Source organism: Aminobacter sp. NyZ550, from assembly GCF_025628925.2.
In the GTDB taxonomy this organism is placed as follows: domain Bacteria; phylum Pseudomonadota; class Alphaproteobacteria; order Rhizobiales; family Rhizobiaceae; genus Aminobacter; species Aminobacter ciceronei.
Map to the genome: position 1 here is coordinate 445,667 of NZ_CP114190.1, position 56,401 is coordinate 502,067.

A 56,401-nucleotide genomic window follows, 5' to 3' on the forward strand; every position below is an offset into this window, starting at 1 on the left:
AGGTCTATGCCGACCGCGCCGAGAACTCCGAGATCTGGGATGTCGAAGGCCGCCGCTACATCGACTTCTCTTCCGGCATCGCCGTCGTCAACACCGGCCATCGCCACCCGCGCGTCATCGAGGCGGTCAAGGCACAGCTCGACCGCTTCACCCATACCTGCCATCAGGTCGTGCCCTATGAAAGCTATGTCAGGCTCGGCGAAAGGCTGAACGCGATCGCGCCGATGAAGGGCGACAAGCGCACGATCTTCGTCACGACAGGCGCCGAAGCCGTCGAGAACGCCGTCAAGATCGCCCGCAACGCCACCGGCCGCCAGGCCGTCATCGCCTTTGCCGGCGGCTTCCACGGCCGCACATTCATGGGCATGGCGCTGACCGGAAAGGTGCAGCCCTACAAGGCAGGCTTCGGCGCCATGCCGGCCGATGTGTTCCATGCGCCCTTCCCGGTGCCGCTGCATGGCGTCACCACGGCCGATGCGCTGGCGGCGCTCGACCGGCTGTTCAAGGCAGATGTCGACCCGGCGCGGGTGGCGGCCATCATCATCGAGCCGGTGCAGGGCGAAGGCGGCTTCTACGAGGTGCCGCGCGACTTCATGACGGCGCTGCGCAAGATCTGCGACCAGCACGGCATGCTCTTGATCGCCGACGAGGTTCAGACCGGCTTTGCGCGCACCGGCAAGATGTTCGCCATGGACCATCATGACGTCGCGCCCGACCTGATGACGATGGCGAAAAGCCTCGCCGGTGGCTTCCCGCTGGCCGCCGTCACCGGCCGCGCCGAACTGATGGACGCGCCCAATCCCGGCGGCCTCGGCGGCACCTATGGCGGCAGCCCGATCGGTGTCGCGGCAGCACACGCCGTGCTCGACGTCATCGAGGACGAAAAACTCTGCGACCGCGCCAATCAGCTCGGCGCGCGGCTCAAGCAGCGGCTGGAATCCTTGCGCGACGACGTGCCGGAGATATCAGACATCCGCGGTCTCGGCTTCATGAATGCTGTCGAGTTCAACGACGCAAAGACCAAGCTGCCCTCGGCCGACTTCGCCAACGCCGTCAGGCTCAAGGCGCTCGACAAGGGCCTGATCCTGCTCACCTGCGGCGTCCACGGCAACGTCATCCGTTTCCTCGCGCCAATCACCATCCAGGACGACGTCCTGACCGAGGCGCTCGATATTCTGGAGGCGTCGATCCGGGAAGTGCGGACATAAGCTGCTTGCCGATGCAAAAGGTCTCCTCCGGCATCACATGAATGGTGCCGGAGCCGCCGTTCAGTCCGCAACTGTGAGATAGGCCCGCACCAGCCGGATCAGCTCTTGTTTCAGCTCCTCGGAGCCGAGCAAGCCGCGACGGGCGGCGTTGTGAACCACGCCGTCCATCAGGTCGGAAAGGACCATGCCGGCAACCCGCTCATTCGCCCCCGATCGCGAGGTCCGATAAGCGGCGACAGCGGCGGTGTAGTGACCGAGATACTCGGCTTCGAAAGCACTGTTGGGATCCCTCATGCTCTCGGAGCTCTGAGCCTCGTCGAGAAGCTTGCGATGCAGCCCCGGATTGATGCTGTGCGCCGCGAACATGTCGCGCACGAGATCCTCGGCAAATTGCTCGACAGCCTTTCCCTCGCGCAGCGACCCGCGCATGACGGCAAGGCAATCGTCGAGATGGCGGCGCCGAATGGCCTCGACCAGCGACTGCTTGTCGGGAAAATACTGGTAGAGCGATCCGATGCTCACACCCGCCAGTTCGGCAACCTTGTTGGTGCTGAAGTCGTCCCAGCCCTTCTCGCCCAGAATGTGAGCCCCGGCCTCGATGATCGCCTCGACGGTCGCTTGCGAACGGCCCTGCCGCGGCAGCTTGCGCATCGGGGAGTTCGATTTCGCAATGCGAGTAGACACTTGGGCTGCTCCGGACGATCATCAGGACGTTACTCACATTTGCACACAGACAAAAGGAGCCTCGCGATGAGCGGTCTTCTGCACACCTTGTTCGGCTATCACACCTGGGCCAATGCAGATCTGTTCGGCAAGCTCGAAGAACTCGACCCGGAGCGGCAGGGGGCGGAGCTGGCCAGGGCGTTGCGGCTGATCAGCCATTACCATGTCGTCGCCCGGATTTTTGCCGCGCATCTGAGCGGCGAGACGCACCGTTACACCTCGGACAATGTCGCGCAAACACCGGCCCTTGCGGACTTGCGGTCGGCCGTCACTGACTCGGACCGGTGGTATCTCGACTATGTCGCGCATGTACCATCAGGCCGACTGACCGAGCGGTTGGCATTCATGTTCACCGACGGCGACAAGGGATACATGTCGCGGGAAGAAATGCTGGGCCATGTCATCCTGCACGGCGGCTATCACCGCGGCGAGGTCGGCCGCATCCTGTCGCAGCTGTCCATCATGCCGCCATGGGATACGCTCGCCGTCTATCTCCACCAGACGGAACCGGCGCGCCGCCTGCAAGGCAGCCAAGCACCGACATCCGCCACAACAGCAGCAGTCTCAGGCTAGCGCGGGTCCTCAAATCCACGGGTCGATTGGCTTGCCAGCGGGGTTCTCGAGCGATTACCCCGCCGGCAGCGCCGCCAGTGCAGCCTTGAGCGCCTCGGCCCCACCCGCCACCTGCTCCGTCGTCGGCGAGAAGCCGAGGCCGAGCATCTTGCGGCCGAGCATGTGGTCGGCGGGACGATTGACGGATTCGATGGCGACAAGGCGGTCGCCGATGAAATGGAACACCGAGAAGCGGTTCTCGGCCGGATCGCCCGACAGGATCTGGCGGTCGCTGCCGGCGGTCAGGCCAACCATCTGCAACTTCATGTCGCCAATGTCGGACCAGAACCACGGTACGGCGACGTAGTCACCGGGATGGCCAAGAACCGTGCGGGCGGCGAGCTTGGCCTGGTCAGTGGCGTTCTGCACCGATTCCAGGCGCACGTCGCTGCCGGTCTGCCAATGGCGGTAGCTGGCGTTGTCGCCGATGGCGAGAATGTTCTCGACCGAGCTGCGCATGGCCGTGTCGATGCGGATGCCGTTGGCGATCGCCAGCCCCGCCGTCTCGGCCAGTTCGACATTGGGCACGACGCCGATGCCTGTTATCACCATCTTCGCCGGCAGATGCTCGCCGGAAGAGGTCAGCACGCTCGCGACATGGCCGTCCTCACCTTCGATGCGCTCGATGGTGGTCTTGAGCAGGATGCGGACACCCGATGCCGTCAGGCGCTGGCGCACATGTTCGGCGATCAGGGGTGCCACGGCGCGGCCGAGCAGGCGGTCGAGCGCCTCGATCACCGTCACCTTGCGGCCGCCGGCGGCGAGCGTGGCGGCGATCTCCAGGCCGATGAAGCCTCCGCCGATGACGACGACTTCCTCGCAGGCAGCGCTCTGCTCGCGGATCAGCCGGGCATCGGCCACAGAGCGAAGCGACAGCACGCCTGCAAGATGGGCCCCCGGCAGCGGCAGCAAGCGCGGGCGCGAACCCGTGGCAAGGATCAGCTGGTCATAGGCAAGGTCACCGCCGCCGGCGAGTTCGAGCCGGCGCGCCGCGGCATCGATGCGTTCGACCAGGGTTCCGGGCCGGAAGTCGATGGTGTGGCCGGTGTAAAACACCTCGCCGCGCAAGGGCTGCGGTTGGGCGGCAGCATCCTTGATGAAGGTCTTGGACAGCGGCGGCTTGTGGTAGGGCAGCTCCTTCTCGTCGCCGAGCAGAATGACCGGCCCGTCGTAGCCCTCCTCGCGAAGGCTGGCTGCAGCCTGCACGCCGGCATGGCCGGCCCCGACAATCACCACACCGTTCTTCATGCTCGCCTCTGCAACACCGGAAACCTCTACCGAAATGACCGCTAGGGGCTCCCGCCGCAAGGGGTCATGACGTGATTTCATGGCCGACAGGCAGGATTTCATATCGTACAGGCGGGCCAGATAGTGCCAGGCGTGGCCCCCTGATCATCCCGCGTCGTGGCGCTACCTGATGTCGCAGCGGGTGCCGGGTGCTGCTCGGCAGGTCCCGCGCCATGTCTCGACAAATCAACAGCTTGGCCTCAAGAAGCTCTGCAAAAAACTGGACAGAAACAGTTTAGAATCATTCCAAACTATTGATACCGCTACGCTTTTAGCCGAAATTGCGTTGACTTTTGATGGCGCTCGGCTTTTATGAAGTCGTGCTTTACAGCGCCTGTCTTTGATGTCTGGGCCTTTAACCCTTTCGATTGGAGCTATCTGGGTGCCTGCCTTCGTCGAACCGCGCCATGGCGCGGCTGTTTGCAGCTTGGTCGCGCTGCGCCCTATCAGGGCCTCGAACCACGCGCATATCCGAGGCCGGATCGCCCCTGAGCTTTCTTTCGATGCCATGCCGCCGATCCAGCAAGAAATGCTGACGGCACACGATTTCCAGGCGCTTGCCGGCGCCAACTGGTTCACTGAGGAGAGACCATGCCTGCATCCATCTCGCGCAACCGTCACTACGGCAGGCTCGCCGCCATTGCCGCGACGACCGCGCTGACCGCCGCGATCTTCGTGCTGCCGGCCAAGGCCGCAACCGACGCCAAGGCCGTTCTCACCACCTATTCCGACATTGCGCTTGCCAAATACGAAGACTCGCTGACATCAGCCAAGGCACTCGACACAGCCATCGAAGCGCTGATCGCCAAGCCGTCGGACGAGACGCTGAAGGCAGCGCGCGAAGCCTGGAAGGCTGCCCGCATCCCCTACCAGCAGACGGAAGTCTACCGCTTCGGCAACGCGATCGTCGACGACTGGGAAGGCCGCGTCAACGCATGGCCGCTGGATGAAGGCCTGATCGACTATGTCGACAAGGGCTATGGCACCGAGTCCGACGAGAACTCGCTCTACACCGCCAACGTCATCGCCAACCCGTCGATCGAGATCAACGGCCAGAAGGTCGATGCCTCCAAGATCACGCCCGAGTTGCTGGCCGGCACGCTGCAGGAAGCCGGTGGCATCGAGGCCAACGTCGCCAGCGGCTATCATGCCATCGAGTTCCTGCTCTGGGGCCAGGATTTGAACGGCACCGGACCCGGCGCCGGCAACCGTCCCTACACCGACTATGACACCGCCAATTGCACCGGCGGTAACTGCGACCGCCGCGGCCAGTATCTGAACGCCGCTTCCGACCTGCTCGTCGCCGATCTCGAGGAGATGGTCGGCAACTGGAAGGCCGACGGCGCGGCCCGCAAGGCGCTTCTCGACGGCGACGCCAAGGCTGGCATTTCGACCATCCTGACCGGCATGGGCTCGTTGTCCTACGGCGAATTGGCCGGCGAACGCATGAAGCTCGGCCTTTTGCTCCACGATCCGGAAGAGGAGCATGACTGCTTCTCCGACAACACCCATATCTCGCATCTCTATGACGCCGTCGGCATCCGCAACGCCTATCACGGCAGCTACAAGCGCATCGACGGCTCGACCGTCGAGGGCCCGTCGGTCTCCGACATGGTCAAGGAAGCGGACGCAGGGCTCGACACCGAGCTCAGCGGCAAGCTCGACACCACGGTCGCCAAGATGGAAGCGATCCAGGCCCGCGCCGTCGGCGGCGAGGCCTATGACCAGCAGATCGGCGAAGGCAACACCGAAGGCAACGCCACGGTGCAGGCGGCCATCGACGCGCTGGTCGACCAGACCAAGTCGATCGAGCGCGCGGTTGCCGCGCTCAAGCTCGACGCCATCGCATTCGAAGGTTCGGACAGCCTGGATTCGCCTGACAAGGTCTTCCAGTGAGGGCTTGCCGCGCCTAAGTTTCTCTAGCCAAACGGCGCGCCAAAGGGAGCGCGCCGTCAGCCACGGTCGTTCGAAACCATGCTTATCTGCCATTGCAATCTGATTACCCAAAAGGAGATCGAAGACACAATCGTCGAGCTTTTGGATCGGGACCCGTGGACACTGATCGTGCCCGCGAAGGTCTATCATACGCTGCAGAAGCGCGGACGTTGTTGCGGCTGCTTCCCAAATGTGGTCGAAACGATAATTCGGATTACCGAAGCTTATCATGCTCGTTCGGAATCGGGCGAGGTGGATGTCGTTTCACACCTGGACCGCGTCAGAGAGTTGCGCGTTCAATTTGGGAGCAAGGCAAATGAAGGGCGAAAAACAGGTCATCGAGCGGCTTAACGAGGCGCTTTTCCTCGAGCTCGGCGCCGTCAACCAGTATTGGGTGCATTACCGCCTGCTTGAAGACTGGGGTTACGGCAAGCTCGCCAAGAAAGAGCGTGAGGAATCGATCGAGGAGATGCACCACGCCGACAAGCTGATCGCGCGCATCATCTTCCTCGAAGGTCATCCCAACCTGCAGTCCATCTCGCCGCTGCGTATCGGCCAGAACCTCAAGGAAGTGCTCGAGAGCGATCTCGCCGGAGAGTATGACGCCCGCACTTCCTACAAAAAATCCCGGGATATCTGCTCGCAGCATGGCGACTACGTATCGATGAAGCTCTTCGAGGAACTGCTCGCCGATGAGGAAGGTCACATCGACTTCCTCGAGACGCAGTTGCAGTTGCTCGCCGAGATCGGCGACGAGAAGTACGGCCAGCTCAACGCCGAACCAGCTGACAAGGCCGAATAGGACATGCCGGAATGCGGCGCACTTTTCTGACCACGCGCCGCGCACGTACCGGCAAGTTTCCCGACGACAAGATAAAACGACAGCGGAGCGCGACAGCGCTTCGCCTCCTGCTGTTGGCCGGCCTGATAGCGGCCCTGCCGGCAACGGTGGTGATTTCAGGCGAAGCGGTCCCCGCCGGCCTGGCCACCGAACGCACCGACCTCGATCCCAAGGACAAGGCGCGCGTCGACAACATCGTCCGGCCGACCACCGACTTCAGCAAACCCGAACAGTTCGAGCGCATGCAGGGCGGAGCCGGTACTTCGGAAAAGCGCGTCAACCAGGATGCGTTCTCGCAATCCTCGGCCAACATCACCTTCGAGGAAGAAGGCACCTTCAAGCTCGGCAACGGCATGTTCCGCAAGCTATGGGTGTCGTCGCCGTCGTCGACCCAGGCCTCCGACGGGCTGGGGCCGCTGTTCAACGCCCGCGCCTGCCAGAGCTGCCACCTCAAGGACGGCCGCGGCCATCCGCCGGAAGGCAATTCCGACGCCACCTCAATGTTCCTGAGGCTCGCCCGCACGGCAGAAACGGCAGAAGAAAATGCCGCGATCGTCGAGCGCAAGGTGCTGAACTTCCCCGATCCCACCTATGGCGGCCAGTTCCAGGATCTTGCCGTGCCCGGCCTCAAGAGCGAAGGCCGGATGGTGATTTCCTACCAGCAGTTTCCGGTCCAGCTTTCCGACACCATGACGACGCTGCGCTGGCCGATCTATTCGGTGACCGACCTCGGCTATGGTGCGATGGACCCGAAGACGACATTGTCGCCACGCATCACGCCGCCGATGATCGGCCTGGGCCTCGTCGAGCAGATCCATCCCGCCGACATCCTTGCCAATGCCGATCCCGACGACAAGGACGGCGACGGCATTTCGGGCAAGGCCTCCATCGTGCGCGACCACAAATCAGGCGAGCTGACGCTCGGCCGCTTCGGCTGGAAGGCGTCGGCGCCGTCGATCCGCCAGCAATCGGCCGATGCCTTTGCCGGCGACATCGGCATCTCGACGCCCGACGTGCCCAGGCACTGGGGCGACTGCACCGACGCCCAGACGGCGTGTCTCGAGAAGCCCAATGGCGTGCAGGAGCGGCTCGGCAGCAGCGAAGCCCCCGACCCGATCATGGATCTGGTCACCTTCTATTCGCAGAACCTGGCCGTCCCGGCTCGGCGCGACATCGACGACCGCCAAGTGCTGCGCGGCAAGCAGATGTTCTACGAGGCCGGCTGCGCGTCCTGCCACATGCCGAAATTCGTCACGCGCCGCGATGCGCCCAACAAGGCGCAGAAATTCCAGCTGATCTGGCCCTATTCCGACTTCCTGCTGCACGACATGGGCGACGAACTCGGCGACGGCCAGCAGGTCGGCGACGCCAGCGGCAACGAATGGCGCACGCCGCCGCTGTGGGGCATCGGCCTGACCAAGACGGTCAACGGCCATACCTTCTTCCTGCACGATGGTCGGGCCCGCAATCTGGCCGAGGCGATCCTTTGGCATGGTGGCGAAGGCCAGAAGTCACGAGACCACTTTGCCGCGCTGCCGCCGCAGGACCGCGATGCGTTGATCAAGTTCCTGGAGTCGCTGTGATGGCTGGACGTCCCCTGGCTGCTGTCCTCGCTTTTTGCCTGTTCGTGCCGTCGACCGCCGCTTACGCCAGCGAGGCGTCGGCCAAGGTGATCACTGACGCCATCGACGGTTTCATCCGCCCGGCCTATGGCCGGCTGGTCGGCACGACTGCCGATCTCAGTAAGTCTATGGTTACGCTTTGTGCAAAACCGTCTTCCGACACGCTTGCTGCAGCGCGCGCGGCATTCGCCAGAACCACGGCGACCTGGTCGGAGATCGAGATCATCCGCTTCGGACCAATCACCGAGCAGAACCGGCTGGAGCGCCTGCTGTTCTGGCCAGACCGCAAGGGAACCGGGCTGAAGCAGGTGCAGTCGGCCCTTGCCGACAAGGATGCCACCGCCACCGACGCAGCCACTCTCGGCCAGAAGAGCGTTGCCATGCAGGGGCTCGGCGCGTTGGAATTCGTGCTGTTCGGCACCGCCGCCGATGAGCTTTCCGGCACCTCGGCCGCCTATCGCTGCGCCTATGGCCAGGCGATATCAGGCAACATCGGGGCCATTGCCGCCGAGGTCGACGCCGCATGGCGCGACGACAAGGGTTTTGCCAGCCAGTGGAAGAACCCGGGTGCTGCCAATCCGCTCTACCGCGACGACACCGAAGCGCTGACCGAACTGCTCGAAGTCTATGTCAACGGGCTCGAGCTGGTGCGCGACGTGCGCCTCAATGGCTTTTTCGGCAAGAATGCCGCGTCCGACAAGCCGAAGCAGGCGCTTTATTGGCGCTCTCAAGGCACGGGCGCCTCGCTTGCCGGCAACATCGCGGGCATGGAAGCGCTTTTCGCCGCTTCGAAATTCGGCGAGCTGGTGCCGGCCGACGAGCGCTGGGTTGCCGAGTCGATCGGCTTCGAATTCGCCAATGCACAGGCAGCGGCGGCTGCGGTCACCGGCCCGATCGATGCGGCCCTTGCCGACCCCGCCAAACGCGAGAAGCTCGGCTATTTCGCGCTGGTGACGTCGAGCCTGTCGGAGCAGTTCGGCACCAGGCTTTCCGGGGCCCTCGGACTGACTGCCGGTTTCTCGTCGCTCGACGGCGACTGAAGAGCCAGGACAATGCGCACACCGCTGTTCGACCGTCGCGATTTCCTCAAGGCAGCTGGAGCAGGCTTCGTGCTTTCGCTCAGCCCCGCCAGGCGCGCACTGGCACTCGAAACCGACGCAATGTTCGCCACAGCTTACCAGTCCAGGACCGGCGAGTATGGCGTGGCGATCCTGTCGGAGGCCGGCAAGATCCTGCACAGCGTCACCCTGCCAGAGCGCGGACACGACGTGACATTCGATCCCGTCTCGCGCAAGTCGGTGGTGTTTGCGCGCCAGCCCGGCACCTTCATGCTGATGTTCGACCACACCGGCAAAGACACGCCGCTGACCATCCCGAGCATCGCCGGCCGCCACTATTACGGCCATGGCGTATTCTCGCCCGATGGCGCGCTGCTCTACGTCACCGAAAACGACTTCGACAACGCCGCCGGCATGGTCGGCGTCTATGACGCGCGCGACGGCTTCCGCCGCCTCAGCGAATTCCCGACCCATGGCGTCGGCCCGCATGAGCTGATCCTGCTTGGCGACGGGCGCACGCTCGCCATCTGCAATGGCGGCATCGAGACCCATCCGGATTTCGGCCGCGCCAAGCTCAACATTCCCACCATGAGGCCGTCCTTCGTGCTTGTCGACCGCGTCTCGGGCGATCTGATCGAGAAACACGAACTGCCGGAAAAGCTTCACCAACTGTCGATCCGGCATATGGACATCGACGCCCACGGCACCGTCTGGTTCGGCTGCCAGCACGAGGGGCCGGCAACGGAAAAGCCACTGTTGATCGGCCGAGCCGCGCGCGGCAAGGAGCTGGAAATGCTTGACATGCCCGAGGACATCCTCGGCGGTTTCCGCAACTATATCGGCTCGGTCGCGGCCAATCGCGACGCCGGGCTGATCGCCGTCTCTTCGCCGCAAGGCAACGCCTGGGCAATGATCGAGGCCAAGACGGGCAAGGTCGTGGCCAATGCCGATCTGGTCGAGGTTTGCGGGTTGGCGCCGGACCGCGATGGTTTCCTCGCCACCACGGGCGCCGGCCTTGTCGTCGATCCCGACGGCAAAAAGACCGACGATCCCGAGCATGTCTGGGACAACCACATGCTGCGGATCGATCCGCGAAATACGTAAGTCTTTACTTACCTATATCATGCCGGATACGTCGGAGAAGGCGACGGCCTTGCGCAACACGGCAAGGAAGCGTTCGCCGGCGATTTCAGCCGGGCCGCTGTTGTCGATCACCACATGGCCGGGACCACTGAGATCATGCGGAGCGGTACGCGCCAGTCTCGCCAGCACCTCGCCGCGCGATTCACGGCCGCGCGCGGCAAGCCGGGTGGCCAGGATTTCGGGTGCTGCGGTGATTTCGACGACGGCGACATTGGCGTAGCGCTGGCGTAGCGCCGGGATGACCCCGCGCGAGGTGTTGGCAACGACGACGTGGCCGACCGAAATGGCATCGTCGACGGAAGCTGGAATGCCGTAGCGCAAACCATGCGCCTCCCAGGAAAGCGCAAAGGCGCCCGATGCGTCAGCCTCGATGAAGGCGGCGTCGGCCAGCGTGTCGTGATCCTCGGTCGCGCCGTCGCTGTGGCGGGTGATGACGCGGCGGGCGAACTCGACATGGTCGTCGTCGGTCAGGCGCTCTCGGACATAGGCAATCAGCGTGTCCTTGCCGGCACCGCTGGGTCCGACGACGGCGACGAAGACGCCGTAGCGGACAGGAGAGCCAACGCGGGTCAGTTCACGCTCGATCAATGCTGAAACCATCATGCGACGTCATTTCCTCCATGTCCGCGCATCGGCCCGAAAATCGCTCTCGATTTTCGGAAAGCACGATGCGCCACTTTAAGCCTTGGAGCGTCCTTTGTGCGTCCACCCGGACGCACGGCGCTCTAGTGCCCCCGCCCTGGCGGCGCCGGCCCTTTTCAGCAAGCTCGGCGCATTGAACATCTCCAGTGCTGACCTGTCACGCCCCATGGCTTGGACCACGGGCAGGCGGCGGCACTGCGATGCCATTAGGCGATTTACATGACGGAATGACGAAACGAGATGCAGGGCGGCAAATCCGCCCCTGGCACCCTTGTTCAGGCGACCTTGTCGCGGACCTGATAGTCCTTGATCGCGGCGAAGCGGATCATCTTCCAGCGCTCGGCCTCGTAATTGAGCGAGAATTCGTGCTGAGCGAGGAACACCGGGTCGTTATCGAGATCGCGCGCGATGTCGCCGCGATGGCTTTCGATGAAGCGGTGCAGGTCGGCCTTGTCGTCGGCATCAATCCAGCGGCAGACAGAGAAGCGCGCCATCTCGAAATCGACGGGCAGGGTATATTCCACCGACAGGCGCTCCTTGAGCACGTCGATCTGCAGCGCACCGACGACGCCGACGATGGCAGGCGAGCCGTCCTCGGGCTGGAACAGCTGGACGACGCCTTCCTCGGCCATCTGGTGCAGCGCTTCCTTCAGCTTCTTGGCCTTCATCGCATCGCCGAGGCGGACGCGGCGCAGGATTTCGGGCGCAAAGTTGGGAACGCCGCGGAACAGGATGTCCTCGCCCTCGGTCAGCGTGTCGCCGATGCGCAACGTGCCGTGGTTTGGGATGCCGACGACGTCGCCGGCATAAGCCTCGTCGGCGGTGATGCGCGAACGGGCGAAGAAGAACTGCGGCGCTGACAGGCTCATCTGCTTGCCGGTGCGGACCAGCTTGGCCTTCATGCCGCGCTTGAGCTCGCCGGAGCAGACACGCACGAAGGCGATACGGTCGCGGTGGTTCGGGTCCATATTGGCCTGGATCTTGAAGACGAAGGACGTCATCTTCTCTTCCGTCGCCTCGACCTTGCGCGTGTCGGCCTCCTGAGCCCGAGGCGCGGGGCCGAAGTCGCCAAGCGCCTCAATCAGGTCGCGGACGCCGAAATTGCGCAGGGCCGAACCGAAATAGACCGGCGTCAGATGGCCTTCGCGGAACGCCTGCAGGTCGAACGGGCGGCAGGCCTCGCGGGCAAGCTCCAGTTCCTCGATAAACGCCGGGCGCTCATTGTCCGGCAACAGGCCGGCGGCGCGGTTGGAATCGGGACCATGCACCGGCGTGCGCTCGGCCTCGGCGTCGCCACGGCGCACCGCGTTCTGAGCGAGGTGATAGGTGCCGGAGAAGGTCTTGCCCTGACCGATCGGCCAGGTGATCGGGGCGGTGTCGAGCGCCAGCTTCTCTTCGATCTCGTCGAGAATCTCGAAGGTGTTGCGCGCCTCGCGGTCCATCTTGTTGACGAAGGTGATGATCGGAATGTCGCGCAGCCGGCAGACCTCGAACAGCTTCAGCGTCCGCGGCTCGATACCCTTAGCGGCGTCGATGACCATGACAGCACTGTCGACCGCAGACAACGTTCTATAGGTATCGTCGGCGAAGTCCTCGTGGCCGGGCGTGTCGAGCAGGTTGAAGACGTTGTCGCCATATTCGAAGGTCATCACCGAGGTGACGACCGAAATGCCGCGCTCGCGCTCGATCTTCATCCAGTCGGAGCGCGTCTGGATCTTGTCCTTCTTGGCCTTGACCTCGCCGGCGAGCTGGATCGCGCCGCCGAACAACAGCAGCTTTTCGGTCAGCGTCGTCTTGCCGGCGTCAGGGTGGGCGATGATCGCGAACGTACGGCGGCGCGCCACCGCCTTTTCGATGTCTTCAGCCATCGGGGATTCCTTGTGATGGCGGGCTTCTAACAGCCGAGGCCGTGCCTGTCGAGGAATTGGAGCAATGCAGGATGTTCAGGTCCTCCCTCCTCAAATGGGGGGGAGGTGCGACGTCAACGTCTGGCCTCTACCCCTTCAGCTCGAAGCCGCCCTCGGCCACCGTCTCGCCATTGACGATCAGCTCGATCAAGTGATGGCCGGGATAGTGCTTGCGTGTGGTGAAGTCGCGCACCGCCTGGCTGATCGAGAGTTCCTTCTGGCTGCCCGGCGCAAGGTTGATCTCCTTGAGCTTGAACACTTTCTTCGAGCTGCCGCCGCTTTTCTTGACGTAGTGCACGGCATAGTCGACCACCAGCTGCTGCGCCGTCTCGGCGGTCGAGGCGATGTTGGCCTTGAGCGTGATGCGACCGCCGAGCAGGATGGCTGCCGGCTGGACCGCGAAGGTGTCGACACGCACCATCGGCTTGCCCGTCGTGCCGATCGCGCCAAGCGCGCGCGGATCGCCCTTCTTGATCATCGTCCGCAGCGCGTGCTTGACGATCCAGGCAGTGTTCCTGTCGTCCATGTCCCATGCCGAGATGCGGTCGATCACCCGGTCGGGATGGTCCTTGGAAATGTCGTTGAGGTGGTTCGCCACCGACTTGCGCACATAGAGGCTGGGATCGCTGCGCAGCGCCTCGAGGATGGGCGCCGTCGGCGACGGGTCCTTGATCAGCTGCTTGAGCTGGAACGACCAGGGCAGCCGCGGGCGCGAGCCTTCGCTGGCCAGGCGGCGTACATGCTCGTTGTCGTCGAGTGCCCAGCGGCGCATCACCTTCAACGTGCCATCGAAATCCATGGCCAGGAAATGCCGGATGGCGAATTCGGCCGAACCAAAGCGGGTGAAATAGTGCAGTGCCTGCATCGACAGGTCGACATGGCCCTTGCCGTAAAGCGCGACATATTCCGACAGAACGATCGAGGCGAAGCTGTGCTGGATGCGCGGCGCCAGCTCGTAAAGCACATCGACGCCACGCTCGAAGCTGCCCGGCAGGGCGCCGTGCAGGCTGGTCGCCGTCTGTCGCAGCCGCTGCATGATGCCGAGATCGTCGAGATTGGCGGTCGCCAGCGCCATGAACTTTTCCGCATCGAAAGCAGCCGAGATGGACGCCGTCTCGGCTGCAATGTGGCGAAGGCGGTCGCGATCGAAGATTTCCTTGAGTGCCGGGGCGGCTAGCGTCTGGTCTTCCGTCATCTGTTTCCGTCCTGCATGGCGCCCCCGCGCCGGCCCTTGGGCGTCCATTCGGACGAAGGGCTCGTTGCGCAGATACGAATCGGACCTCGAAACTACAATCCCTCTCCTGCCAAGGCACTGTCAGGAGACAGTCGACGACGGCGCTTTCGTCGTCGCAAACCGCCGTTGACGTTACTGCCGGACGGGCGGAAAATATTCTCAACGCGCGTGACACATCGCGCCTTTCCAGGAGGTCGACATGACCATCCACCAGGAAGTGCATCTCAAGGGCTCACCCAGAAACATCTATGAACTGCTGCTCGATTCCGCCCGCTTTCAGGCCATGACGGGTGGCCGGGCGGCCCATATCTCGCCCCATGAGGGCGGCGAAGTCTCGATGTTCGGCGGCGATATCGAGGCGCGCAATGTCGAACTGGTGCCCAACCGCCGCATCGTCCAGGCTTGGCGCTCCCGCGTCTGGCCCGAAGGCACCTATTCGATCGTGCGCTTCGAACTGCAGGCCGACGGCACCGGCACGAGACTGACCTTCGACCAGGCCGGTTACCCACGCTCGGCGCATGCAGCGCTCGATGAAGGTTGGGCGAAGATGTACTGGGAGCCGATGAACCGCGCCCTGACGCATCATTGACGGCGGCGCGGCTAACGCCTTTCAGGCGTCTGCGGCCTGGCGCGCCAGCGCGACATAGTGAGTGACATGCCGGTCCTCGATGTCCGACACCGAGAAGAGCTTGATGTGGCGTCGCAGTTTGCCTTGCCCCAGAAGCACGCCGTGCGTGTCCGGCAAAGCCGCACCTTGGCTGAGTTCCAGCGTAACATGACCGGCATATGAGAAGACGCCGCAAAACGGCGTACGCGCCGAAAACAGGATGCCGCCGTATTTGACCTCCTCGGAGATGGACGGACCGGCCTGCAGCACGATCTCGCGCAGCCGCGACACAATAGCGAAGTGATCTGCCCGCTGATCCTGCAGCTCGTCCAGGAAGGCTAGAACGCGATCACAGGTCATGGTCAATCCGTGGCGCATAGAACTGCCTGAACTCGTGGGATGGTTCGCGGTTGGAGTAGATGCAGAGCGTGATGCCGTTGGGGTCCTGGATCGCAAAGCCGCGATCGCCCCAGGGATGGTCCTCGATCGGCATGACAGGCACCAGCCCCACGGCCGTCATTGCGCGATGCTCGCCATCGACGTCGTCGACGCAGAGATTGTAAGTCAGGCCCGCCGTGTCGCATGTGGGTTGTTCTCCCTGCGGCTCCATGAATTGCAGCGAAAGCCCTGTCTCAAATTCAAGGCTGACGAACCCGCCGCAATCGAACACCGCTCGCGCGCCAAAATGCCTGATGTAGAAGTCGCGTGTCTCGACGACGCGTTTGGTCGTGATGCAGGGAGATGCAGTTGTCGGGCGCATTGTGCAAGCTCGAGGTGAGTTGACTGGCGAGATCTGCTGTCTTCGAGGCTTCGCCAAACGCGGCGGTAACAAGCCAAGGCTGGCAGCAGAAATCCCTTCGGATGTCCCTGGAAAATACACTTCGGCCCGCTTCGATCTTGAACAAATCGGACAGCGGCCGGTCAAACTGACACTGGGGACAGCCGCGCAGACATTGGGCAAAGCGCAAGTGCCGACGCATTGGTCTGGACACGTCTGCGCGTAGGCGTCGATCGCGTTCAGCCTAAACGTCGCCTGCAGGCCGCCGGTTTCAGCCGGCCAGTGCCAGTTGCGCCAATGCCGGCTGGAACGGGCGGACGGTCATTTCATCAGGCGTCATGGCGACGAAACTCGACGGCGGCACCGCCTGCCAGCTCTGTCCTTCGCGGTCGAAGGGTTCGGAGACGATGCAGCGACCGGTTTCGCCGTCGCGGGTGTAGAGCGTCGGCGCATGTCCGTCGGTGGCAAAGCGCACGGCAAACAGGCTTGTGCCGTCACTGAAAGCGGCAGTCAGCTTCAGCTGCGGATCAATGCCGGCGCCATGTGCGGCAGCAACCACACGGCCGGTGGCACGGGTGACCGCGCCCTGCGGATCAGCGTCGAGCCCCTCTTCCAGCATCAGCATGAAAAACAGCTCGGAATCGGTCGTGCCCTGGCGCTGCTCGTAGAGATCGTCGTTGATGCTGGCCTCGAGCCGGCGCCGGATCTTCTCGAAGCCCGAGATCTGGCCGTTGTGCATGAAGCTCCAGCGTCCCGAAATGAAGGGGTGGCAGTTGGCGCGGCTGGTGGCGCCGCCGGTCGATGCCCTGACATGGGCGAGAAACAGACCCGACTTGATCTGCCGGCACAGGCTTTTCAGATTGGGGTCCGACCAGGCCGGCAGGATGTCGCGATAGAGGCCCGGCTCCGGCCGCTCGCCATACCAGGCAAGCCCGAAACCGTCGCCATTGGTCGGCGACTTGGCCTCCTGCGCGCAATGGCTCTGTGCGATCAGCGAATGGCACGGCGCCGTCACGATGTCTTCGAGGAAGACCTCTTCACCGATATAGGCGGCCCACCGGCACATGCGCTTCAGCGTCCCCGATTGTGTGTCCGCTCGTACAGTCGGCGGATGATCGTACTGGCAGTAGATTCGAACAGGAAGGGTAACAAAGCGTGAATGAGGGCAGCGCCCGCTGCCAGGAACAGCTGGCCGGCGAACCAGCCGGCGAAACGCATGTGCTCGAAATAGCTCTCGTCGACCGCCTCGGGGTGAGCCGTGAACAGCTTTGCGATACGTGCGGACATGGATACCTCCCTGGCTGACCTGAGTATCGTCGCACGGGAGAGAGGTTCATCGGTCCCAATCCATCCTTGCCATTAGACAAAATTTGGGACAATCATCCCAAGATGTCTGGAGAACTCGATACGATTGATCGAAGAATTCTCGCCGAACTGCAGCGCGACGGCACGCTTTCGGTCGACCACCTGTCCGAGCGCGTCGGCCTGTCGCGCAATGCCTGCTGGCGCCGGGTCAAAAGGCTCGACGATGAGCGCTTCATCACCGGCCGCGTCGCGCTCGTCGATGCCGACAAGCTCGGCCTTGGCCTGTCCGTGTTCATCCTGGTGCGGACGTCGAGCCACGACCCCCAATGGCTGGCCAAGTTCCGCGCCGGCGTGACATCGTTTCCCGAGATCACCGGCGTCTATCGCATGTCGGGTGACCTCGACTATGTCTTGCGTGCCCGCGTCGCCGATGTGAAAGCGTATGACCGTCTCTACCAGCGCCTCATCGCCAAGGTACCGCTGTCGGATGTGTCGGCCTCCTTCGTCATGGAGGAGATCCGCGAAACGACTGTCGTGCCGGTGGAAATTCGCTGAGTGCGACCTCTTGTGAATTGACCTCTTCTGGACGCTGTCCCATAGGATCGCCGCCATGACCGCCGCAACCTCTTCCGCCCCCGTCATCGGGATCGTCCGCTTGCCGCATTCGGGCGAGCTGCCCCTGCCGTCCTACGAAACGTCGGGTGCCGCCGGCATGGACCTGCGCGCCGCGGTGCCGGATGACCGGCCGCTTTTGATCCTGCCCGGCAAGCGCGCTTTGGTGCCGACCGGCCTGATCTTCGAAATACCGGAAGGTTTCGAAGGTCAAATTCGCCCGCGCTCCGGCCTTGCCTTCAAGCACGGCATCACCTGCCTCAACACGCCGGGTACCATCGACAGCGACTATCGCGGCGAGGTCAAGGTGCTGTTGATCAACCATGGCGACGAAGACTTCTATGTCGAGCGCGGCATGCGCATCGCCCAGATCGTCATCGCATCGGTGACCCGCGCCGGGGTCGAGGAGCGCACGCTTGCCGGCGACACGTCGCGCGGCGCCGGCGGCTTCGGCTCCACGGGCACCGCGTGAACAAGCCGAATCTCGTCATCTTCGACTGCGACGGCGTGCTGGTCGACACAGAGCCGCTGGCCAACCAGCGGCTCGCGGCCTGGCTGACCGAGGCGGGTTATCCCGTCAGCTACGCGGACTGCCGCCGCCAGTTCGTCGGCCGCAGCCTGGTGTCGGTGCAGAAGGAAGTCGAGGCGACGGGCATCAGCCTTGGCCCTGACTTCGTCGAGCGCTGGTACCGCGAACTGCCGGAACTGTTTGCGTCAGGCGTCCAGGCGATCCCACACATCGAAAGCTTCGTCAGCGCCGTGCAGGCCGCCGGTATCGCCTATTGCGTGGCGTCGTCGGCACGCGTCAACAAGATGCATATGACGCTCGGCCAGACCGGGCTGCTGCCCTATTTCCACGACGTTCTGTTCTCGGCCACCATGGTCGAGCGCGGCAAGCCGTTTCCAGACCTGTTCCTGCACGCCGCCGGCACGATGGGCTTTGCCCCAGCCGACTGCATCGTCATCGAGGACAGCGTCGCCGGCGCCCAGGCCGGGCGTGCCGCCGGCATGCGGGTGTTCGGCTATCACCGCGACCCGCACTCCGACTGCGATGGCCTCAAGGCTGCGGGCGCCGTGCTGTTCGACGACATGCGCAAACTGGCAGGACTGATCCCGATCGCCTGAAACAGGGTTTGAGCCCTCCGGCGCGCCGGTCTAATATTGCCCGTCGGTTCGTATCGAGGGCGATGACATGGACAAGGGCGCGGTCTTCCGGAAACTTCACGAGGCGCCGGGCGCCTTCATCATTCCCAATCCGTGGGACATCGGCACATCAAAGCTTTTGGCTTCCTTCGGTTTCGAAGCGCTGGCGACGACCAGCGCCGGCTATGCCTTCTCGCGCGGGCGGCCCGACGGCGATGTCGGCTTCGAGGAGATGATCCACCACTGCCGCGATCTGGCGCATGCCACCGGGCTGCCTGTTTCGGCCGACCTCGAGAAGGGCAAGGGCGACAGCCCCGAAAGCTCAGGTGAAACAGTCTTTGCCGCCGAGGCAGCAGGCCTTGCCGGCTGCTCGCTCGAGGACCACACCGGCGAGCCTGACCGGCCGATCTACGATTTTTCGCATGCCGTCGAGCGCGTCACCGCGGCAGCCGAGGCTGCGCGGGCACTGAAGGGTGACTTCGTCCTGACGGCGCGGTCGGAAAACTTCCTCTGGAACCGCCCCGATCTCGATGACACGATCAAGCGGCTGCAGGCCTTCGAGAAGGCCGGGGCCGACGTGCTTTATGCCCCCGGGATATCCGACATCGAAATGATCCGGACGCTGTGCAGCTCTGTCACGAAACCGGTCAACGTGCTGGCGGTGCCGGGCTTCTCGGTCGCGGTGCTGGCCGAGGCCGGCGCCAAGCGCATCTCGCTCGGCTCCAAGCTGACCGCCTACGCCTTCGGCATGATGGAGCGGGCGTCGCGCGAGATGCTGGGCCAGGGCACGTTCGAATTCGCCCGCGACGGCATCGCCTATGCCAAGCTGCAGGCGATGTTCGGCCGCGAGAGCTGAACGCCCCTCATCATCATCATCGTCACGCCCGCGCCATTTCAGGCCGGCGCTCGGCCGCCGACACGCTCTTGTGCAGATGCACCATCATCGCCGCGGCAAAGAGCGGGGTGAGCAGGTTAAGGATCGGCACGGCGAGGAAGGCCGCGATGACCAGACCTGCCATGAACACCGTGCCGGCGTTGCGGCGGCGCAAATCCTTGGCGTCCTGCTCGGAGCGGAAGCGCATGGCGGCGAACTCGAAGAACTCGCGGCCCAGCAGGTAGCCGTTGACCAGGAAGAAGGCGCCGATGTTGACGATGGGGATGAACATCAGAAGCAGCGCCAACAGATTGCCCAATATGACGATGCCGAAGAACTTGATCGCCAGCACCAGCGAACGCAAGGCCGGCACCGGCTGCCCTGGGCGCTCCGCGGGATAGTTGGTCTTCTCGACGACCTCGGCGACATCATCCAAAAACAGGCCGGCGACGATCGCCGTCACCGGCGCGATCAGCAGGGCGAGCCCCAGCGCCAGGCCTATGCCAGCAATGATCGCGGCGATCAGGCCGAGCCAGCCGGTCCACGAGGGCAGGCCCGGCAGCATGGCGTCGATCCATGGCCAGGCCAGCCAGTCGAACACCTCGCGGATGCCGAACCACAGCGCGACGAGCGCAAGCAGCGTCAGCCCCAGCGTCTTCAAAAACACCGTGCGGAACTCGGCCGAAAAGAGCTGGCCGGCAGCAGTGCGAGCGGCGTCGAGGATCATGTTGGGGTTACGTCTCCCTGTTTCCGCGCTGAGATAAGGTGCCGCAGGGCCGGCCTCAAGCGGCTGCTGCCAATTTGCCGGTAGGCAAACGGGCCGCGAGCCGCTAAACGCAATCCGTTTTGCCGACCCCTCGGCCCCTTATTACGGCCAAAGCGCCGCGGAGACCCTGATGAGCCAATATGACGTGCTGTGCATCGGCAACGCCATCGTCGACATCATCGCACAATGCGACGAGGCCTTTCTCACCGACAACGGCATCATCAAGGGGGCGATGAACCTGATCGACGCCGAGCGCGCCGAACTGCTCTATTCCCGCATGGGCCCGGCGATCGAGGCCTCGGGCGGCTCGGCCGGCAACACCGCTGCCGGCATCGCCAGCTTCGGCGGCCGCTCGGCCTATTTCGGCAAGGTTTCCCGCGACCATCTCGGCGAGGTCTTCACCCACGACATCCGCGCCCAGGGCGTCGCCTTCGACACGACACCGCTTGAAGGAGGGCCGCTCGACGGCACGCCGCCGACGGCGCGCTCGATGATCCTCGTCACCCCAGATGGCGAGCGTTCGATGAATACCCATCTCGGCGCCTGCGTCGAGCTCGGGCCAGACGACGTCGAGGCGGACAAGGCAAGCGGTGCCAAGGTCACCTATTTCGAGGGCTATCTGTGGGACCCGCCGCTGGCCAAGGAAGCGATCCGCATGACGGCAGCACATGCGCATGCCGCCGGCCGCGAAGTGTCGATGACGCTGTCGGATTCGTTCTGCGTCGACCGCTACCGCGCCGAGTTCCTGGACCTGATGCGCTCCGGCACCGTCGACATCGTTTTTGCCAACAGCCACGAGATCAAGTCGCTCTATGAGACGTCGTCCTTCGACGAGGCACTGTCGCTGATCCGCAAGGACTGCAAGATCGCCGCTGTCACCCGCTCGGAGAAGGGCTCGGTCATCGTGCGCGGCGACGAGACCGTGGTGATCCAGGCGACCGAGATCCGCGAGCTGGTCGACACCACTGGCGCCGGCGACCTCTATGCCGCCGGTTTCCTCTATGGCTACACGCAAGGCCGGTCGCTCAAGGATTGCGGCGACCTCGGCTCGCTCGCCGCCGGCCTCGTCATCCAGCAGATCGGGCCTCGGCCCAGGCAGAACTTGAAGCACGAGGCCGAGCAGGCGGGGTTGCTGTAGGCGCAGCCCTTTTCCTCCCCCCGTTTACGGGGAGAGGGTGGCCGAAGGGCGGATGAGGGGCCGCGCAGACGTTGCGTTCTTCTTTCCACCGTTTCCGCTGCCCCTGCTTCGCCCGACAAGCCGAGCTGCACTTCCTTTCCTTTGTATTTCTCGTTGTGAATGTTTTAGGCGCACTAGTATTTGGCTTTTTCCGTCTGATATCGGCGGCCATTGTTAAATGAAAAGACAGCCGCACCTTCTGCAGGCCACTTTACATATTAGCTTCGACGCTTGCTCTCCGCACATCGACAACGGATATTTGCGAGGTGATCCAGGAGCGATTCGGTGCCTAGCGTATTCTTTTCATATTCCCATGCCGACGAGACGTTGCGTGACGAGCTCGAGAAACAGCTATCCATGCTCAAGCGGCAGGGATTGATCCAGACTTGGCATGATCGGCGTATTGGCGCTGGGGAAGAAATCGACAAGTCGATCGATGAACGCATCAACAAAGACGACATCATCCTCCTGCTTGTCAGCCCAGACTTCCTAGCATCCAACTATTGCTACGACATAGAGATGAGCCGTGCCCTGGAGCGTCATGCCACAGGCGAGGCGATTGTCATCCCGGTCATTCTACGACCTTGTGATTGGCATCCCGCGCCCTTTGGTAAATTGAACGCCACGCCACCTGACGGAAAGCCGATTACGAAATGGGCAGACAGAGATGAAGCATTTCTAGAGGTCGCAAAGGCACTGCGTGCCGCCTTAACAAGGCGCGGTGCCACGACATCCACCCCCGGTACAGTTGCATCTGGTAGCGACGCACGAATTCTTCACGCGATAGCTACCCAACCGACGGGACCGCGTTCCAGCAACCTCAGGACTACAAAGGTGTTCACGGAGCGAGACCGAGATCGGTTCAAGCTAGAAACCTTCGAATACATGGCACGCTTCTTTGAGAACTCACTCGAAGAAATGGGCAAGCGCGACCCCGGCATCGAAGGCAGCTTCCGACGTGTTGACGCCAACCGCTTTTTTGCAGCCGTCTATCACAATGGAGAGGCAAAGGCGCGATGCACTGTCTTCATGGACGGCGGATTTGGGGATGGAATCTGCTATGTAAACGGCGAGTCGGCTAGCAGCAATTCCATGAATGAGTCACTTCGGGTCGAGGCAGATGAACACGCCTTGTTTCTGAAAAGCATGGGCATGGCCTCGCACTACCGCTACGGATCCGAGCAGAAACTGTCGCAGGATGGGGCTGCTGAACTGTATTGGGGCCTCCTGATCGAACCGCTTCAACGGAGGTGATGCCAAAAGATGCTGAGCGTAGGCGAATTTACCTCAGGAACGTTGAGTGACGCGCACTCGCTTGCCTTAGTGCTGCCGCGGAGAAAATATGAAGAGCCTTTTCTCATTGGTCGGTCTGGCGATAAACGCGTCGCTGTATTCATCGGCGAAAATCACGCGTTCCTCCACTTTACGTATGACACGTCGGATGATTGGTCAGGGCTCATCATCAATGGCGTCTCTATCGAGATGGATGAGACCAGCATCTTTGATCCCGATTTCGATACGCCGCCGCTAGGTTCGATTATTCGTCAAGAAACTCAACTCTGCATTTGCGCGGCCAGCGAACGTGGCTTTGGTCGTCTTCCGGTCGTATTAGTCGACCAGCTTGCGCCGACACGTGAACGGTCTCGAGTTGGCTTCTTGCGTTGGCAAATTGTCATAGGCCAAGATATGGGGCGGAGAGTGCTGAGGACGGTCGACGTTTCTCCAAAAGCGTCCGCCTGAGCGCCTCTCGGACTAGCCTCGCACTCCTTCCCACCCCCTCTGGCCTGCCGGGTATCTCCCCCACAAGGAGGGAGATCGGCAGCTGCGACGCTTCGCCCAACCGGCTAGCGTCGCAAGGAGGCGGCAGCGCTAGGCCCTTCGCTATGGCTCAGGGCCTAAAGGCGCTCGAAAAGCCCGTTTGGGGGCTTTTCGTTCGCTGCGCGAACCGCGCCTCAAGCTCCCGCGTTATATGCCGCGATTGCCGCCATGTTGACGATGTCTGAGTCCTTGGCATTCAGCGGGACGATCTGGACCGGCTTGTTGAGGCCGACGAGCAGCGGGCCGATGACGGTGGAGCCGCCGAGTTCCTGCAGCATCTTGGTCGAGATCGCCGCCGAGTGGAACGCCGGCATGACCAGCACGTTGGCGGCACCGGAGAGGCGGCAGAAGGGGTATTGCTGCTGCATCAGGCGGTGGTTGAGGGCGACGTCGGCGGCCATTTCGCCGTCATATTCGAAATCGACGCGGCGCTTGTCGAGGATCTTGACCGCTTCCTGGACACGCTCGGAACGCTCGCCGGCGGGGTGGCCGAAGGTCGAGTAGGCGAGCATCGCCACGCGCGGCTCATAGCCCATGCGGCGAGCGAAATGCGCGGCCTCCTCGGCGATGTCGGCGATCTGCTCGGCATTGGGCATGTCGTGGACGGCGGTGTCGGCAACGATGACGGTGCGGCCACGGGCGAGCACGATCGACACGCCGATGACGCGGTGGCCGGGCTTGGCGTCGATGACGCGGCGGACGTCTTCCAGCACCGTCGAGTAATTGCGGGTGACGCCCGTGACCACGCCGTCGGCGTCGCCAAGCGCCACCATGCAAGCGGCGAAATGGTTGCGGTCGTTGTTGATCAGGCGCTGGCAGTCGCGCAAAAGGTAGCCCTTGCGCTGCAACCGCTCGTAGAGAAAGTCGGCATAGATGGCGTTGCGGCGTGACAGCCGCGCATTGATGATCTCGAGGCCGGGCTTGTTGAGGTCGATGCCGGCCTGCCTGGCGTTTTCCTTGATGATGTCGTCGCGGCCGAGAAGGATGGCGGTGCCGAGCTTCTGGTTCACATAAGACACGGCGGCGCGCATGACCTGCTCTTCCTCGCCCTCGGCAAAGACGATGCGCTTGGGCTGGCGCCGCACGCGGTCGTAGATGCGCTGCAAGGTCGAGGCGATCGGGTCGCGGCGGGCGGAGAGCTCGTTGGCGTATTTGTCGAGATCGAGGATCGGCCGTCCGGCGACACCCGATTCCATGGCGGCCTTGGCGACAGCGATCGGGATCGCCGAGATCAGGCGCGGGTCGAACGGCACCGGGATGATGTAGTTGGGACCGAATTTCGGCCGGTTGCCCTGATAGGCGGCGGCGACGTCGTCGGGCACGTCCTGGCGGGCGAGCTCGGCCAGCGCGTTGGCGGCGGCGACCTTCATGGCGTCGTTGATGGTTGTCGCCCTGACATCGAGCGCGCCGCGGAAGATATATGGGAAGCCGAGCACGTTGTTGACCTGGTTCGGATAATCCGAACGGCCGGTCGCCATGATGGCGTCGGTGCGGATCTCGGCGACCTCTTCGGGCGTGATTTCCGGATCGGGATTGGCCATGGCGAAGATGATCGGGTTCTTGGCCATGGACTGGATCATGGCCGGTGTCAGCGCGCCCTTGGCCGAGAGGCCGAAGACGATGTCGGCGCCGTCCATGGCGTCGGCCAGCGAACGCGCCTCGGTCTTGACCGCATGCGCCGACTTCCACTGGTTCATGCCTTCGGTGCGACCCTGGTAGACCACGCCCTTGGTGTCGCACAAAATGACATTGTCAGGCGTGAAGCCCATCGACTTGATCAGCTCGATGCAGGCAATGCCGGCGGAACCGGCGCCATTGCAGACCAGCTTGGCCGACTTCATGTCGCGGCCGGTGATTTCGAGCGCGTTGATCAGGCCGGCGGCGGCGATGATGGCGGTGCCGTGCTGGTCGTCATGGAAGACGGGAATGTCCATCAGCTCGCGCAGGCGCTGCTCGATGATGAAGCATTCGGGCGCCTTGATGTCCTCGAGGTTGATGCCGCCGAAGGACGGCCCGAGGAAACGCACGCAGTTGATGAATTCGTCGGCGTCCTCGGTGTCGACCTCGAGGTCGATGGAATCGACGTCGGCGAAGCGCTTGAACAGCACCGACTTGCCTTCCATGACCGGCTTGGAGGCCAACGCGCCGAGATTGCCCAAGCCGAGGATGGCGGTGCCGTTGGAGATGACGGCGACCATATTGCCGCGCGTCGTGTAGTCGAAGGCGCGCGAGGGATCCTCGGCGATGGCCTTCACCGGCACGGCGACGCCGGGCGAATAGGCGAGGCTGAGGTCGCGCTGCGTCGCCATCGGCTTGGTCGGATTGATCTCGAGCTTGCCCGGGCGGCCCATGGCGTGGAAGTCGAGCGCTTCCTGAGCGGAGACGGAGGGACCGGAATTGTCGGGTTTCCTGGTAGTTGCCATGGTGAGAAGCGTTCCTGTCCCTTAAATTTCTTTTTGTGGAGCGTTTTGGATTAAGGCTACACATCGGCGCTGTAAACCGCCAAGCAGACGAGGGAATTTCCTTTTTTCGAAGGTTCAGGCGTGAACGATCGACCGATAATCGCTGCGGAAGCTGACTTTGCGGAAGCCGGAGGGGAAAGCCGGGCCGAAGCCCCGGTGCATGCCGCGCCGACGCCGATGATGGAACAGTATATGGAGATCAAGGCGGCGAACCCGGATTCGCTGCTGTTCTACCGCATGGGCGACTTCTACGAGCTGTTCTTCGACGACGCCGAGAAGGCCTCGCGCGCGCTCGGCATCGTGCTGACCAAGCGCGGCAAGCACCAGGGCCAGGACATCCCGATGTGCGGGGTGCCGATCCATGCCGCCGACGACTATCTGCAGAAGCTGATCGGGCAAGGCTACCGGGTCGCCGTGTGCGAGCAGGTGGAAGACCCGGCGGAAGCCAAGAAGCGCGGCTCGAAGTCAGTGGTCAAGCGCGACGTGGTGCGGCTGGTGACGCCTGGCACCATCACCGAAGACAAGCTTTTGGCGCCGCAGGAATCGAATTTCCTGATGGCGCTGGGGCGGGTCAAGGGCGCGGGCGAAGCCAGCCTGGCGATCGCCTGGATCGAGATCTCGACCGGCATCTTCCGCGTCGCCGAGACGACGCCAGAACGGCTTTCGGCCGACATCTTCCGCGTCGACCCGCGCGAGCTGATCGTCGCCGAACCTGCCTTCCATGACGAGGAGCTGCGCCCGAGCTTCGATCTGGTCGGCCGCATCGTCAACCCGCAGCCGCCGAGCCTGTTCGATTCGACCTCGGCGCCCAGCCGCATCGCCCGTTTCTACGACGTGGCGACGCCGGACAGTTTTGGTGCATTTTCGCGCGCCGAGCTGTCGGCCATCTCCGGCGTCATCGCCTATGTCGAAAAGACCCAAAAGGCCGAGCGGCCGCCTTTGTCGCGGCCCGAGCGCGAGCAGTCGGGCACCACGCTGTTCATCGACCCGGCGACACGCGCCAATCTCGAATTGTTGCGCACCCTGTCGGGCGGCCGCGACGGCTCGCTGTTCCGCGCCATCGACCGTACGGTGACGGGCGGCGGCGCGCGCCTGCTCGCCGACCGGCTGATGTCGCCGCTGACCGATCCCGAGGCGATCGGCGCCAGGCTGGACGCGGTGTCGTTCTTCACCGGCGAAACGCGGCTGACCGATGCGCTCAGGCTCAGCCTGAAGGGCGTCGCCGACATGCCCCGCGCACTGTCGCGGCTGGCGCTCAACCGCGGCGGGCCGCGCGATCTCGGCGCGCTGCGTTCGGGATTCTCGGCGGCGCGCACCATTGCCGGGCTGTTTGCGGGCGCTTCCCTGCCGAAGCAGCTGGCGGCGGCGATCGCGGCGATATCGGACCTGCCCACAGGCTTCGCCGACCATCTCGACGTGGCGCTGGGCGAGGAGCTGCCGCTTCTCAAGCGCGACGGCGGTTTTGTCCGCGCCGGCTATCATCCGGAACTCGACGAGATGCGGGCGCTGCGCGACCAGTCGCGCCGGGTGATCGCCGGCATGGAGCGCGACCTGATCGAGGAGACGGGCATCCGCTCGCTCAAGATCCGCCACAACAACGTGCTCGGCTACTACATCGAGGTGACGGCGAACAACCAGACGGCCCTGAACGGCAGCGACGAGGCCAAGGCGCGCTTCATCCACCGCCAGACCATGGCGAATGCGATGCGCTTCACCACCACCGAGCTCGCCGGCCTCGAGACCAAGATCGCCAATGCCGCCGACCGGGCGCTGACCATCGAACTCCAGGCCTTCGACCAGTTGGTCGGCGAGGCAGTGACCCACGCCCAGGCGATCCGGTCAGGCGCCGACGCGCTGTCCGTGCTCGACGTGTCGGCGGCACTCGCCGTGCTCGCCCAGAACGAGGCGTGGTGCCGGCCCGAGGTCGACGCCAGCCTCGCCTTCGACATTTTTGGTGGACGCCACCCGGTGGTCGAGCAGTCGCTGAGGCGCGAGGCGGCAGCCCCCTTCGTCGCCAATGACTGTACGCTGTCGCCGGACGGCAACGACAGGAACGGCGCCATCTGGCTGCTCACCGGCCCGAACATGGGTGGTAAGTCGACCTTCCTGCGCCAGAACGCGCTGATCGCCATTCTCGCTCAGATGGGGTCGTTCGTACCCGCCGAGCGTGCACATATCGGCGTGGTCGACCGGCTGTTCTCCCGCGTCGGCGCCTCGGACGATCTGGCGCGCGGGCGTTCGACCTTCATGGTCGAGATGGTCGAGACCGCCGCCATCCTCAACCAGGCGGGCGAGCGCACGCTTGTCATCCTCGACGAGATCGGTCGGGGTACCGCCACCTTCGACGGCCTGTCGATCGCCTGGGCGGCAGTCGAATATCTGCACGAAAAGAACCGCTGCCGCGCCATCTTCGCCACCCATTTCCACGAACTGACGGCACTTTCCGGCAAGCTCGGCCGCCTGCACAATGTGACGATGCGGGTGAAGGAGTGGGAAGGCGAAGTGGTGTTCCTGCATGAGGTCGGCAAGGGTGCTGCCGACCGCTCCTACGGCGTGCAGGTGGCCCGCCTCGCCGGCCTGCCCGATGTCGTGGTGGCGCGCGCCAAGGAGGTGCTGCACCAGCTCGAGGAAGGCGAAACCTCCGGGAAAGCCAACAAGCTTGTCGACGATTTGCCGCTGTTTTCGGTGGCGGTGAAACGCGAGGCGGCCAAACCCGTCGCCAATGACGCACTGACCAAGGCACTGGAGGGGCTGAGCCCCGACGAAATGACCCCGCGCGAGGCACTGGACGCGCTGTATAGGCTGAAGGGGCTGGCGGCGAGATAAGCAGCGATTAGGAGCGGAGACGGCATGCTTCATCACATTTCGCTCGGTGTCTCCGACATCGACCGCGCAGCAGCATTCTACGACGCGGCGCTTGCCCCGCTCGGTTATGTCAGGGTCTGGGAAGACCTTGCGCCCGGCGCCGACGACCAGGCCGTCGGCTACGGTGTCGCAGGCGGCAGCGACAAGCTGGCGCTCAAGCAGCGTAGCATCGGCCAGCGCCCGCCGGGCCCCGGCTTCCACCTTGCCTTCGCCGCGCCCGACCGACAGGCGGTCGCGGCATTCCATGCGGCGGCGCTCGCTTATGGTGGCACCGACAATGGCGGCCCCGGCCTCAGGGAACATTATGGGCCGACCTATTTTGCCGCCTTCGTGATCGACCCTGATGGGCATCCTATCGAGGCGGTGTTCAACCAGGCCGGCTAGGCGGGCGCCGGACGCGCCTGCAACTCAAGCCCCGGAGTTCTGCCGGGACAGCTTGCCGGCAAAGCCGACCAGGCATGCGCGGTTTGAACGGCCTCATTCGCTGTGGCCTGGGCGAACTTGCCACCGATGGCGGCAGGCGGTCCATTTGGGTCATTGACGTTCTCTCTGCCGCGGCGCCAATGCTGACATTGTGCGCGCTGGCGATCTTGCCAGCCAACCAACCCGATGGAGGACGCATGCCCAAGGTCAGAGGTCAGAGCGCTCTCGACAAGGAGCGCGCCAAAACGGAGAAGCTTCTCAAAAAGGTAGGCTACACCGCCCTGAAGGAGGCCGGGGTGAAATCCAGGCGACCCGACCTTCCGAACCTGAAGACCGAAAAGCGAGAGAAATAACGCGGCCCTCTACGCTGCCCGCAGCCTCCCGGTTGAACCCCCTCTGCCGAACTGCTCAAGTCGGCGCTGAATCGCGCAAGGGCCGTGGCATGGTGGATTCTGATCGGATCGACAAGCTGATCGTGCGGTGCCCTCTGCCTTGGCATTTTCACCCGACTTGGCGGCAGCGCGGCGAGTGCACACAGCCTTGAGGCTGCGCTCAGCATCGCGCCCGATCGTCTGTCGCGACTGCTTTGTCATCTTCATGAATGCCGACACCACCACCGTGCTGCTGCGCACCGGCCTGACCGCCGCCGCTGTCACCCACGACTATGCCGCCGGCGACGCGGTTTTGGAGCCGAGCGGCTTCCGACCCCAGGCTTGATTGACGGCTCCAGTTCAGCGCCGGAGGGTCGCGAATGCTACCGTCAGCGTCACCGCGAACATCGTGGCCGCCACAACGATCAGCGCGCTCGACAGGGACGCTGCCGTCAGCACTGCACTGGCAAAAATGATGCCTATGGCACTCGACGTGCGCAGCAAGGCGAACACTTCGGGTCGCCTGCGTGGCGGGGCCAGCCGGTCGAGAACGAGCGAGTAGTAGGTGCCGAGAGGCGCCAGGACCAATCCGATGAGGACGGCGCCGACGACCGTGGTCACAAGCGATGGTCCGAGTGCGGCGAGTGCGGCTCCAAGCGTCAAGACGCACAGCAGCAAGACGACGGCCCTGCAGCTTACCATGCGGTTGCGCACGCTGACCCAGATACCACCCGCGACCGAGGCCAGGCACAGCGGCACCGTGAACAGGATGGCCAGCGTCGGCGGGTAGCCGAATTTCAGGGCGAGCGCGACGGCTCCGATTTCGATGGCCGCGACGGTGGACGAACCTGCAGCCGAACAGACGAGCCACAGCAGGATGGAGGGGCTGAGCACCGAACCCTCGGCATGAGGCGCGTGCTCGACATGGCTCCTGTCCGCCTGCGGCACCAGCAGGGCCGGAATGGCGCCGAGCAGTGTCAGCGCGAGCAGGGCAAAGACGGGCGAGACGGCGCCAAGGGCGGACGCCACCACCGGACCAAGAACAAAGGTCAGCTCATTGAGGGTAGCTGCAATGCCGAGCGTTCGGGGCAGATGCGAAGCAGACGTGAAGTGATTGAGCAACGCGCGCAAATATCCGAATGCCGCGCCGTTGACCAAGCCGGCCACAGCCGCGAAGACGACAAGCAAGGCAAACGGCGCCTGGTAAAACGCGCACAAAACCACGGCAGCCAAGGCGAGCGTGCGGAAGGCCACCAACAGCCTCAGGAAGGTCGCGGCTGAACGGTTCGTACCGAGCCGTGTAATCGGGATGGCGCCGACGACCTGTGCAAGGGTCATGGCCAGGATCATGGCGGCGCCGCCCCGTGCGTCGCCGGTGAGGCCCAAGGCGACGAGCGAGAACGCCACCGGCGCGGAAGCCTGAGGAACGTTCAATGTCGCCGACGAGGCAAACCAGCGGAGCAGCGGCCAGCGGCTCAGAGGCCTGTCGAGCGGCTCAGAAGCGACGTCACTGGAGGAAGGGGCGCCAAGTTCGGTCATCTCGAAGCTGATACCACCGACATGATCGGACGCGGTTCATGCCCGGCAGCACGATACGCGAACCGGAGTTCCCGAAGCGTCTCAGCCATGAGGCGACCGTTTTCAGGACAAGGCGCGAGGACAGGATGATGACGGCACATGAACAAGCCCTTTGATTGGGCCGGGCCGTTCCCGGACATTCTTTCCCTGGCGGGAGAGGACGTTACCTCGCGGGCAGGAAACTACCCGCCGTCACCGGCGTGTCAAGCTGCGGCCGGCGTCCGAAAAGGCTTGAGCCAACAGCTATCGGCCATAGCCCCAACGGTGTCGACCAGCGCCACCTCGGGGCCAGTGCACCCTTGCCTCATCAGGCAACTCCGGCGACACTGCCCCGGCGAGGAGCGCGGCGGCTGACATGCATGAGGTCGTGACACTGGAAGGCTGGTCGTCGCCGTTCGTCGAGTCGGTGACGCGGACAAGCTTTGCGACCGGCGGCTCGATGCAGATCCAGCCGGATGGCTGCTGGGACGTGGTCATTTTCAGGAACGGCGATACGACCACCGTGCTGCGCACCGGTCTGACCACCGCTGCCGTCTGCCATGACTATGCCGCCGGCGACGAAATCCTTTCCATCGCCTTCAAGCCGAGCAGCTTCATGCCGCTGATGCCGGGCGAGGTCATGCGCGACCAAGGGGTGGTGCTGGACTTGATCGGCAAGGACCGCTTCCGGCTCGGCTCCGACGTGCTGGAGATCCCGACCTTCGAAACGGTCGACGGCTTCGTCCGCAAGCTGGTGCGCAACTCCATCGTCGAGGACAACCGGGTGGTCGCCTCAATCGTCTCGGGCCATCCGATGGCGATGTCGGAGCGGACGCTGCAGCGGCATTTCCTGAAGACAACCGGCGTCACCTACAAGACCTTCACGCAGATCGAACGCGCCCAGAAGGCGCTGGTGCTGCTGCAACAGGGCCGGCCGGCGGCGGACGTCGCCTTTGCGCTGGGTTATGCCGACCAGCCGCACATGATCCGCTCGGTCAAGGCGATCATGGGCGTCACCCCCGGACAGGCCGCGCGCAGCTGAAACTGTCGGAAATCTTCAATCCGCAAGACCATGCCGCCGGCTAGAAAGGATGCACTTTCAACCCTGTGAACGGCCCCCTGAGATCGCACGATTTTCGCTGGGGTCATGCACATAGCAAAAATGGACACGCGGCAATGTCTGACATCACCCCTTTCAAGATCGCCATTTCTGAAGCCGATCTGGCCGACCTCAAGGCGCGGCTCGCCAACACTCGGCTCGCCAACGAGATTCCAGGCACCGGCTGGAGCTACGGCATGGCATCCAGTTTCGTCACCCGTGCGATCGAGCGGCTGAAGAACGGCTTCGACTGGCGCACGCAGGAGGCAGAGATCAACGCCAACGCGCAGTTCGTCACCGAGGTCGACGGCCAGACCATCCATTTCCTGCATGTGAAGTCGGGGGTTATCGATGCCGTACCGCTGCTCCTGCTGCATGGCTGGCCGAGCTCGTTTGTCGAGTTCCTCGGCGCGATCGGGCCGCTGACTAAGGCTGGCTTCGATCTCGTCATCCCGTCGCTGCCCGGCTTCGGTTTCTCCGGCCCGACGCGCGCGACAGGCTGGAATGACGGCCGCATCGCCAGCGCCATGCTCGAGCTGATGTCGCGCCTCGGCTACAAGCGCTTCGGCGTGCAGGGCGGCGATGCCGGTGCGATCATCGCCCCTGCCATCGGCCGGGCAGCACCTGACCGGGTCATCGGCGTGCATGTCAACGCGGCAACGATGGGCTTCATTCCGCTTGGGCCCATCGATGCCAGCGAGATCGCCACGTTCAGCGATGCCGAGAAGAGCCGATTGCAGCGCCTGCAACAGTTCATGGCCGAACGCTTCGGCTTCAATGCGCTGCAGTCGAGCCGGCCGCAGACGCTGGCCTATGGCATTTCAGACTCGCCGGCCGGTCTCATCGCCTGGCTGGGCGACATGTTTGCCGGCTTCGGCGACAGCCCTGATGCCGTCGAGCTCGACCGGTTCCTGACCAATGTGCTGGTCTACTGGTTCACCGGAACCGCTGCCTCATCGACCCGGCTCTACTATGAAAATGCGCATGATCCCGAGGCGTGGTCGCCGAAGCCGAATTCGGGCGTGCCGACGGGCGTTGCCGTCTTTGCCCGCGACGAGGTCGCCATCCGCCGCTACGGCGAAGAAGGCAACACGATCCTGCGCTGGACGGAGCTTGCCAGCGGCGGCCATTTTGCGGCGATGGAAGTGCCTGAGGTCTGGGCGGAAGAGGTCGCGGCCTTCTTTGCCGGGCTGCAGCGCTAGCTGCCTGAGATTGCGGAATGCGACAGCGCGCGGCCAATGAAATGGCCGCGCGCTGTCGGTATCTGTCGTTCCCGTGCGTCCTCGGGTCAGGACCGCAACGAAGGAGACGGCGATGAGAGAGCTGGTGTTGAAGATGTCCATGTCGGTCGACGGTTTCGTCAGCGACCTGGACGGGCGAAACGGCTGGATGTTCGGCACCGACCAGGAGGCCAAGGCGTGGAGCGTGGAGTTCCTGTGGAACGCCAGCCTGCACATCATGGGCAGCCGCACCTTCCATGGCATGGCCGCCTGGTGGCCAACGTCCACCGACCAGTTCGCGGCACCGATGAAGCAGATTCCCAAGGCGGTGTTCTCGCGGCAGGGGCCGGCAATCCTGGCGAACGCCACACGGCGACCACGCAGGCTGCGCTGCAAGCCGGCGCGGAGAGCTGGGCGCAGGCCTATGTGGCGAGCGGTGACCTCGCGGAGGAAATCGCCAGGCTGAAGGCGCAGGAGGGCAAGCCGATCGTCGCCCATGGCGGGGTCAGCTTTGCCCGCAGCCTCGTCGCCGGCGGGCTGGTCGACCGCTTCGCGCTGCTGGTCGTCCCTGTGGCGCTTGGCCAGGGCCTGCCGCTGTTTTCCGAACTCGCCGCGCCGGCCCGGCTCGAGCTGGTGAGTTCGAGAGCCTTTCCAGGCGGTGCCGTGGCGCAGACCTACCGCGCGGCGTGACGATGGCGGCCGCTCAAGCGGCGTTCGCGGCCCTGCGCCGGTTCTGCTCGCGCCAGGAGGCGGGGCTCAGCGTGGTGACGCGGCGGAACTCGCGGTTGAAGTTGGACTTGGTCTGGAAGCCGGCATCGAGCATGGCCGATGTGACCGACATGTCGGTGTCCCTGAGCAGGCGGCAGGCTTCCGAAATCCTGACGTCGTTGATGTACTGCGAAACATTCTTGCCGGCGAGGCGGTTGATGGCGCCCGAGATCTGTCGCGCCGGCACGCCCGCGCGGCGGGCCAGCCTGGACAGGGTCAAATTGTCGTCGCGATAGAGCTTCTGGTCGATTAGCAGGCGCTGGACCTGATCGAGCACCTCGCGGTCCTGCTCGGACGGCGACGGCTCGGGTGGATTGGTCTGGGTCGGTGTCGAGGGATGGGCGCGCGAGGCGACGAAGGCAGTCAGGCCAATGAAGAACAGGCCGAGCAGATTGGCGTTGCTGGCAATGACGGCGGCGTTTTCGCCCTGCCATTTTTCGAAGGCGAGCAAAACACCGAGGTCGAACAGGGCCGACAGGCAGAGCGCGACAGCGGCGATGACCAGCGCGCGGTGGGCGGCGACCGCGCTGTCGAGGCGCGCCTCGACCAGAGCGTCCGGGCCACTGCGTCCGAGGTGCAGCACGGCGATTGCATAGCCGACGAACAGCACGACAAGTGCTGCATCGATAAAGGCAGGCGCGAACAGCACGATGGCAGTCATGACCAGAGGCGGCAAGGCGTGCAGCCAGCGTGTGGCACCGCCCTGGGTGTCATCGCGCTGGAGCAAGGTGCGGAAACTGAACAGCACCAAAGGCGGCAGGCCGGCAGCCAGGATCGGCTGGACATAGCGCGCCGCCTCGACATGATAGCCCCAGCGCAGACCGACGACGACCGACTGCACGGCGCAGAGCGCGACGAGGACGAGGAAGGCGGTGTTGCCGCCTGATGTTTCGCGGGCGCGCAATGCTGCGACGAGCAGGATGACCAGCAACAGGGCGGCGACGAAGGACAAGGGCACGAAGATCAAGGCGAATCCCACCGGAGAGCAGACAGCCGATCATGGCCTCTATCGCGATCGAGCACGACCTGAATCGCGATCGAGGACGCCGATAAAGGGTCAATTTCGCCATTGCTCGTTCGTCTTCATCCGCAAACAGAGCGAGGTTCCCGTGCTCCAGTTTCTCACCACCATTCCCGCCCTCATCGGCTTCGTCTCCGCCTGCTTCGCTTCGGAAGCGGGCGTCAAAGAGATGTCGGTGCCGCAGTCCGGCCGCGATCTATCCGTGACCGTCTGGTATCCGGCAGCCGTCGGCGGCAAGCCGACAATTGTCGGCGACAACAAGGTGTTCAAGGGCGCGGCAGCCAGCATCGATGCACCCGTGGTGCCGGGCCGCCATCCGCTGGTGCTGCTGTCGCATGGATCGGGCAGCCGCGTGCAGGCGATGAGCTGGCTCGCCACCGAGCTTGCCAAGGCGGGTTTCGTCGTTGCCGGCCCCAACCATCCGGGCACGACCAGCGGTTTTTCCACCCCGGCCGAAACGCCGAAGCTGTGGCAGCGCACGGCCGATCTGTCCGCCGTCATCGACGCACTGGCCAAGGATCCGGCCTGGAGCAGCGTCATCGATGCCGACAGGATCGGCATCGTCGGCTTCTCGCTCGGTGGTGCCAGTGCCATGGAGCTTTCGGGCGCGCGCGCCAATCTCGAGGCCTATGCCCGCTATTGCGACAGCTACAAGAAGTGGGACTGCGCCTGGTTTGTGAGCGGCGTCGGCTACGTCAATGACGAGAAGATTACTGTCGACAAGGTAGACCTGCGCCGCATCGACCGGGCGCGCTTCGAGCAGTCGAACCTCGACCAGCGGATCAAGACGGCGGTGCTGGCCGATCCCGGCCTCGCCCAGGCCTATGACCCCGACAGCCTGAAGGACATCGCGATCCCGATGCACTTCATCAATCTCGGCGAGGGTGAAGGCATCCCGCTGGCTGTCATCTCCGATGGGCTCGCGAAGCTGACGTCCAAGGGGACCTATGCGACCGTGGCGGGTGCGACGCATTTCAGCTTCCTGCCCGAGTGCAAGGACGGTGCGGCCGAACTGCTCAAGTCGTTTGGCGAGTTCGATCCGATCTGTTCGGACGAGGCCAGCCGACCACGCGGCGAACTGCATGCCGAGCTGATCGGGCTGGTGAAGGACGCGCTGGTGCGCGACCTGATGGCATCAGGTCAATGAACCCTGCGGCGCCGGCCACCAGCCGGCGCCTATGCCCGATGCGTGGCGCGCGGGCCGAAGGCAGCGAGGAAGATGCGCACGCTTTCGGCAGCGTGGCCGCGGCAGGCCGCGGCGGGCAGGATGGCGTCGTCGCCCAGAAGCATGGCGTCGTTGACGGGGGCCCCCATCACCAGCCAGTTGAAGAACGACGCCGCGGCCTCGAGGTCGTCGGCCTCGATCTGGCCGAGCCTGCGGTAGCGCTCGAAGGCGCGCGACAGGCGGGTGATAGAGCGCTGCGGGCCGAGCGCATGCAGCGCCCTGCCCAGTTCCGGAAAGCGCTCGACCTCGCCGATGACCAGCCGCCGCAGTTGCATCAGCTTCGGCGTCATGACGATGGTGAGCTGAAGTTCGGCAAATTCCTGGAGGTAATCGGCGATCGGGCGGTCGTCGACGGGGTCGGCGACCTGCTCCTGGTGGACGTCGCCGGCAACGCCGGTCAGCCCCCTGACGACATCGAGGAACAAGGCTTCCTTGCTGTGGAAATGGGCATAGACGGTCTGCTTGGAAACGTCGGCGACCGCTGCGATCTCGTCCATATTGGCGCCAAGGAAACCGTTGCGGAGAAACAGGCCGGCGGCGGCATCGAGGATAGTGTCGCGTGTCCGTTCCTGGCGCGTTTTGGCGGTCTTCATCAATGCACGTCCCTGTATCGGCAGCTGCGATTTCGAGCATAAGCCGAAGCCGTTGACAAATCAAACTGGACGGTCCAGTCTAGTTTCAATTCGACGGACGAGGTGATGAGATGGCTGACATGCGACGGATCGCCTGCAGATGCGGACAGGTGGCATTCGAGGCGAGCGGCAGGCCGATCGTCGGCGCGATCTGCTATTGCTCCAGCTGCCAGAAGGCAGGCGGGATTTTCGCCGCGCTACCCGGCGGCGCGCCGGTGCTCGAAAGCGACGGCGGCACGAACTACACGCTCTACCGCAAAGACCGGATCCGCTGTGCGCATGGCGCCGAGCTGTTGCGCGAACACCGGCTGAGCCGGACGGCGCCGACCCGGCGCGTGGTGGCATCCTGTTGCAACTCGCCGATGTTTCTGGAGTTCAAGGGCGGGCATTGGCTGTCGGTCTATCGCGAGCGCATCGACCCCGCCGACCGGCCACCGGCCGAGATGCGCACGATGACCGCCGACCGCAGGTCCGGCGTCGAATTCACAGACAGCCTGCCGAGTTATGCCAAGCATTCCGGCCGCTTCATGTGGCGGCTTTTGTCTGCCTGGGCGGCGATGGGTTTTCGCGCCCCCAAGATCGAATATGTAAAGGGAGAGCTCGATGTCCAAGGCGGCTGAGAAGATCGAGATCCGCAACATCGTCTCGCCCAACCATGTCGTGCGTGTCGACAAGGCAAAATACACCGCCATGCGCGACGCGTTGCTTGAGGTGCTGCCGGCAACCACGCCGGGCCTGACCGTGGCGGAAACCAAGGCGGCGGTGCTGCCGATCCTGTCCGAGGAGCTGTTTCCCGGCGGCGACAAGGCCGGCTGGTGGCTGAAGGCAGCCCAGCTCGACCTCGAAGCACAAGGCGTCATCCAGCGCGAGACGACCAAGCCGCTTCGGCTTCACCGGGCGAAGTGAGCGCGTCCCGGCTCAGGGACGCGCATCGGCGCCGGCGACAGCTTCGGCGGCGGATCTGAGTTGGGCAAGGTCGATGCCCATCGCCCGCAAGGCGCGGGCGGCAACGCCGTGCGGCATGCCGGCAACGATGGCAACGACATGCGCGCCGAGCAGCGGGCCGTGCTGGCTTCGGCTTGCCGCCAGCGCCTGCATGACCTCCTGCCCGGAGGGCGACGCATTGAATGCGCCGGGGCGTGCGGCCAGCCGCTCCGACCCGGCCGACGACGACGAAGCGATGTCCAGGCCGATGGCGGCAAGGGCGTCGCCATACTGACGGGCGATGGCTTGGTGCAGCGCCGCGGGATCCGCGCCGACCGCTGCGAAGACTTGCCGCGCCGTGCCGTCGGGCAGGTCGAGTGCGGCGAGCAGGAAGTGCTCGACGCCCGGCTCGCGCTGATGATCCCGCAACGCATGTTGCTCCGCCCCGGTGCATAGCGTGCCGATCGTGCCGATGTCGTTGAAACGCGCCTTGATGCGGCTGAACATTCTCGTCTCCTAGCTCTCCGGCCCATCGCCGATGTCGGACAGCCGCTTGTGGGCGGCCTGCTTGCTGACGCCGAGTGCCTGGGCGATCCGCGCCCATGACCAGCCCTGCCCGAGCGCCGACCTGACCGCGCGCCGCTCGAGCGTGTCGGCCAGCCGTCGCAAGGCAACCACCGCGGCCAGCGCTTCGTCGGGATCATCGGGCAAATGCAGGGCGTTCAGATCAACCATTCGTCAACATTAGTTGACGTAGGCAATTCCGTCAACCCAAGTTGACGGAAGATCGCTGGCAGCAGGCCGGAAATACCTTACCCTACGTCAATGTACTGGATAGTGCTTTGAACCTTACAGGGAAAGGAATTTTAAAGCTTGCTCATATAGGTAGTGCAACTATTCGCGCCGCAAACGCGAGGGAGAACAAGCTGGGGGGCGAGTTCGTTCGCCATACATGTGACGAGACAACGCGACATCAGATCCAGGTTTCAGCTCATCGGGCTGCTGTGGCCCTTCATCGCCGTTGTCCTGATACAGACCGTCATTGCCGGTGCCAGTCTCTATACCTTGTCTGCCGTGCGCGCCTATGCTGCAGGCGAAAGCGCCTGGTCGAAAGGCCACAAGGACGCGATCTACTATCTGACGCTTTATGCCAATTCCGGCGATGCCAACTATTTCGAACGTTTCCGCCACGCCATTGCGGTGCCGCTGGCCGACCGCGACGCGCGCCTGGCGATGGAAAAACCGCTGCTCGACTATGACGCCGCCTATGACGGCTTCCTTCGCGGCGGCAACCATCCCAACGACAATCCCGGCCTGATCTGGCTGTTCAAGAACTTCCGCCACGTGCCTTACCTGTCCAATGCCGTCGACCGCTGGGTCGACGCCGATCCGAAGATCCTGGAGATCGCGGCACTCGGCGAGGCCATGCATGCCGGCATCTCGAGCGGCAGTGCCTCGGCAGAACAGCTCGCGGCGTGGAAGAAGGACATCCATCGTCTGCACGAAGAGACGGCACCGCTGGCTGAGGCCTTCTCCGTCTCGCTCGGGCGCGGCTCGCGCGACATCACCGTGCTGCTGCTCTGCGTCAACGTGGTAACCGCAGGCGCCCTGATCCTTTTGGCGATGCGGCGCACGGGCAATCTGCTGGAGCAGCGCCGGGCGTTTGAAAGCGCTTTGAATGCCGAGCGGGAGCGCGCCCAGATCACGCTGGCCTCGATCGGCCAGGCCGTCGTTGCAACCGACGCCGAGGGCCGGCTCGACTATATGAACGAGGCGGCCGAGGCGATGCTCGACTGGCATGGCGCCAGCGCCAAGGGCAAGCCACTCGACCAGCTGTTCCGGCTGGTCAGCGAAGAGAGCGACGAAGAAGACAACGGCTTCATCGCACGCGTCCTTTCGGGCGAAGCGGTCGGCGGCAGCGGCGTGCCACAGCAGCTGATGCGGCCGGACCTTTCGAGCGTCGCAGTGTCGCTGGTGGCAGCGCCGCTCTATGTAGACGGCAAGGTGGCGGGCGCGGTGCTGGTGTTCCACGACCGCACCAAGGAACAGGAATTCATGGCGCAGCTGTCGTGGCAGGCGAGCCATGACACGCTGACCTCGCTGGCCAACCGCCGCGAATTCGAGGCGCGGCTGAACGCGTCGCTGGTAGCCCTGGCCAAGCGCCCGGCGGTGCACGCGCTGATGTATCTCGACCTCGACCAGTTCAAGATCGTCAACGATACCTGCGGCCATGCGGCCGGTGACGAACTCCTGCGCAAGGTGTCGGCGGCACTGCACAGCCGGTTGCGCCCGACCGATCTTCTGGCACGGCTGGGTGGCGACGAATTCGGCATCCTGATGGAGAACTGCCCCGAGGAGCTCGCGGCAAGCACCGCCGAGAGCCTGCGCCAGGCCGTCGACGAGCTGAACTTCGTCTGGGCAGGACGGGCTTTCAAGATCAGCGTCAGCATCGGCGTGGTCGGAATGTCGGATGCCAGCATGACGCTGGAAGAGATTCTGCGCAGCGTCGACGTCGCCTGCTACATGGCCAAGGAGCGCGGCCGCAATCGCATCCAGATCCAGCAGATCGGCGACATGGAGGTGGAGCAGCGGCTGAGCGAGATGGCCTGGGTGCAGCGCCTGCGCGAAGCGCTGGAGCAGAACCGTTTCCGCATCTTCGCCCAGGAGATCGTGCCGTTGCATGGCGATGGCGCGGCAGGCGCCCATGTCGAGCTGTTGGTCCGGCTGGCCGATGCCGAGGACAAGCTGATTGCACCAGGCGAATTCATCCCTGCGGCCGAGCGCTACGGGCTGATGCCGCTGATCGACCGCTGGATGGTGCGCCAGGCCTTCGGCATCCTGGCCCGGCAGACGGCCGACGCTTCACCGATCACCACCTGCGCCATCAACCTGTCGGGCGCGAGCTTCGGCGACGACAGCTTTGCCGACTACGTATTGGAGCAGTTTGCCCGCAGCGGCATTTCGCCCGCGACCATCTGCTTCGAGATCACCGAGACCAGCGCGATCGCCGACCTCGACCGGGCGGCCCGCTTCATCGCCACGCTGCAGGCGCATGGCTGCCGCTTCTCGCTCGACGATTTCGGTGCGGGCATGTCGTCGTTCAGCTATCTCAAGGCCCTGCCCGTCGACTACCTCAAGATCGACGGCGGCTTCGTCAAGGACATGCTTGTCGACCGCATCGACCGCGCCATGGTCGAGATGATCCAGCATATCGGCGAAGTGACGGGCAAGCGCACCATCGCCGAGTTCGTCGAGAACGACGACATTGCCAGGGCGTTGCGCGACATCGGCGTCGATTATGCGCAAGGCTTTGGCATCGCCAAGCCGCGGCCATTTGGCGAGCACTATGTTGGCATCAAGAGCCGCAGCTTCGAGGCAAGGATCCGTGCGCCCGACGTGGCGCTGGCAAGCTGAGCCCATGTGCGCTTGCGGCACGGTCGCAGCAGCGCAACAATGCCTGATGTCGTCCAGACATGGGGGAATGAAATGAACAAGACTTTGGCTGGTATGTCTGCCCTGGCGGCAGCCCTTGAGCTTGCAACGCCGGCGCATGCGTCGATCCCGCTTCTCAACGCCACCTGCCCCGGCAACATCGACGTCCATGCCGACCAAGGCGGGCCGGTCTACATCAACGGCAAGGAAGGCGCGCTGAAGAAGTTCAACGACAACTACTTCGAGATCAAGGGCGCCGGCGTGACCATCTCGCTGAGCATCAATCCCGATGGCTCGCCGAGCGTCTCCTACACCGGCAAGGGCGGCGCCAACGGTATCTGTTCCGTCAAGGCGAGCTGACAGACGCCGGCCAAAACGGTCAGATCATCTCCAGAGGACGCTTGCGCGATGGCGGCGGGAACAGGCGGTCGAGTTCGGCCAGATCCTGCCCGGTCAGCCTGATATCGCGCGCAGCGGCGTTCTGCCTGACATGCTCGAGGCGCGTCGCCTTGGGGATTGCTATGACGCCTGACTGGGCCAGGACCCAGGCGAGCGCGATCTGCGCGGCGGTCGCCTCATGGCGGGCGGCGATGCCTTGGAGACCCTTGTTGCCGGCGAGCGCACCCTGCTCGACGGGCGAATAGGCCATGACAGGCATGCCGAGGCCCCGGCACTGCGGCAACAGATCGAACTCGATGCCGCGGCGGGTGAGGTTGTAGAGCACCTGGTTGGACTGGCAGGCGCCGCCCTTGGACAGACGGCTCATCTCTTCCATGTCATCGGCATCGAAATTGCTGACGCCCCAGTGGCGAATCTTGCCCGACTGACGCAGCTCCTCGAAGACGGCGATGGTTTCCGACAGCGGCACGCCGCCGCGCCAGTGCAGCAGGTACAGATCGATCCGGTCGGTGTGCATGCGCCTTAGGCTCGCCTCGCAGGCGCGGATGACGCCATTGCGCGAAGCGTTGGACGGCAGCACCTTGGAGACGAGGAACACCTCGTCGCGGCGCCCTGCAATGGCCTCGCCCACCACCTTTTCCGCACCGCCGGTGCCATACATTTCGGCGGTGTCGATCAAGGTGACGCCAAGATCGAGCCCAAGCTGAAGTGCGGCGACTTCGTCGGCGACGCGGCTGCGGTCCTCGCCCATCATCCAGGTGCCCTGGCCGAGGGTCGGCACGGCCTCGCCCGAGGGCAGCGTCGTGATTGCGGACGGTGAAGGCATGGCAGTCTCCTCGGCGATTTGTGTCAGCTTACCGCACCGGGCCACGTTGGCTACAGCGTCGACGCGTTGCTCGTCTTTTCAAACCGCTTTGCAGGATGACGACCGATGCCGCGCAGTTACGGCAACAAAGCCTATGGGTTCGTCTTCAGCGGCTGTCTCAGGCAGCTGGAAGGCACTGATATAGCCGTCCGCATGCGCCTGTGGGCGACGCAAAATCGCCTCGCATAAAACTTGACTACAAATATCAAGTTAATGTAGCTCAGCTTCATGGCCGTCGACCGGCCAACGGGGTGGTCAAACAACATACTGAAATTTCGATGTCTTCTCTCGGATGCCTGGACGAGAGGCCGACCGCCTGTGTTTGGGCGCTCATTGCCAGTGTTTTCAATGGCGCGTTGAGAGCCTGGGCTCATCCCATCAATCAGGCGCCAAGTCGTCTTCCGAGAAGACGCGCATCAGAAGCTAGCAGTTCTTTCTCCAGAGCAAGCCACTGATTCCCAGCATTCCGAGGAACACAGTGAACAATCATCACATCATCCGTTGCAGCACTGTCGCGTTGGCGGCCGTGTGCAGCGCCATTGCCCTCAGCGTGGCGAATGCCCAGTCCCCCAACGGCGCCGAGCAGCCGCCCAAGCCGGTCAAGTCAGACCGGAAGGCGCCGGCAACGAGCCCATTGGTGCTGCCACCCATCACGGTCAGCGCCGGCCGCGATACGAAAGCGCCCTTCCAGACATCAGGTGGCGTCAGCGTCATCGACGGCAAGATCGTCCAGGAGAAATTTGGCGGTGACGCCAATGCCATCGTTCGCAGCATGCCGGGCACGTTCACCCGCATGTCGTCGAGCCAGCCCGGCGTGTCGGTGAACATCCGCGGCTTCGAAGCCGATGGCCGCGTTAACACGATGATCGACGGAGTGCCCCAGACCTTCAGGAACACCGCAGGCCACGCCTCCACCGGCGGCGAGTTGCTCTACATCGACACCAACCTTCTTGCCGGCATCGGCGCGGAACGCGGCGCGGTCAATGGCGCCTATGGCATGGGCTCGCTGGCAGGTGCGGTCAATTTCCGCACCATCGAGTTCGACGACGTCGTGCTCGAAGGCCAGGACCGGGGCGTCAAGACGACCGTCAAGGCAGGCAGCAATGGCTATGGCGCTTCGGGGATGGCCGCGGCAGGTGTCCAGACCGAATTGGCCGGAGGTGGCCAAGCCTCTATCCTGGGCGCGTTCAGCTATGGCGAGCATGGCAACTACCAGCGTGGCGACGGCACCTACAACAGGCCCGACGCCAGCAACAAGCCCGGGTCCGGCCTGGTGAAGCTGCACTTCCAGCCCGACGACGTGCACGACCTGAAGCTGGGCGCGCGCTGGTACAAGAACGACTTCCTGGTTTCGGGCTACAACTGGGGTGTCGACAACGCGACCTATACGGCCAACTACAAATACCAGCCCGGCGGCGACTGGATCGACCTCAGGATCAACGGCTACTACAACCGCACCGACATGTCTTACGATCCGACGACGGGCGGATCGTACCGCAAGCGCAACACGCGCGACTTCGGCTTCGGCTTCGACATCGCCAATACCAGCCGGTTCGACATTACCGACGAGCTCAGCGCGCGCTGGGACTATGGCGCGGCCTATTCGTCCAACGACTACAAGGTCAACCTGTTCCGCGGCGCCAATCCGCCCGGGCACATGCAGAAGGCGCGCGCCTTCTCCGACCTCACCCTGTCACAGGGTATCTTCGAGCTGAACGCCGGCCTCAACTACGACTACTGGGACCTGAGCGGTCGCCAGAGCCCGTGCAAACCGAATATCGGCTTCTGCCCGCCGACCGGTGGCAATGTCGATGTCTCCAGGCACGAATCCGCGCTGAACCCGAAGATCACGCTGTCGGCAAAGCCGCTCGACTGGCTGCAGCCCTATGTGACCTACTCACACACCTTCAGGCCGCCCTCGGCGCGCGAGGCGCTGTGGGCGCTGGTTCCGATCGGATCTGGCGTCGGCGGTGGCCAGTACTCCAACTTCCACCTCAACCCGGAAACATCAAGGGGCTGGGAGATCGGCGCCAATATCGTCAGGAACGACCTGCTTTATGGCGGCGACGAGCTGCGGCTTAAGGTGAACTACTTCAACAACGCCATCGACAACTACATCGTCAACAATCTGATCAATATCCCGGGCGACCCTTACGAACGGGCGATCTGGGTCAACGTTCCCGGAACGACGCACTCACGGGGCTTCGAGGTCGAGGGCGGTTATGATGCCGGCATCGCCTACGTCAATCTCTCCTACACCCAGGCGAGCAACAACCAGCCGGTTGGCTGGGGCGCCGGCATCGGCAATGGCGATTCGACTTTCCTGCCGGAGAGCAAGGTCTCCGTCGATGTCGGCATCCGCGCCTTCGAGGAAGCACTGACAATCGGCGCGACGATGAACCATGTCGGCGGCAGCCGCTATGCGGTTGGCTTCGGCGATACTGCAACCAAGGAGGCCTATACGCTGTTCAACGCCTATGCCTCGTACAAGGTCAACAAGAACGCCACGGCGTTCCTGAACGTCGAGAACCTGACCAACGTGGCCTACAGCCCGGCGGTGTCGGGCGAGATGGGCGACAAGACCGGCCGAGGGCGCACCATCACGGTGGGGCTGACGACCCAGTTCTGACGGCGCCGCCAACCGGCGAGGAGCGGGGTGCCCCTGCTCCTCAGCTTCGGCGCTGGCCGCCTGCGGATGATGCCGCAGGCAACGTCGACACCGGTTGGGTCAGACCGGCGCGGTTTCGAGCAGAACGGCAACCAGCATCCCCGTCGCCATCAGGGCGAGCACGATCTTTCTGAACACTCACATCTCCTTGTTGGAGGCCGCATCTCAGAGTTTGATCGCCCTCAGCCGCAGCGCGTTGGCAATGACCGACACCGACGACAGGCTCATCGCGGCGGCGGCAATCATCGGCGACAGAAGCGTGCCGAGGACCGGAAATAGGACGCCTGCGGCGACGGGAACACCCAGCACGTTGTAGATGAAGGCGAAGAACAGGTTTTCCTTGATGTTGCGGATGGTGCCCCGGGCGAGCTTGCGCGCCCGGACGATGCCGCCGAGGTCGCCCTTGACCAGGGTGATGCCGGCACTCTCCATGGCGACGTCGGCGCCGGTGCCCATGGCGATGCCGACATCGGCGGCAGCAAGTGCGGGCGCGTCGTTGACGCCGTCGCCGGCCATGGCCACACCCTGCCCCTTGGCGCGCAACTCGTCGACCAGCGCCTTCTTGCTCTCCGGCAGCATGTCGGCACGAACCTCGTCGATGCCGAGCTTTTCGGCGACGGCTTTTGCCGTGCGGGCGTTGTCGCCGGTGGCCATGATGATCCTGAGGCCGAGGTCGTGAAGCTGGCGGATGGCGGCGGCAGCCGATGCCTTGACCGGGTCGGCGACAGCGACGATGCCGGCCGGCCGGCCGTCGATGGCAACGAACATCGCCGTCTTGCCCTCGGCACGCAGGGTGTCGGCGCGGGAAGCGAGGCCAGCGAATTCAAGGCCGAGATCGGCCATCATGGCGGCATTGCCGAGCGCCACCTTGCGGCCGGAGACAGTGCCCGAAACGCCCTTGCCGGTGATCGATTCGAAGTCCTGCGCGTCTGGCACGGTGACACCACGCTTGGATGCACCGTCGACGATGGCCTCCGCAAGTGGGTGCTCCGATCCCTTTTCGAGCCCGGCGGCGAGCGACAGCAACTCATCGCCCGAGATGCCGTCGGCGGCGACCACGTCGGTCAACTGCGGCCGCCCCTCGGTCAGCGTGCCTGTCTTGTCGACGATCAGCGTATCGACCTTGGCGAAACGCTCCAGCGCCTCGGCATCCTTGATCAGCACGCCGGCCTGGGCGCCGCGGCCGGTGGCGGTCATGACCGACATCGGCGTGGCGAGGCCGAGCGCGCAGGGGCAGGCGATGATCAGCACCGACACCGCCGAGACGATGGCGAAGACCATGCTCGGCTCGGGCCCGATCAGCGCCCAGACGATGAAGGCGATGATCGCGATGACCACCACCGCAGGGACGAAATAGAACGAGACGCGGTCGGCGAGCCCCTGGATCGGCGCGCGGCTGCGCTGAGCCTTGGCGACCATGTCGACGATCTGCGACAGCACCGTGTCGGCACCGACCTTGTCGGCGCGCATGATCAGCGAGCCGTTCTTGTTGAGCGTGCCGCCGGTGACGCGCTCGCCCTCGACCTTTTCGACCGGAACCGGCTCGCCCGTGATCATCGATTCGTCGACCGACGAGCGGCCCTCGAGCACGATGCCGTCGACCGGAACGGCGTCACCGGGGCGGATGCGCAGGCGGTCGCCGCTGACGACCTCCTCAAGTGGGACCTCGGTTTCCGAGCCGTCGGCGGCGATGCGACGCGCCGTCTTGGGCGCCAGGTCGAGAAGCGCGCGGATGGCCGAACCGGTGCGCTCGCGCGCCCTGAGCTCCAGCACCTGGCCAAGGAAGACGAGCGCGACGATGACGCTGGCCGCCTCGAAATAGACCGGCACCGAACCGCCATGGCCGCGGAACTGGTGCGGGAACAGATCGGGGAACAAGGTGGCGACGACCGAATAGAGATAGGCAGCACCAACGCCGAGCGAGATCAGCGTCCACATGTTGGGGCTGCGGTTGCGGAACGAATCCAGGCCGCGGTGGAAGAAGGGAAGTGCTGCCCAAAGCACGACGGGCGTTGCCAGGATGAGCTCGAGCCAGGACGCGAGCGGTTCGCCGATCCAGTCGCGCGTCGGCAGGCCGACCATCGGCCCCATGGTGATGACCAAAAGCGGGATGGACAGGACAGCGCTGACCCAGAAGCGCCTGGTGAAGTCGACAAGCTCGGGATTGGGCCCGTCGTCGGCGGAGGGCATCATCGGTTCGAGCGCCATGCCGCAGATCGGGCAGGAGCCGGGCTTGTCGCTGACGATCTCGGGATGCATCGGGCAGGTATATTGCGAGCCCTTGGGCGCGGGTGCCGCGGCCGGCCTGCCGGAGGTGTATTTTGCCGGCTCGACTGTGAACTTGCCCGCGCAGGAGGACGAGCAGAAGTAATAACCGGAACCTTCGTGCTTGAGAAAGTGTCTGGCCGAGTCGCGGGCGACGTCCATGCCGCAGACCGGGTCCTTGGCGCTCACATATTTGTCGGGCGCCGCCAGGAACTTGCCACGACACGAGGCGCTGCAGAAATGGAACAGGCGGCCGCCATGTTCGCACGACGGCTTGCCGGCAGCGGGATCGACGGTCATGCCGCAGACGGCGTCGCGAACCACCGTTTCGGGCGCCGCGCCGTGACCGTGGCCATGGTGGGTGTGTCCGGCGTGATCTTCAGTATGTTTCATCTCAAGAAATCCAGTATATGCAGCGGCATGGGCCAGTAAGGTAGATGTTCCACCTGCTGGAAGGTCAAGGCTTCCACGGGATGGAACGTCGGCCGGGCTGCGCGATGCCGGGGCGACCTTACGCGAGTACAGATGCAGCATGACCGATAGAGCCGTAACCAGCGCGACGTCCCTTTCCGGCCAAGCCGTGGTGAAGGTCCATTGCTGCCATTTCTGGCAGGACATGTCGCCGCGCCGCGCCGTCGAGAGCTATGTCGCGCCGTGGGCGCAGGCCTGCGGCGTGGCGATCGAACATTGCGACGAGCTCGATCAGGCCGACCTCGTGCTGATCGGACCGTTCGCGCCCAAGAATCAGAATGTCGGCCGCACCCGCATGCCCGACGTGCCCGCCGGCGACTATGAGCGCGTCTTCCTGACGGGCGAAAACGCAACGCCGCTGATGGACCATTGCGAGTGGGCGCTGGCCTTCGACTACGAAGACGATATCGGCAACGAGCGCTACATGCGCTACCCGCTTTACGTCTGGAGCAGCGGCGGCGATTCGATCCTGCACTGCCTGGCGGGACTGCCGCCCGAGACACCCGAACAGCGCGCCAACAGGCCACATTTCTGCGCCTTCATCTATGGCAACAAGCGCGCCAAGCTGCGCCGCTGGCTGTTCCGGGCCCTGTCGCTCTACCGCCGGGTCGACGCACCTGGCCGGGTGCAGCGCAACTGCGCGCCGATCGGCAACTCGCGCGACGACAAGCTGGCGTTCCTCAGGGACAGGCGCTTCACCATCGCCTTCGAAAACAGCAGCGCTGCCGGCTACACGACCGAGAAGCTCGTCGACGCTATGCTCGCCGGCAGCGTGCCGATCTACTGGGGCAACCCGCGGGTCGCAGAGGATTTCGACGAGCGCTGCTTCATCAACTGGCATGCGCATGAAAAGCGCATCTGCGACGGGCTTGCCTTCGGCTGGCAGCCGCTGGCACGGTCGCCCCTGATGCGCAAGCTGGCCGTGCCGCTGACACTGATTTCGGTGGCGCGGCGGACGGTGAGGGCCGATCGCGACCCGGCGCTCTATGAAGCGTTCTTCGCGCAAAGCCCGCTGACGGCGTATTCGCGAGCGTTCCTGGACGAGACGGCGATCGCCGGGCGCTGGGCAACAATTCTGCGCGCCGCGCTGGGGCGGGCCACAGCCAAGCAGCGCGCGGCCGCCGGTTGAACGGGGCCCCGACGTCGGCCATACACATGGCTGGAAAATCACGCTATAGACGCCGCCACAAGGGCGAGGCCAGCCGAGGCAGATGAACAAAGTTCCGCTCAAACTCGAAGAGCTGATCGACGCGGACGCGCTGCGCCGCGAACTGACGGCGCAGACCAGCGACGGCGACGGTACCGACCCGGCCGTGCGCGCCAAGGCGCTGCAGCTGTTCAAGGACCACATCGCCGCCGGCAAGAAGATCGCCGAGAACATGCTGATGGACGATGGCGGCGGCACACTCTGTGCCGTGCGGATCTCGCACCTGATGGACGAGATCATCCGCGTCCTCTACGATTTCGCCGTCACCCACGTCTACCGCGCCAAGAACCCGTCCTCGGCGGAGCGCATGGCTGTCGTCGCCGTTGGCGGCTATGGCCGCGGCACGCTGGCGCCCGGCTCCGACATCGACCTGTTGTTCCTGCTGCCCTACAAGCAGACGCCGTGGGGCGAGCAGATCGTCGAATATATGCTCTACATGCTGTGGGACATGGGGCTGAAGGTCGGCCACGCCACCCGCAACATCGATGAATGCATCCGCCTGTCGCGCAGCGACATCACCATCCGCACGGCGATCCTGGAAGCGCGCTTCATCTGGGGCGAGCAGAAGCTCTGCGACGAACTGATCGACCGCTTCGACAAGGAGCTGGTGAAAGGCACCGGCCCTGAATACGTGCAGGCAAAGCTCGCCGAGCGTGATGGCCGCCACGCCAAGGCGGGCGAGAGCCGCTATCTGGTCGAACCCAACATCAAGGACGGCAAGGGCGGCTTGCGCGACCTGCACACGCTGTTCTGGATCGCCAAATATTACTACCGCGTGCGCACCGGCGCCGAGCTGATCAACAAGGGCGTGTTCACCGAGGGCGAATACGGCCAGTTCGTCGAGGCCGAGGATTTTCTCTGGGCGGTGCGTTGCCACATGCATTTCCTGACCGGCAAGCCGGAGGAAAGGCTGCATTTCGACATCCAGCGGGAGATCGCCCAGCGCCTCGGCTACACCACCCAGCCCGGGCTTTCGGCGGTCGAACGCTTCATGAAGGACTACTTCCTGGTGGCCAAGGAAGTAGGCGACCTGACTCGCATCTTCTGCGCCGCCCTGGAAGAGGAACAGGCCAAAGACGCGCCGGGCTTCCACGGGCTGCTGCAGGGCTTTTCCAGGCGACGGCGCAAGCTCGCCGGCACCAGCGACTTCATCATCGACAACCAGCGCATCAACGTCGCCGACGACAAGGTGTTTTCGCGCGACCCGGTCAACATGCTGCGCTTCTTCTGGTTCGCAGACCGGCACGGGCTGGAGCTGCATCCCAATGCGCTCAAGCTTCTGACCCGCTCGCTCGGTCTCGTCGACAAGGGCCTGCGCCGCAACGAGGAAGCCAACCGCTATTTCCTCGACATCCTGACCTCGGACCGCAGCCCCGAGCTCAACATGCGGCGCATGAACGAGGCCGGACTGCTCGGCCGGCTGATCCCCGACTTCGGCAAGATCGTCGCGATGATGCAGTTCTCGATGTATCACCACTACACCGTCGACGAGCACCTCTTGCGCTGCATCGGCGTGCTCTCCGAGATCGAGCATGGCGACGGCGCCAAGATCCATCCGCTCAGCCATTCGCTGATCGGCGGCCTGAAGAAGCAGCGCGAGGTGCTCTATGTCGCGGTGCTGCTGCACGACATCGCCAAGGGCCGGCCGGAGGACCATTCGGAGGCCGGCGGCAAGATCGCCCGCCGCATCTGCCCGCATATGGGACTGTCGCCGACCGACACGGAGACCGTCGCCTGGCTGGTCGAGAACCACCTGGTGATGTCGATGACGGCGCAGACGCGCGACCTCAACGACCGCAAGACCATCGACGATTTCGCCGACGTCGTGCAGTCGGTCGAGCGGCTGAAGCTGCTCTTGATCCTGACCGTCTGTGACATCCGCGGCGTCGGCCCGGGCGTGTGGAACGGCTGGAAGGGCCAGTTGCTGCGCACGCTGTATTACGAGACCGAGCTCCTCCTGACCGGTGGCTTTTCCGAGCTGTCGCGGGCAGAGCGCACGGCGGCCGCACGCGAGACTTTGGCCGCGGCACTTTCCGACTGGCCGGAGGCGGCGCGGCGGAAATACGTCAAGCTGCATTATGACAACTACCTGCTGACCGTCGACCTGGAAGACCAGAAGCGTCATGCCGAGTTCATCCGCGGCGCCGATGCGGCCGGCAAGCAGTTGTCGACAATGGTGCGGACCCACGAATTCGAGGCCGTCACCGAGATCACCATCCTGGCGCAGGATCATCCGCGCCTGCTGTCGGTGATCGCGGGCGCCTGTGCGGCTGCCGGCGGCAACATCGTCGACGCGCAGATCTTCACCACCGCCGATGGGCGGGCGCTGGACATCATCCTGATTTCACGCGAATTCGACCGCGACGAGGACGAGCGTCGGCGCGCCGAACGTGTCGGCCAGCTGATCGAGGACGTGCTGTCGGGCCGGGCCTGGCTGCCGGAGATGATCGCGAAGCGGGCCAAGCCGAAGCGCGGCCAGAAGACCTTCCGCATCCAGCCGCGTGCGGAAATCCGCAATGCGCTGTCGAACCGTTTCTCGGTGATCGAGGTCGAAGGCCTCGACCGCCCCGGCTTCCTGTCGGAGATCACGGGCGCGCTGTCCGACCTGTCGCTCGACATCGCCTCGGCACACATCACCACCTTCGGCGAGAAGGTGATCGACACCTTCTACGTCACCGACCTGACCGGCCAGAAGATCGACAACCCGACACGGCTCGAGAATATCCGTACCCGCCTGATCGCCACCCTTGAGGGCGCAAGCGCCGAGCGGACCAAGGCCAAGGCGGCGGCGGCCGAATGACGCCAGCCATGATCCCGCCCAAATCCGCAAGGCATCGTCGCGCCCCATGTCACTGATCAAGAAATTCGCGACCGTTGCCTCGGGCACGCTGATGAGCCGGGTGCTGGGCTTTGCGCGCGAGATGCTGATGGCGGCGGCCCTCGGCACTGGGCCGGTGGCCGACGCCTTCTATGCCGCATTCCAGTTCCCCAACACCTTCCGCCGGCTGTTTGCCGAGGGCGCTTTCAACGCCGCCTTCGTGCCGCTGTTTGCCAAGGAGATCGAGGCCAACGGCACGGAGGGCGCCAAGCGCTTTTCGGAGGAAGTGTTCGGCGTATTGTTTTCGGCGCTTTTGGTACTGACCATCGCCATGGAACTGGCGATGCCGCTGATCGTGCGTTTCGTCGTGGCTCCCGGCTTCGCCGACAATCCCGAGAAGTACGACCTTACGGTGGCGCTCGCCACCATCATGTTCCCCTATCTGATCTGCATGTCGCTGGCGGCGATGATGAGCGGCATGCTGAACTCGCTGCGCCGCTATTTCGCCGCGGCGATCGCGCCGGTGTTTCTCAACATCATCCTCGTCGGCGTCCTGGCCAATGCCTGGTATCGCGGCCATGACGGGCTGACCGTCGGCTACGCGCTGGCTTGGGGCGTTCTGGCCGCCGGTCTGGTGCAGCTGATCATTGTCTGGATCGCGGTGCGCCATGCCGGCATATCGATCGGCTTCCGCCGGCCCAGGCTGACGCCCAACGTCAAGCGCCTGCTGTGGCTGGCGCTGCCGGCGGCGATCACTGGCGGCATCACCCAGATCAACACGCTGATCGGGACGGCCATCGCCTCGGGCCAGGATAGTGCCGTGTCGTCGCTGAACCTTGCCGACCGCGTCTACCAGTTGCCGCTCGGCGTCGTCGGCGTCGCCGTTGCCATCGTGCTGTTGCCGGAGCTGTCGCGGGCGCTGAAGGCAGGCAACAAGGTCGAGGCAGCCAACCTGCAGAACCGCTCGGTCGAGTTCACGCTGTTCCTGACGCTCCCCGCTGCCGCGGCCCTGCTGGTCATGTCGGAGCCGATCGTGCGTGTGCTCTATGAGCGCGGCGCCTTCGCCGCCTCGAATAGCACGCCGGTGGTAGCATCGATCCTCGCCATCTTCGGCCTCGGCCTGCCGGCATTCGTGTTGATCAAGGCGTTCACGCCCGGCTTCTTCGCACGCGAGGACACACGCACGCCGATGTATTTCGCCGCCATTTCGGTGGCGGTGAACATTTCGGTCGCGCTGACCTTGTTTCCGTCCTGGGGTGCGCCCGGCATTGCTGCGGCATCGGCAATCGCCGGCTGGGTCAACGCGGCGATGCTGCTCGGCACGCTGGTCTGGCGCGGCCAGTGGGATCGCGACGCAGTACTGATGAAACGGATACCGCGCCTTGTCGTCGCCTCCGCGATCATGGCCGGCGGACTGTGGTTCGCCACGGGCGAGGCCGATCAATGGCTGGGGTCGGCGGCCCCCGTCTATACCCAGGCAGCGGCGCTTGGCGTGCTGGTGGCTGCTGCGATGATCATCTATTTCAGCGTCGCCTTCGGCATCGGCGGCGCGGATGCCGGCATGATCTGGCGCAACATCAAACGCAATCGCGCCAAGCCTGCGCCAACGCCGGCCGAATCTGAGTGATGGCCGTGCCTACGTAAGCCGACGGGCCGATTGAGCATTGCTTTCTGCATCGACCGGACAGATACAGACGCTGGGAGTCACGACGCGCGACATGGCAAGAGCTGCGCCAGGGGCAGTGGGGAAGCATAGCGATGATCAAACTTCCGCTGGGATGCGTTGTTCGCGACCTGAAGACCCATGACGACGATCGCGGGAACCTGACGGAAATCTTCCGCCAGGAATGGGATGCCGGCATCGAGCCCGTGCAGTGGAATTTCGTACGTAGCCAGGCCAACGTTCTGCGCGGCATACATGTACACGTGATCCACTCCGACTATCTCGTCTGCCTAGAAGGCACGCTGGTGCTCGCGCTCTCGGACATTCGCCCGGAATCGCCGACTCATGGCATGGCAACGACGGTGACGCTCAAGGGTTCGAAAATGCAGGCAGCACTAGTCCCGCCCGGCGTCGCCCATGGCTTCCATTTTCCTGAAGTTTCCAGCCTTTGCTATTCGGTTTCGCACTACTGGAACACTGTGGACGAAATCGGCTGCCGCTGGGACGATCCGGCGCTCGGCCTTGACTGGGACATCCGCGATCCTGCCCTGTCGCCACGTGATACGACTGCGGGTTCCGCCGCCGAGATGACTCAACAGTACCTGGCTGTGCGCGCGCAAATGAGCGCCGGCCGTGCGTGAGGCCCCGCATCTCGGTCTGATCGGCTGCGGCGGTTGGGGCAAGCTGATCCTGCGCGACCTGAAAGCGCTGGGTGCCAAGGTCACATGCGTGGCACCTGGCGAAAGATCGCGCGCCAATGCCGTAGCCAACGGTGCAGACCACATTGTCCCGACGCTGGATGAACTGCCCGAGGTCGAGGGCGCCGTTGTTGCCACGCCGAGTGACAGCCATGGCGCGGTGCTGCTCAGCCTCCTGCCGCGCAACATTCCGCTGTTTGTCGAAAAGCCGCTGACCTCGGACCGGGCGACGGCCCGATTGCTGGCTGAGAAGGCTGCCGACCGCCTCTTCGTCATGGACAAATGGCGCTATCACGCCGGAATCGAACGCATCGCCCGATTTGCGAAAAGCGGCGAGATCGGCGACGTCCTGGGACTCAGGCTGTACCGGCTCGGCTGGTCGATGACCCACAACGAGGTCGACCCGATCTGGAACCTGCTGCCGCATGACTTGTCGATATGCCTGCATGTCCTTGGCGAGGTCCCACCTGTAGCAACGGCGTTCGCGGACGGACTTGGACCGGCGTCCAGCGGTCTCGTCGCCGTGCTCGGCCGCGACGGCGGGCCGCGCGTGGTGATCGAGACCTCGGCGCACCACCCGGTCAACCGGCGGTCGGTGATCCTGTCCTGTACCAATGGCACGGTGACGCTGAACGGCAGCTTCGATGACCATCTGATCCTGCGCCAGGGAAGCCCTAACGATCTGAATGCGCCGGAGGTCAAGGTTGCGATCCAGAACAATATGCCGCTCGAGGCGGAACTCGCCGCCTTCCTCCGCCACCTCAATGGTGGACCGGCGCCGATGAGTTCGGCCGCCGAAGGCGCCGCGATCGTCGAGCACGTCTGCGATATCAGGCGCATGGCCGGGCTGCCCGAGTGAACCACAAGCCCTTTGCCACCGTGCTGGTGCCGACGCACAACCATGCGCATCTGATTGGATACGCAATCCGCAGCATCCAGGACCAGAGCTTTTCCGATTTCGAGCTCTTCGTGGTCGGCGACGGCGCATCCGCAGAGACACGCGACGTCGTCGGCGACCTTGCCCGGAGCGACCCGCGCATCCGCTACTTCGACTTTCCCAAAGGCCAGCGCCACGGGGAGGCGCACCGGCACGTGGCTCTGCAGGAGGCGCGCGGCGAGATCGTCGCCTATTGTGGCGACGATGACCTGTGGCTGCGCAGCCACCTCGCCAGCCTGGCCAAGCTGCTGAAGCGGCATGATTTCGGCCACATGGTGCAGATCAACGTGCACGGCCGAAACGAGTTCGTGGTCTATGGCGGCAGTTTCGCCGAGCCCGGCTGCTGGCAAAAGGTGCGCGATGGCGAGAAGGCCTTTTTCGGCCTGACCGTAGGCGGCCATCGCATGAGCGCCTATCGTGCCCTGCCCGTCGGCTGGAGCCCGGCACCAGCCGGGACCTACACGGACCAGTTCATGTGGCGGAAGTTTCTGCGCCAGCCCGGCCTGCGCTTCGCATCTGGACTGGAAGCGACCTCGATACATATCGCCTCGCCGGCACGAACCGACTGGACAGCACAGGAGCGCGTTGCCGAGCTCAAGGATCTGTTCGAGCGTCGCGACAGCGCCGAATTGCGAGTTGCGCTCGAACAGGCGATCCGCACTGCGCACCACGGATGGACCCCGCCCGACGACCCGCTGCTTGTGCGCCTCGCCGGCCAGGCGAAGCTACTCGGCGTGCATGTCGAGAACCTCGTTCGCAGGTGGCGCCGACCCTCTTGATAGCCCCGCCCTCTTGATAGCAAGAGCGCCATCGTTCATAAGCGCCACTCGAATTTCGCCGCGCGCGAAACGGCCCTCCACAAGCCACGGGATCCATCATGACCGCCTTCAAACCGCTCATCTTCTCCGGCGTCCAGCCGACCGGCAATCTCCATCTCGGCAACTATCTCGGCGCCATCCGAAAATTCGTCGCCCTGCAGGACACCAACGAGTGCATCTATTGCGTCGTCGACCTGCACTCGCTGACCGCCCAGCTCGTCCATGACGACCTGCAGAGCCAGACACGTTCGATCACCGCAGCGTTCCTGGCCTCAGGCATCGATCCCAAGAAGCACATCGT

The 56,401-nt window shown here is 64.2% G+C and carries 55 protein-coding genes (2 of these 55 cut by a window edge); 37 read left to right on the top strand and 18 right to left on the bottom strand.

Going from position 1 to position 56,401, the window contains the following annotated elements:
- A protein-coding gene (locus tag N7E70_RS02230) for a 4-aminobutyrate--2-oxoglutarate transaminase (RefSeq protein ID WP_067965823.1) crosses the window boundary here: on the top strand, positions 1 to 1,208 show its 3' portion. It extends 67 nt beyond the left edge of the window; only the last 1,208 of its 1,275 coding nucleotides appear in the window; the start codon falls outside the window, past its left edge; it ends in the stop codon at positions 1,206 to 1,208.
- A 60-nt stretch (positions 1,209 to 1,268) separates the two neighbouring features.
- Here N7E70_RS02230 and N7E70_RS02235 read toward each other — a convergent pair whose 3' ends face one another.
- Positions 1,269 to 1,892, bottom strand: coding sequence for a TetR/AcrR family transcriptional regulator (locus N7E70_RS02235; protein WP_312870997.1), 624 nt, complete (start codon positions 1,890 to 1,892; stop codon positions 1,269 to 1,271).
- Between the two features lie 66 nt (positions 1,893 to 1,958).
- Between N7E70_RS02235 and N7E70_RS02240 the strand changes: the two genes are divergently transcribed.
- Positions 1,959 to 2,504, top strand: coding sequence for a DinB family protein (locus N7E70_RS02240; protein WP_067955315.1), 546 nt, complete (start codon positions 1,959 to 1,961; stop codon positions 2,502 to 2,504).
- Positions 2,505 to 2,558: 54 nt separating this feature from the next.
- Here the strand turns inward: N7E70_RS02240 and N7E70_RS02245 are convergent, their stop codons facing one another.
- Positions 2,559 to 3,791 carry an NAD(P)/FAD-dependent oxidoreductase gene (locus tag N7E70_RS02245; RefSeq protein WP_067955317.1) on the bottom strand — a complete coding sequence of 411 codons (1,233 nt, stop codon included), beginning with the start codon at positions 3,789 to 3,791 and terminating at the stop codon, positions 2,559 to 2,561.
- A gap of 630 nt (positions 3,792 to 4,421) precedes the next feature.
- Here N7E70_RS02245 and N7E70_RS02250 point away from each other — a divergent pair.
- The 6 genes from N7E70_RS02250 (at position 4,422) to N7E70_RS02275 (ending at position 10,390) form a co-directional block, all read left to right on the top strand.
- Positions 4,422 to 5,726 (top strand): imelysin family protein, encoded by a 1,305-nt coding sequence (locus tag N7E70_RS02250; protein WP_067955320.1) that lies wholly within the window; start codon positions 4,422 to 4,424, stop codon positions 5,724 to 5,726.
- A 78-nt stretch (positions 5,727 to 5,804) separates the two neighbouring features.
- Positions 5,805 to 6,116: a (2Fe-2S)-binding protein gene (locus N7E70_RS02255; protein ID WP_083948303.1), complete on the top strand. Its 312-nt coding sequence runs from the start codon at positions 5,805 to 5,807 to the stop codon at positions 6,114 to 6,116.
- Positions 6,082 to 6,567 (top strand): bacterioferritin, encoded by a 486-nt coding sequence (gene bfr / locus N7E70_RS02260; protein ID WP_154385891.1) that lies wholly within the window; start codon positions 6,082 to 6,084, stop codon positions 6,565 to 6,567. The genes N7E70_RS02255 and bfr overlap by 35 nt, the downstream gene beginning before the upstream one ends.
- An 11-nt stretch (positions 6,568 to 6,578) precedes the next feature.
- Entirely contained in the window at positions 6,579 to 8,189 is a 1,611-nt protein-coding gene (locus tag N7E70_RS02265; protein WP_182575585.1) for a di-heme oxidoreductase family protein, read from the top strand.
- On the top strand, positions 8,189 to 9,268 hold the full coding sequence (locus tag N7E70_RS02270; RefSeq protein ID WP_067955324.1) for an imelysin family protein: 1,080 nt from the start codon (positions 8,189 to 8,191) through the stop codon (positions 9,266 to 9,268). The genes N7E70_RS02265 and N7E70_RS02270 overlap by 1 nt, the downstream gene beginning before the upstream one ends.
- A 12-nt stretch (positions 9,269 to 9,280) precedes the next feature.
- Complete coding sequence (locus N7E70_RS02275) at positions 9,281 to 10,390, top strand: DUF1513 domain-containing protein (RefSeq protein WP_263005420.1); 1,110 nt, start codon at positions 9,281 to 9,283, stop codon at positions 10,388 to 10,390.
- Between the two features lie 12 nt (positions 10,391 to 10,402).
- On the opposite strand, the gene phnN is transcribed toward N7E70_RS02275, so the two are convergent.
- From phnN to N7E70_RS02290, 3 genes are all read right to left on the bottom strand, one after another.
- Entirely contained in the window at positions 10,403 to 11,032 is a 630-nt protein-coding gene (gene phnN, locus N7E70_RS02280; protein ID WP_067955327.1) for a phosphonate metabolism protein/1,5-bisphosphokinase (PRPP-forming) PhnN, read from the bottom strand.
- A 314-nt stretch (positions 11,033 to 11,346) separates the two neighbouring features.
- Positions 11,347 to 12,939, bottom strand: coding sequence for a peptide chain release factor 3 (locus tag N7E70_RS02285; protein ID WP_067955329.1), 1,593 nt, complete (start codon positions 12,937 to 12,939; stop codon positions 11,347 to 11,349).
- 127 nt (positions 12,940 to 13,066) lie between these two features.
- Positions 13,067 to 14,173: a DNA alkylation repair protein gene (locus N7E70_RS02290; RefSeq protein WP_263005421.1), complete on the bottom strand. Its 1,107-nt coding sequence runs from the start codon at positions 14,171 to 14,173 to the stop codon at positions 13,067 to 13,069.
- 238 nt (positions 14,174 to 14,411) lie between these two features.
- Between N7E70_RS02290 and N7E70_RS02295 the strand changes: the two genes are divergently transcribed.
- The gene (locus N7E70_RS02295; RefSeq protein ID WP_067955332.1) at positions 14,412 to 14,801 is read left to right on the top strand and encodes an SRPBCC domain-containing protein; all 390 of its coding nucleotides are present in this window, start codon (positions 14,412 to 14,414) and stop codon (positions 14,799 to 14,801) included.
- 21 nt (positions 14,802 to 14,822) lie between these two features.
- Here the strand turns inward: N7E70_RS02295 and N7E70_RS02300 are convergent, their stop codons facing one another.
- The 4 genes from N7E70_RS02300 to N7E70_RS02315 form a co-directional block, all read right to left on the bottom strand.
- Positions 14,823 to 15,179, bottom strand: a complete 357-nt coding sequence (locus N7E70_RS02300) for a DUF1801 domain-containing protein (RefSeq protein WP_067955333.1) — start codon at positions 15,177 to 15,179, stop codon at positions 14,823 to 14,825.
- Positions 15,169 to 15,579, bottom strand: a complete 411-nt coding sequence (locus tag N7E70_RS02305) for a VOC family protein (RefSeq protein WP_263005422.1) — start codon at positions 15,577 to 15,579, stop codon at positions 15,169 to 15,171. The genes N7E70_RS02300 and N7E70_RS02305 overlap by 11 nt, the downstream gene beginning before the upstream one ends.
- A gap of 289 nt (positions 15,580 to 15,868) precedes the next feature.
- Positions 15,869 to 16,663: a class II glutamine amidotransferase gene (locus tag N7E70_RS02310; protein WP_067955337.1), complete on the bottom strand. Its 795-nt coding sequence runs from the start codon at positions 16,661 to 16,663 to the stop codon at positions 15,869 to 15,871.
- A gap of 5 nt (positions 16,664 to 16,668) precedes the next feature.
- Positions 16,669 to 16,884 (bottom strand): DUF6356 family protein, encoded by a 216-nt coding sequence (locus tag N7E70_RS02315; RefSeq protein WP_067965826.1) that lies wholly within the window; start codon positions 16,882 to 16,884, stop codon positions 16,669 to 16,671.
- Positions 16,885 to 16,986: 102 nt separating this feature from the next.
- Here N7E70_RS02315 and N7E70_RS02320 point away from each other — a divergent pair, with 102 nt between their 5' ends.
- From N7E70_RS02320 to N7E70_RS02335, 4 genes are all read left to right on the top strand, one after another.
- Positions 16,987 to 17,457, top strand: coding sequence for an Lrp/AsnC family transcriptional regulator (locus N7E70_RS02320; protein WP_263005423.1), 471 nt, complete (start codon positions 16,987 to 16,989; stop codon positions 17,455 to 17,457).
- Between the two features lie 55 nt (positions 17,458 to 17,512).
- Complete coding sequence (dut, locus tag N7E70_RS02325; protein ID WP_192319385.1) at positions 17,513 to 17,986, top strand: dUTP diphosphatase; 474 nt, start codon at positions 17,513 to 17,515, stop codon at positions 17,984 to 17,986.
- A complete protein-coding gene (locus tag N7E70_RS02330; protein WP_263005424.1) occupies positions 17,983 to 18,639 on the top strand; it encodes an HAD family hydrolase in 657 nt (218 codons plus the stop codon). Before dut ends, N7E70_RS02330 begins: the two co-directional genes overlap by 4 nt.
- Before the next feature lie 67 nt (positions 18,640 to 18,706).
- Positions 18,707 to 19,513 carry an isocitrate lyase/PEP mutase family protein gene (locus tag N7E70_RS02335; protein ID WP_067955343.1) on the top strand — a complete coding sequence of 269 codons (807 nt, stop codon included), beginning with the start codon at positions 18,707 to 18,709 and terminating at the stop codon, positions 19,511 to 19,513.
- Positions 19,514 to 19,535: 22 nt separating this feature from the next.
- On the opposite strand, the gene N7E70_RS02340 is transcribed toward N7E70_RS02335, so the two are convergent.
- Positions 19,536 to 20,258, bottom strand: coding sequence for a sulfate transporter family protein (locus N7E70_RS02340; protein ID WP_263005425.1), 723 nt, complete (start codon positions 20,256 to 20,258; stop codon positions 19,536 to 19,538).
- 169 nt (positions 20,259 to 20,427) lie between these two features.
- Between N7E70_RS02340 and N7E70_RS02345 the strand changes: the two genes are divergently transcribed.
- From N7E70_RS02345 to N7E70_RS02355, 3 genes are all read left to right on the top strand, one after another.
- Positions 20,428 to 21,435: an adenosine kinase gene (locus N7E70_RS02345; protein WP_263005426.1), complete on the top strand. Its 1,008-nt coding sequence runs from the start codon at positions 20,428 to 20,430 to the stop codon at positions 21,433 to 21,435.
- Positions 21,436 to 21,759: 324 nt separating this feature from the next.
- A complete protein-coding gene (locus N7E70_RS02350) occupies positions 21,760 to 22,728 on the top strand; it encodes a TIR domain-containing protein (RefSeq protein WP_263005427.1) in 969 nt (322 codons plus the stop codon).
- 9 nt (positions 22,729 to 22,737) lie between these two features.
- Positions 22,738 to 23,214, top strand: coding sequence for a hypothetical protein (locus N7E70_RS02355; RefSeq protein WP_263005428.1), 477 nt, complete (start codon positions 22,738 to 22,740; stop codon positions 23,212 to 23,214).
- Between the two features lie 212 nt (positions 23,215 to 23,426).
- On the opposite strand, the gene N7E70_RS02360 is transcribed toward N7E70_RS02355, so the two are convergent.
- On the bottom strand, positions 23,427 to 25,715 hold the full coding sequence (locus tag N7E70_RS02360; protein ID WP_263005429.1) for an NADP-dependent malic enzyme: 2,289 nt from the start codon (positions 25,713 to 25,715) through the stop codon (positions 23,427 to 23,429).
- Positions 25,716 to 25,931: 216 nt separating this feature from the next.
- Here N7E70_RS02360 and mutS point away from each other — a divergent pair, with 216 nt between their 5' ends.
- The 4 genes from mutS (at position 25,932) to N7E70_RS02380 (ending at position 29,759) form a co-directional block, all read left to right on the top strand.
- Positions 25,932 to 28,580 (top strand): DNA mismatch repair protein MutS, encoded by a 2,649-nt coding sequence (gene mutS, locus N7E70_RS02365; protein WP_263005463.1) that lies wholly within the window; start codon positions 25,932 to 25,934, stop codon positions 28,578 to 28,580.
- A 24-nt stretch (positions 28,581 to 28,604) separates the two neighbouring features.
- Positions 28,605 to 29,003, top strand: coding sequence for a VOC family protein (locus N7E70_RS02370; RefSeq protein WP_263005430.1), 399 nt, complete (start codon positions 28,605 to 28,607; stop codon positions 29,001 to 29,003).
- Between the two features lie 74 nt (positions 29,004 to 29,077).
- Positions 29,078 to 29,395: a hypothetical protein gene (locus N7E70_RS02375; RefSeq protein WP_263005431.1), complete on the top strand. Its 318-nt coding sequence runs from the start codon at positions 29,078 to 29,080 to the stop codon at positions 29,393 to 29,395.
- Between the two features lie 187 nt (positions 29,396 to 29,582).
- Positions 29,583 to 29,759: a hypothetical protein gene (locus N7E70_RS02380; RefSeq protein ID WP_263005432.1), complete on the top strand. Its 177-nt coding sequence runs from the start codon at positions 29,583 to 29,585 to the stop codon at positions 29,757 to 29,759.
- Positions 29,760 to 29,773: 14 nt separating this feature from the next.
- On the opposite strand, the gene N7E70_RS02385 is transcribed toward N7E70_RS02380, so the two are convergent.
- Entirely contained in the window at positions 29,774 to 30,952 is a 1,179-nt protein-coding gene (locus N7E70_RS02385) for an MFS transporter (RefSeq protein ID WP_263005433.1), read from the bottom strand.
- Between the two features lie 394 nt (positions 30,953 to 31,346).
- On the opposite strand from N7E70_RS02385, the gene N7E70_RS02390 reads away from it, so the two are divergent.
- The 4 genes from N7E70_RS02390 to N7E70_RS02405 all read left to right on the top strand — a co-directional run bounded on the left by N7E70_RS02390 (position 31,347) and on the right by N7E70_RS02405 (position 33,979).
- Complete coding sequence (locus tag N7E70_RS02390) at positions 31,347 to 32,012, top strand: helix-turn-helix transcriptional regulator (RefSeq protein ID WP_263005434.1); 666 nt, start codon at positions 31,347 to 31,349, stop codon at positions 32,010 to 32,012.
- Between the two features lie 134 nt (positions 32,013 to 32,146).
- Positions 32,147 to 33,271: an epoxide hydrolase family protein gene (locus N7E70_RS02395; protein ID WP_263005435.1), complete on the top strand. Its 1,125-nt coding sequence runs from the start codon at positions 32,147 to 32,149 to the stop codon at positions 33,269 to 33,271.
- Positions 33,272 to 33,383: 112 nt separating this feature from the next.
- Entirely contained in the window at positions 33,384 to 33,755 is a 372-nt protein-coding gene (locus N7E70_RS02400) for a dihydrofolate reductase family protein (protein WP_263005436.1), read from the top strand.
- Positions 33,716 to 33,979 carry a dihydrofolate reductase family protein gene (locus N7E70_RS02405; RefSeq protein ID WP_263005437.1) on the top strand — a complete coding sequence of 88 codons (264 nt, stop codon included), beginning with the start codon at positions 33,716 to 33,718 and terminating at the stop codon, positions 33,977 to 33,979. Before N7E70_RS02400 ends, N7E70_RS02405 begins: the two co-directional genes overlap by 40 nt.
- A gap of 13 nt (positions 33,980 to 33,992) precedes the next feature.
- Here N7E70_RS02405 and N7E70_RS02410 read toward each other — a convergent pair whose 3' ends face one another.
- Complete coding sequence (locus tag N7E70_RS02410) at positions 33,993 to 35,015, bottom strand: helix-turn-helix domain-containing protein (protein WP_263005464.1); 1,023 nt, start codon at positions 35,013 to 35,015, stop codon at positions 33,993 to 33,995.
- A gap of 151 nt (positions 35,016 to 35,166) precedes the next feature.
- On the opposite strand from N7E70_RS02410, the gene N7E70_RS02415 reads away from it, so the two are divergent.
- Entirely contained in the window at positions 35,167 to 36,225 is a 1,059-nt protein-coding gene (locus N7E70_RS02415; RefSeq protein WP_263005438.1) for an alpha/beta hydrolase family protein, read from the top strand.
- 29 nt (positions 36,226 to 36,254) lie between these two features.
- Here the strand turns inward: N7E70_RS02415 and N7E70_RS02420 are convergent, their stop codons facing one another.
- The gene (locus tag N7E70_RS02420) at positions 36,255 to 36,896 is read right to left on the bottom strand and encodes a TetR/AcrR family transcriptional regulator (RefSeq protein ID WP_067955371.1); all 642 of its coding nucleotides are present in this window, start codon (positions 36,894 to 36,896) and stop codon (positions 36,255 to 36,257) included.
- A gap of 110 nt (positions 36,897 to 37,006) precedes the next feature.
- Here N7E70_RS02420 and N7E70_RS02425 point away from each other — a divergent pair, with 110 nt between their 5' ends.
- Entirely contained in the window at positions 37,007 to 37,555 is a 549-nt protein-coding gene (locus N7E70_RS02425) for a GFA family protein (RefSeq protein WP_263005439.1), read from the top strand.
- A complete protein-coding gene (locus N7E70_RS02430) occupies positions 37,539 to 37,841 on the top strand; it encodes a DUF6958 family protein (RefSeq protein ID WP_263005440.1) in 303 nt (100 codons plus the stop codon). The genes N7E70_RS02425 and N7E70_RS02430 overlap by 17 nt, the downstream gene beginning before the upstream one ends.
- A 12-nt stretch (positions 37,842 to 37,853) precedes the next feature.
- Here the strand turns inward: N7E70_RS02430 and N7E70_RS02435 are convergent, their stop codons facing one another.
- On the bottom strand, positions 37,854 to 38,366 hold the full coding sequence (locus N7E70_RS02435; protein WP_263005441.1) for a Clp protease N-terminal domain-containing protein: 513 nt from the start codon (positions 38,364 to 38,366) through the stop codon (positions 37,854 to 37,856).
- Between the two features lie 9 nt (positions 38,367 to 38,375).
- The gene (locus N7E70_RS02440; protein ID WP_067955378.1) at positions 38,376 to 38,594 is read right to left on the bottom strand and encodes a hypothetical protein; all 219 of its coding nucleotides are present in this window, start codon (positions 38,592 to 38,594) and stop codon (positions 38,376 to 38,378) included.
- A gap of 219 nt (positions 38,595 to 38,813) precedes the next feature.
- Here N7E70_RS02440 and N7E70_RS02445 point away from each other — a divergent pair, with 219 nt between their 5' ends.
- Together N7E70_RS02445 and N7E70_RS02450 are read left to right on the top strand one after the other, a co-directional pair.
- On the top strand, positions 38,814 to 41,273 hold the full coding sequence (locus N7E70_RS02445; protein ID WP_263005442.1) for an EAL domain-containing protein: 2,460 nt from the start codon (positions 38,814 to 38,816) through the stop codon (positions 41,271 to 41,273).
- Between the two features lie 72 nt (positions 41,274 to 41,345).
- A complete protein-coding gene (locus N7E70_RS02450) occupies positions 41,346 to 41,651 on the top strand; it encodes a hypothetical protein (protein WP_263005443.1) in 306 nt (101 codons plus the stop codon).
- Between the two features lie 19 nt (positions 41,652 to 41,670).
- Here the strand turns inward: N7E70_RS02450 and N7E70_RS02455 are convergent, their stop codons facing one another.
- Positions 41,671 to 42,516, bottom strand: coding sequence for an aldo/keto reductase (locus N7E70_RS02455; RefSeq protein WP_067955381.1), 846 nt, complete (start codon positions 42,514 to 42,516; stop codon positions 41,671 to 41,673).
- 517 nt (positions 42,517 to 43,033) lie between these two features.
- Here N7E70_RS02455 and N7E70_RS02460 point away from each other — a divergent pair.
- On the top strand, positions 43,034 to 45,184 hold the full coding sequence (locus N7E70_RS02460; protein WP_263005444.1) for a TonB-dependent receptor domain-containing protein: 2,151 nt from the start codon (positions 43,034 to 43,036) through the stop codon (positions 45,182 to 45,184).
- Positions 45,185 to 45,388: 204 nt separating this feature from the next.
- Here the strand turns inward: N7E70_RS02460 and N7E70_RS02465 are convergent, their stop codons facing one another.
- Complete coding sequence (locus tag N7E70_RS02465) at positions 45,389 to 47,881, bottom strand: heavy metal translocating P-type ATPase (protein ID WP_263005445.1); 2,493 nt, start codon at positions 47,879 to 47,881, stop codon at positions 45,389 to 45,391.
- A gap of 139 nt (positions 47,882 to 48,020) precedes the next feature.
- On the opposite strand from N7E70_RS02465, the gene N7E70_RS02470 reads away from it, so the two are divergent.
- From N7E70_RS02470 to trpS, 7 genes are all read left to right on the top strand, one after another.
- Positions 48,021 to 49,088 (top strand): glycosyltransferase family 10 domain-containing protein, encoded by a 1,068-nt coding sequence (locus N7E70_RS02470; RefSeq protein ID WP_263005446.1) that lies wholly within the window; start codon positions 48,021 to 48,023, stop codon positions 49,086 to 49,088.
- 82 nt (positions 49,089 to 49,170) lie between these two features.
- Entirely contained in the window at positions 49,171 to 51,966 is a 2,796-nt protein-coding gene (locus N7E70_RS02475) for a [protein-PII] uridylyltransferase (protein WP_067955388.1), read from the top strand.
- Positions 51,967 to 52,012: 46 nt separating this feature from the next.
- On the top strand, positions 52,013 to 53,611 hold the full coding sequence (gene murJ, locus N7E70_RS02480) for a murein biosynthesis integral membrane protein MurJ (RefSeq protein WP_263005447.1): 1,599 nt from the start codon (positions 52,013 to 52,015) through the stop codon (positions 53,609 to 53,611).
- A gap of 131 nt (positions 53,612 to 53,742) precedes the next feature.
- Positions 53,743 to 54,288, top strand: a complete 546-nt coding sequence (locus N7E70_RS02485) for a dTDP-4-dehydrorhamnose 3,5-epimerase family protein (RefSeq protein WP_263005448.1) — start codon at positions 53,743 to 53,745, stop codon at positions 54,286 to 54,288.
- Positions 54,281 to 55,204, top strand: a complete 924-nt coding sequence (locus N7E70_RS02490; RefSeq protein WP_263005449.1) for a Gfo/Idh/MocA family protein — start codon at positions 54,281 to 54,283, stop codon at positions 55,202 to 55,204. Before N7E70_RS02485 ends, N7E70_RS02490 begins: the two co-directional genes overlap by 8 nt.
- Entirely contained in the window at positions 55,201 to 56,061 is an 861-nt protein-coding gene (locus N7E70_RS02495) for a glycosyltransferase family 2 protein (protein ID WP_263005450.1), read from the top strand. The genes N7E70_RS02490 and N7E70_RS02495 overlap by 4 nt, the downstream gene beginning before the upstream one ends.
- A 98-nt stretch (positions 56,062 to 56,159) precedes the next feature.
- Positions 56,160 to 56,401 carry the start of a tryptophan--tRNA ligase gene (gene trpS / locus N7E70_RS02500; RefSeq protein WP_263005451.1) on the top strand. 826 nt of this gene lie beyond the right edge of the window, so only the first 242 of its 1,068 coding nucleotides appear in the window; the start codon lies at positions 56,160 to 56,162; its stop codon lies beyond the right edge, outside the window.

Bases quoted from the DNA above. Each gene is read 5' to 3' on its own strand.
- N7E70_RS02240 (WP_067955315.1), top strand. From the start codon at position 1,959: ATGAGCGGTCTTCTGCACACCTTGTTCGGCTATCACACCTGGGCCAAT.
- N7E70_RS02245 (WP_067955317.1), bottom strand. From the start codon at position 3,791: ATGAAGAACGGTGTGGTGATTGTCGGGGCCGGCCATGCCGGCGTGCAG.
- N7E70_RS02250 (WP_067955320.1), top strand. From the start codon at position 4,422: ATGCCTGCATCCATCTCGCGCAACCGTCACTACGGCAGGCTCGCCGCC.
- N7E70_RS02255 (WP_083948303.1), top strand. From the start codon at position 5,805: ATGCTTATCTGCCATTGCAATCTGATTACCCAAAAGGAGATCGAAGAC.
- bfr (WP_154385891.1), top strand. From the start codon at position 6,082: ATGAAGGGCGAAAAACAGGTCATCGAGCGGCTTAACGAGGCGCTTTTC.
- N7E70_RS02265 (WP_182575585.1), top strand. From the start codon at position 6,579: ATGCGGCGCACTTTTCTGACCACGCGCCGCGCACGTACCGGCAAGTTT.
- N7E70_RS02270 (WP_067955324.1), top strand. From the start codon at position 8,189: ATGGCTGGACGTCCCCTGGCTGCTGTCCTCGCTTTTTGCCTGTTCGTG.
- N7E70_RS02275 (WP_263005420.1), top strand. From the start codon at position 9,281: ATGCGCACACCGCTGTTCGACCGTCGCGATTTCCTCAAGGCAGCTGGA.
- phnN (WP_067955327.1), bottom strand. From the start codon at position 11,032: ATGATGGTTTCAGCATTGATCGAGCGTGAACTGACCCGCGTTGGCTCT.
- N7E70_RS02285 (WP_067955329.1), bottom strand. From the start codon at position 12,939: ATGGCTGAAGACATCGAAAAGGCGGTGGCGCGCCGCCGTACGTTCGCG.
- N7E70_RS02290 (WP_263005421.1), bottom strand. From the start codon at position 14,173: ATGACGGAAGACCAGACGCTAGCCGCCCCGGCACTCAAGGAAATCTTC.
- N7E70_RS02295 (WP_067955332.1), top strand. From the start codon at position 14,412: ATGACCATCCACCAGGAAGTGCATCTCAAGGGCTCACCCAGAAACATC.
- N7E70_RS02300 (WP_067955333.1), bottom strand. From the start codon at position 15,179: ATGACCTGTGATCGCGTTCTAGCCTTCCTGGACGAGCTGCAGGATCAG.
- N7E70_RS02305 (WP_263005422.1), bottom strand. From the start codon at position 15,579: ATGCGCCCGACAACTGCATCTCCCTGCATCACGACCAAACGCGTCGTC.
- N7E70_RS02310 (WP_067955337.1), bottom strand. From the start codon at position 16,663: ATGTGCCGGTGGGCCGCCTATATCGGTGAAGAGGTCTTCCTCGAAGAC.
- N7E70_RS02315 (WP_067965826.1), bottom strand. From the start codon at position 16,884: ATGTCCGCACGTATCGCAAAGCTGTTCACGGCTCACCCCGAGGCGGTC.
- N7E70_RS02320 (WP_263005423.1), top strand. From the start codon at position 16,987: ATGTCTGGAGAACTCGATACGATTGATCGAAGAATTCTCGCCGAACTG.
- dut (WP_192319385.1), top strand. From the start codon at position 17,513: ATGACCGCCGCAACCTCTTCCGCCCCCGTCATCGGGATCGTCCGCTTG.
- N7E70_RS02335 (WP_067955343.1), top strand. From the start codon at position 18,707: ATGGACAAGGGCGCGGTCTTCCGGAAACTTCACGAGGCGCCGGGCGCC.
- N7E70_RS02340 (WP_263005425.1), bottom strand. From the start codon at position 20,258: ATGATCCTCGACGCCGCTCGCACTGCTGCCGGCCAGCTCTTTTCGGCC.
- N7E70_RS02345 (WP_263005426.1), top strand. From the start codon at position 20,428: ATGAGCCAATATGACGTGCTGTGCATCGGCAACGCCATCGTCGACATC.
- N7E70_RS02355 (WP_263005428.1), top strand. From the start codon at position 22,738: ATGCTGAGCGTAGGCGAATTTACCTCAGGAACGTTGAGTGACGCGCAC.
- N7E70_RS02360 (WP_263005429.1), bottom strand. From the start codon at position 25,715: ATGGCAACTACCAGGAAACCCGACAATTCCGGTCCCTCCGTCTCCGCT.
- mutS (WP_263005463.1), top strand. From the start codon at position 25,932: ATGATGGAACAGTATATGGAGATCAAGGCGGCGAACCCGGATTCGCTG.
- N7E70_RS02370 (WP_263005430.1), top strand. From the start codon at position 28,605: ATGCTTCATCACATTTCGCTCGGTGTCTCCGACATCGACCGCGCAGCA.
- N7E70_RS02375 (WP_263005431.1), top strand. From the start codon at position 29,078: ATGCGCGGTTTGAACGGCCTCATTCGCTGTGGCCTGGGCGAACTTGCC.
- N7E70_RS02385 (WP_263005433.1), bottom strand. From the start codon at position 30,952: ATGACCGAACTTGGCGCCCCTTCCTCCAGTGACGTCGCTTCTGAGCCG.
- N7E70_RS02390 (WP_263005434.1), top strand. From the start codon at position 31,347: ATGCATGAGGTCGTGACACTGGAAGGCTGGTCGTCGCCGTTCGTCGAG.
- N7E70_RS02395 (WP_263005435.1), top strand. From the start codon at position 32,147: ATGTCTGACATCACCCCTTTCAAGATCGCCATTTCTGAAGCCGATCTG.
- N7E70_RS02400 (WP_263005436.1), top strand. From the start codon at position 33,384: ATGAGAGAGCTGGTGTTGAAGATGTCCATGTCGGTCGACGGTTTCGTC.
- N7E70_RS02420 (WP_067955371.1), bottom strand. From the start codon at position 36,896: ATGAAGACCGCCAAAACGCGCCAGGAACGGACACGCGACACTATCCTC.
- N7E70_RS02425 (WP_263005439.1), top strand. From the start codon at position 37,007: ATGGCTGACATGCGACGGATCGCCTGCAGATGCGGACAGGTGGCATTC.
- N7E70_RS02430 (WP_263005440.1), top strand. From the start codon at position 37,539: ATGTCCAAGGCGGCTGAGAAGATCGAGATCCGCAACATCGTCTCGCCC.
- N7E70_RS02435 (WP_263005441.1), bottom strand. From the start codon at position 38,366: ATGTTCAGCCGCATCAAGGCGCGTTTCAACGACATCGGCACGATCGGC.
- N7E70_RS02440 (WP_067955378.1), bottom strand. From the start codon at position 38,594: ATGGTTGATCTGAACGCCCTGCATTTGCCCGATGATCCCGACGAAGCG.
- N7E70_RS02450 (WP_263005443.1), top strand. From the start codon at position 41,346: ATGAACAAGACTTTGGCTGGTATGTCTGCCCTGGCGGCAGCCCTTGAG.
- N7E70_RS02455 (WP_067955381.1), bottom strand. From the start codon at position 42,516: ATGCCTTCACCGTCCGCAATCACGACGCTGCCCTCGGGCGAGGCCGTG.
- N7E70_RS02465 (WP_263005445.1), bottom strand. From the start codon at position 47,881: ATGAAACATACTGAAGATCACGCCGGACACACCCACCATGGCCACGGT.
- N7E70_RS02470 (WP_263005446.1), top strand. From the start codon at position 48,021: ATGACCGATAGAGCCGTAACCAGCGCGACGTCCCTTTCCGGCCAAGCC.
- N7E70_RS02475 (WP_067955388.1), top strand. From the start codon at position 49,171: ATGAACAAAGTTCCGCTCAAACTCGAAGAGCTGATCGACGCGGACGCG.
- murJ (WP_263005447.1), top strand. From the start codon at position 52,013: ATGTCACTGATCAAGAAATTCGCGACCGTTGCCTCGGGCACGCTGATG.
- N7E70_RS02485 (WP_263005448.1), top strand. From the start codon at position 53,743: ATGATCAAACTTCCGCTGGGATGCGTTGTTCGCGACCTGAAGACCCAT.